The organism is Streptomyces echinatus (assembly GCF_014203595.1).
In the GTDB taxonomy this organism is placed as follows: Bacteria; Actinomycetota; Actinomycetes; order Streptomycetales; family Streptomycetaceae; genus Streptomyces; species Streptomyces echinatus.
The window spans coordinates 57,485-115,155 of the sequence record NZ_JACHJK010000006.1; the positions used below are offsets into that span (position 1 = coordinate 57,485).

Sequence of the window (57,671 nt, forward strand, 5' to 3'; positions counted from 1 at the left end):
GCGGCCCGGGCGACGCGACGAATGTGGCCGCGCTGGAGATGTACCGGCAGGCCTTCAGCCATGGCGACTGGGGCACCGCGAGCGCCGCCGCGTTCGTGCTGTTCGCGGTGGTCCTCGCGGTCACCCTGGCGCAGCTGTGGTTCTTCCGGCGCACGGGGGAGGACGCGTGAACCGCCGCCGTTTCCCGTGGCTGTCGTACCTGCTGGTGGTCACCGGCGCGGTGGTCACGGTGGTGCCGTTCCTCGACATGGTGATGACGTCCTTCAAGGGACCTGGCGAGGCCGGCACACTGCCGTACCGGTTCCTGCCCCGGGCCCTGGACCTGTCCAACTACCGGGCGGCGGTCGACCAGCTCGATCTGCCGCTGCTCTTCCGCAACAGCGTCGTCGCCACCGCGCTGATCACCGGATCGGTGCTGCTCACCTCGTCGCTCGCCGGGTACGCGCTCGCCAAACTCCGCTTCCCCGGCCGGGACTTCGTCTTCCGGCTCGTGCTCTCGACCATGATGTTCCCGCCGTTCCTCTTCTTCGTCCCGCACTTCCTGATCCTGGTGCACTGGCCGCTGGCGGGCGGCAACGACCTGCTCGGGCGCGGCGGCGCGGGCCTGACCGTCAGTATCGTGGCGCTCGCCATGCCGTTCCTCGTCAACGGCTTCGGGATCTTCCTGACGCGCCAGTTCATGATCGCGATCCCGGACGAGGTCCTGGAGGCCGCGCGCATCGACGGCGCGGGCGAGTTCGCCGTGTGGTGGCGGATCGTCGTCCCGCAGACCAAGCCGGTCGTGGTGACGCTCGCACTGCTGACCTTCGTGGACGCCTGGAACGAGTACATCTGGGCGCTGCTCGTCTCGACGGCCGACCCGGACGTGATGACCCTGCCCGTCGGCATCCAGCTCCTCCAGGACCACGTCGACCCGGCCCGCACGATGCCCGTCGTCATGGCCGGACTCGTCCTGAGCGTCCTGCCGGTCCTGACCCTCTTCCTGCTGCTCCAGAAGCACTACATCCGTGGCGTCATGCTCAGCGGCCTCAAGTAGGAACGGCGACCCGGGGAGCACGGCCGGGTCACGGCACGGCCACACCGCCGTCCGCGATCTCGACGGCGGTGACCGGCGGGACCCACCATGTGAGGGACGCCGAGGACGAGGGGAGCCGCCGGAGATGAGGGTGACCGACGTGCCCCTGCGCGTCCTGGCCGTGGACGACGAGAGACCCGCGCTCGACGAACTGCTGTACCTGCTGGGGGAGGACCCGCGGGTCGGCACGGCCGTGCCCGCCCAGGAGGCCACCGAGGCGCTGCGCCGGCTGAGCCGGGCGATGGCGGAAGGCCCGGACGGCACACAGGGCTTCGACGTCGTCTTCCTCGACATCGACATGCCCGGCCTCAGCGGCCTCGAACTGGCGCGACTGCTGGGCGGGTTGGCCGCACCGCCGCTGGTCGTCTTCGTCACCGCGCACGAGGACTTCGCCGTGCGCGCCTTCGACCTCAAGGCCGTGGACTACCTGCTCAAGCCGCTCCGCAAGGAGCGCTTCGCCGAGGCGGTACGACGGGTGGCCGAGCTGGTCCGGGCCGGGCAGGGGCCGCGCCCGGCCGTGCGCGCGCCCGCCACCCCCGCCGTCGGCGACCAGGTGCCCGTGGAACTGGGCGGGGTGACCCGGTTCGTGCCCCTCGCCGACATCACCTATGCCGAGGCGCAGGGCGACTACGCCCGGCTGCACACCGGCCGGGGCAGCCATCTGGTGCGGATACCGCTGTCCACCCTGGAGGAGCAGTGGCGCTCGCGCGGCTTCGTGCGGATCCACCGCAGCAGGCTCGTCGCCCTCGGCCGGATCGAGGAACTCCGGGTGGACGGCGGCAACCTGAGCGTCCGGATCGGTGACCGGGTCCTGGCCGTGAGCCGGCGCAACGCCCGGGAGGTGCGGGACCTGCTGGCCGGCCGCGCGGCGGGCCGGGCCCGCTGAGGCGGGCGTCGCACCGGGCCGGGCGGGCCCCGTGCGCTCTCAACTGCGTTTTCAGCCACGCCTGTTGGGGAGCCCGTGCGGTCCGGCCGGGCCGCGGCGGCCGTGTTAGGTTGAGCTCATGGACGCAGGTCATCCTCCGCAGACCGGACCCGCGGGCGCCACGACCGGCGGCCCGGTACCCTCCGCCCGGCACGGCTCGTTCTCGGTCGGTATGGACTTCACGGTGAAGCGGGCCGAGGTCTTCCGCGGCTTCGCCGACCCGTCCCTGCGCGGCCGCTGGTTCCGTCTGCCCGGCGGGTCCGCCACCGCCGAGCACGAACTGGACTTCCGCATCGGCGGCGGCGAGAACGCCCGCAACGTCTTCGTCTCCGGGGACACCGAGGAGCACCTCGCCTACCGCTCCCGGTTCCTGGACATCGTGCCGGACACCCGGATCGTCCTCGTCTACGAGGCCGAGGTCGACGGCAGCCGCCGCTGGATCTCCCTCGTCACCGTCGAACTGTCCGACGAGGCCGCCGGATCCCGCCTGACCTGGACCGAGCAGTACACCTGGCTCGTGCCCACCGGGGACGGCACCCAGGACGAGGCCCACCTGCGCGGCGGTACCCGACTGCTGCTCAACGGACTGTCCACGGTGGTGAACCCGGACCGCCACGCCGGCCTGACCGGGCGCCGGTAGCGGGCCGTCGCCGCGGCCACGGAGACCGGTCAGCTCAGGCCGAGGCCGCGGGCGATCAGGCCGCGCTGCACGTCGTTGGTCCCGCCGCCGAGGAAGGCGAGGACGGACAGGCGCAGGCCCAGCTCGAAGATGCCCGCGCCGGGGACGTCCGGAGTGCCCAGGGCCGCCGCGGGGCCGAGGATCTCCAGGATGTCGCGGCTGAGCTGCTCCGCCACCTCCGCGGCCAGCACGCCGGCCATCGCCGAGGCGAGGCGCGCGGTGTGCACGGCGCCGGACTCGGCTCGCTCGGCCGCCTCGGTGAGCAGCAGGTTCGCGGCGTGGACCTGGACGGCCATGCCGCTCAGCCTGGCCCGCTTGTCCGATCCGGACGGGCCGGCCGTGCCGTCCGGATCGGCACGGACGGCTGCCAGCAGCTCGTCGAACTGCCGCCGTGACGATCCGGCGATCTCCCCGGCCAGCAGCAGCCGTTCCCCGGTGAGCGTGTCCGTGATGACCTGCCAGCCCCGGTTGACCGGGCCGATGCGCGCGGAGTCGCTCACCCGGACGCCGTCGAAGGTCACTGTGGAGCAGATCTGCCCGGACAGGCCCTGGCGCGGCTCCGTCCTGATCCCCTCGGCGTCCATCGGGACCATGAACATGCTGATCCCGGCCATCGGCGGCTTCGCGTCCACGTCCGTGCGCACGGCCAGCCAGATGTACTCCGCCGTGTGGGCGTTGCTGATCCAGGACTTCGTGCCGTTGATCACCCAGTCATCGCCGTCCCGGACCGCCGTCGTGGTCAGCGACGCGAGATCGGAGCCCGCCTCGGGCTCGCTGTAGCCCAGACAGAAGGTCAGCCTGCCGTCCCGGATCCGGGGCAGGTACCTCTCCTTCTGCTCGGCCGTCCCGTACTTGACGACGGGCGCGCCGACCACCGACACGGCGGCCATCGCCAGGGCGGCCGGCACCTGGTGATAGGCGGTCTCGTCCTGCAGCGCGATCTGCTCGCCGAGGGTGGCGTCGCGGCCGCCGTCCGCGGCCGTCCAGGTCATGCCGAACCACTTACGCTCGGCCATGGCCGCCACCACGGCGGGATCGTCGCCCTTGGCGAACAGCCTCGCGGAGGTGCGGTGCCCGGCGCAGAAGGCGCGGGCCTCCTCCCGCATCGCCGCCGCCCGCACGGTGGCATCCACCGAGGGCAGGCCCGCGGTGGTCCCGATCATGATGTCGGCGACCGTGCCGTGGGGCGGCGGACAGGACGGCAGCAGCGCGATGTCGGCGTGCACCCGGCGGAAGAGCCAGGGGGCGTCATGCCCCTCGAAGTACCCGCCCGCGCCGAGCGTGTGATGGGCGCTGACCTGGATCCGCGGGGCGACGGCGGCCGCGTGGGACACCGCGAGCTCCGTGGCGAGGACCGGGTCCGGTGCGTCGGTGCCGTGTCTGCGGACGGCGTCCTCGATGAGGAGCTCGCCCGCGACGAGTTCGATCTCGCGGGTCGCCGTGCGCTGCTGGACCGCGCCGAACCCGCCGATCGGCCGGCCGAACTGGCGGCGGACCTTCGCATGGGCGACGGACTGGTCGTGGGTCCGCCGCGCGGCCGCCATCGCCCGTGCCGCCAGGCCCAGCCGGAGCAGGGAGAGCGCCCGGGCGGCCCGCTCCGGGCCGACGTCGACGACGGTCTCCGGTCCGCCCAGGTGGAGCCGGGCCCAGGCGGGCGACGCCAGCCCGGGCTGCGGCACGGCGAACTCCACGGCCCGTACCGTCGCGCGTCCGCCCGCGGGCGGCAGGACCAGGACGTGCGAGGCGGCCATCCCGCCTTCCGCGAACCGCACCGTCTCGGCCGCCGGGTCCGACGGCGCCACCAGGATCCGGACGTCCCCGGCCGCGATGCCGGCCACGGTCTTTGGGGCCTGCGTCAGCAGGTCCGCGGCGACGAAGGCGTCCATCACGGGCAGCGGGCAGGCGGCCGCTCCGGTGGCCCGGACCAGCGCCACGGTGTCCGCGAGACCGGCGCGGCCGAACCAGCCCCGGTCCGCGGCCAGTCGCCACAGCCGGGCCAGGGCGGCCTCGTCCGCCAGGTCGGGGAAGTGCCACTGCCGAGTCAGCAGTTCGGTGATTTCGTCCATGCTGAACATTCGCCCGTCCCGCCTGCGGTGTCCGCTGTCACGCCGTCGAAAGGACCGTAGGGACGGTGCCGGTTCCAAGCAATGCGGGACCCGGACGATAAGGGTTTGTTAGGGGTTTGCGGCACCGGGGCGGAAGATAAGGTCGAATGCGCTTCGGAGACCGGTTGTCCGTGCTGCGCTCAGGAAGGTGATGACAGTGGGAAATGCCGGCGGTGACAGTTGGTTCCGTGTCTACCGTGAGGTGCCCGAGGGAGTGCGCCTTTTCTGTTTCCCGCACGCGGGTGGTGCCGCCAGTTACTTCTACCCGTGGTCCAGGTCGCTGCCGGAGGACGTCGAGGTGCAGGCCGTGCAGTACCCCGGCCGCCAGGACCGCGCCGGCGAGCCCCGGATCCGTGCCGTTCCCGAACTGGCCGACCGGATCCACGCGGCGATCAGGCCGTGGCTGACGCGGCCGTTCGCGTTCTTCGGCCACAGCATGGGCGCGGTCCTCGCCTTCGAGGTGGCGAGCCGGATCGCACGGGAGGACGGGGCCGCACCGGCGCATCTGTTCGTCTCCGGCCGGCGGGCTCCCTCCCGCACCCGGCACGAGCGGCTGCACCTGGCGAGCAGGGCCACGCTCATCGAGGCGGTGCGCGCGCTGGGCGGCACGGACCCGCGCATCCTGGCGGACGAGGACCTGCTCGACCTCGTCCTGCCGACGATCCGCGCCGACTACACGGCCATCGAGATGTACCGGTTCGACTCCGCCCCACCGCTGCCGTGCGATGTCACCGCGATGGTCGGCGACAGCGACCCGGTGGCCTCCGTCGAAGACACGGCGGCCTGGGCGCAGCACACGCTCGGCCGGTTCGACCTGCGGATCTTCCCGGGCGGCCACTTCTATCTGGAGGACTGCCGGCCCGGAGTGCTGGACGTGATCTCGTCCCGGATCTCCGGGGTACGGCAGAAAGCGGGGCGTCCGTAACCCGCGGCTTCCACGGCCGTCCTCGCTCCCGGCGAGTCCGGAGCCGGCTGACCCGGCGCCCGCACCAGGGGGCGGCCGGGTCCTCGCCCTGCCCGGAAAACCCCGGCGAGCCCGAGCGGTACGCCCTGTGAACCGACGGGCCCGCCGCGGAAGACCGGGGCCGGCGCATTGGCGGCCTCTCGGCATTTCCGTGCGGGCTCTCGTGCGGACGGTACGTCGATTGCGCCCCGAGTTGACACCCCTACCGTACCCCTAGCCGCGCCCTCCCCGCATAAGGGTGCGCTAAGGGTTGGGGTCCGCCCGCCCGGAACCTACCGTTACCGAGTGTTCGGACCACAATAATCAAATGTCGCGGCACTGTTACTTCTCGGTGCGGCCATAGGGGTGGGATTGAATTGGCACCGGTCGAATACACACCGGAAAAAGTCTGATGGACTTCGAGCTGTCACCGCTTCAACGTGAGCGCTACGCCGGCGTGAGCGCGGCCGTCGCCGAGCGTTTCGCCGAGCATGAGACGTGCACCGACCCGGAGCTGGTGCGGCTGGCCTGGAAGGACGCGGCGAGCATCGGCCTGACGGGGATGTGCCTTCCCGAGAAGCACGGCGGGGCCGGCCTGGGGGCTCTGGACACGGCGCTGGGCCTGGAGGCGTTCGGCCGCTCCTGCTCCGACATGGGCCTGGTCTTCGGGGTCGCGGCACACCTGCTGTCGTGCGCCGTGCCCGTCTGGGAGTTCGGGACGGACGAGGCCCGGGACCTGCTGGCGGGCATGGCGGCCGGCGACCTGATCGCCGGCAACGCGATGACCGAGGACGAGGCGGGCTCCGACGTCGGGAGGATCCAGACCACCGCCACGCGCTCGGGCGAGGAGTATCTGCTCGAGGGCGAGAAGTCCTTCGTCAGCAACGCCCCGATCGCGGACGTGTTCGTGACCTACGCGGTCACGGATCCCTCCGCCGGGTTCCTGGGCATCTCGGCGTTCGCCGTGCCCCGGGATCTCGACGGCATCGTCGTCGGCCCGCCGCTGCCGAAGATGGGACTGAACGGCTGCCTCGCGGCACGGGTACGGTTCGAGGGCTGCGCCGTACCGGCCCGGTACCGGCTCGGGGCCGAGGGCGGCGGCGGGGCCATCTTCCAGCACTCCATGGCGTGGGAGCGCGGCTGTCTGTTCGCCGGGTACCTGGGGCTGATGGAGCGTCAGCTGGCCGAGTGCGTGGCCCGCACCACCGGCCGGCGCCAGTTCGGGCGGAAGATCGCCGGGTTCCAGGCCGTCTCGCACCGCATCGCCCGGATGCGGCAGCGGCTGGAGAGCGCGCGTCTGCTCCTGTACCGCGCCTGCTGGCTGCTCGACCAGGGCCGCACGGACGTCGGGGCGATCGCGATGGCGAAGACCGCCGTGTCCGAGGCCGCCGTCGCCAACAGCCTCGACGCCATGCAGCTGTTCGGCGCGTCCGGCTACCTGGCCGGCGCCGGGATCGAGGAGCAGCTGCGCGACTGCCTGCCCACGACCATCTTCTCCGGGACGACCGAGATCCAGTTGGAACTCATCGCGAGGGAGGCAGGGCTGTGACCCTCCACCAGCTCGTCATCGAGGCCGCGGTGCGCCGGCCCGAGGCGCCGGCCGTGAGCGGGCCGTCCGGATCCCTCACCTACGCCGAACTCGACGCCGCGGCCGACGCGATCGCGGCCAGGCTCGACCGTCAGGGCGTCCGGCGCGGCGACCGGGTCGTGCTCTGGGCGGGCAAGAGCCCGGCGACGGTGGCCGCGATGCAGGCGGTCCTCCGGCTCGGCGCCGCCTACGTGCCCGTCGACGGCAGCAGCCCGGTGGCCCGGGTCGCGGACATCGCCCGGGACTGCGAAGCGCGCGTCGTCGTCACGAACCAGGCCCGGATCCCGCGGATCTCCGCCGAACTGGGCACGGAGGCCGGCTACGAGAAGCTCGACGGCCCCTACGATCCGGCGCCCGCCGTCGACGTCGCCACGGCCGACGACGAACTGGCCTACATCCTGTACACGTCGGGGTCGACCGGCACGCCCAAGGGCGTGTGCCTGACCCACGGGAACGCGCGGGCGTTCGTCGACTGGGCGCACGGCGTGATCGAGCCGACGGAGGACGACCTGTTCGCCAACCACGCGCCGTTCGTCTTCGACCTGTCGGTGCTCGACCTCTACGTGGCGTTCCGGGCCGGCGCGTCGGTGCACCTCATCCCCCCGGAGCTGTCCTTCGCGCCGATGCAGCTCGTGGAGTTCCTCCACCTGCAGCGGATCAGCGTCTGGTACTCGGTGCCGTCCGCCCTCGCGGTGATGATGCGGCACGGCGGGCTCCTCGACCGTCCCGCGCCGGAGTCGCTGCACACGGTGCTGTTCGCGGGCGAGCCGTTCCCCATCGCGCAGCTGCGCGACCTGGCCGCCTGGACCGGCGCGCGGATGATGAACCTCTACGGCCCGACCGAGACCAACGTGTGCACGTTCCACGAGGTCACGAAGGCGGACCTGGACCGTGACCGGCCGGTGCCGATCGGGGCCGCGGCCGGCGGCGACCGGGTCTGGGCGGTGCGGGACGACGGCGGGGTCGCGGCCCCGGGCGAGCAGGGCGAACTCGTCGTGGACGGACCCACGGTGATGTCCGGCTACTGGGGGCATCCGCCGCAGAGCGGTCCGTACCGCACCGGCGACCTGGTCCGGGTCCTGCCCGGCGACGCCTACGACTACCTCGGGCGCCGCGACCAGATGGTGAAGATCCGCGGGCACCGGGTCGAACTCGCCGAGGTCGAGTCCGTGCTCGAGAACCACGAGGACGTGGCGGAGGCCGCCGCGGTGGCCGTGGGCGAAGGGGTCGACACCCGCCTGGTGGTGTTCGTGGCTCCGCGGACCGGCCGCGACCTCGGGGTCCTGGCCCTGCGGCAGTGGCTCACCCAGCGCCTGCCGCGCTACATGGTGGCGGACGAGGTACGGCTCCTCTCCCCGCTGCCCCGGAACGGCAACGGCAAGATCGACCGGCCGGTGCTGGAGGCGCGGGCCGCCGGAGCGGGACCGAGCAGTTCATGAACCGAGCCGTGACAACCACCTCCCAACGGAAAGGGGCGGCGCCATGACCCTCGATGAGGTCACACCGCGGATCACGACCTTCATAGCCGAGAGCTTTCTCGACGGTGACCCGAAAGGCGAACTCACCGAGTCCACCCCGCTGCTCGAGTGGGAGGTCCTCAACTCGATGAACAGCGCGCTCCTGCTGAACTTCCTGCGGGAGGACCTGCGGGTCGACGTGCCGCTGGCCTCGATCAACGCCACGAACTTCCGAGACATCGCCTCCATCAGCAAGCTCGTTTCCGGCCTCATGGCCGTTCCCGCGGAAGGTGCCTGAGAAGTATGACTGTCGACTATGACGTCGTGATCATCGGTGGTGGCCCGGCCGGTTCCAGCGCCGCCGCCTATCTCGCCAAGGCCGGTCTGAAGGTGGCCGTGTTCGAGGGCGAGAACTTCCCCCGGCCGCACGTGGGCGAGTCGCTGGTTCCGGCCACCACGAGGGTGCTGCTGGAGACCGGGGTGATGGACAAGATCGAGGAGGCCGGCTTCCCGCGCAAGTACGGCGCGGCCTGGACGTCGTCGCAGATGCTCAACGTCACCGCGGCCCAGGCCAGCAAGTTCACGCACGAACTCGGCACGGCCGACATCCTGTTCAGCGAGCGCGACCAGCCGGGAGTCGACCGGAACTACACGTTCCACGTCGACCGCAGCAAGTTCGACCTCATCCTGCTCAAGCACGCCGAGAGCCTGGGCGCCAAGGTCTTCCAGGGGATACGGGCGCTGCGCGCCGACTTCGAGGACCCGGAGAAGGTCACCCTGACCTGCCGCGTGGGCTCCAGCGAGGTGGACATCACCGCGAAGATGATCGTCGACGGCTCCGGCCGCCAGACGATGCTGGGCCGGCAGCTCGGGATCAAGGAGGCGGACCCGGTCTTCAACCAGTACGCCATCCACGCCTGGTTCGAGGGCCTCGACCGGTCGGCGGTCGCCAACAGCCCCGAGAAGGTCGACTACATCTACGTGCACTTCCTGCCGATCAGCGACACCTGGGTCTGGCAGATCCCCATCACCGACACCGTCACCAGCATCGGCGTCGTGACCCAGAAGCACCAGTTCGCCGAGGCGAACATGGACCGCGAGAAGTTCTTCTGGAAGTTCGTGGAGAGCCGGCCGGACCTCGCCGAGGCGCTCAAGAAGACGGAGCAGGTGACCGACTTCAAGGTCGAGGGCGACTACAGCTACGCCATGCGGCAGATCTGCGGCGACCGGTACGTGCTGATCGGCGACGCCGCGCGGTTCGTCGACCCGATCTTCTCCAGCGGAGTGAGCGTCGCGCTCAACAGCGCGCGCCTGGCCTGCCACGACATCGTCGCGGCCGCCGAGACCGGTGACTTCTCGCGGGCCGCCTTCGCCCGTTACGAGAAGACGATCCGCAACGGCACCCGCAACTGGTACGAGTTCATCTCGGTCTACTACCGGCTGAACATCCTGTTCACCACCTTCGTGGCGGACCCGCGGTACCGGCTGGACATCATCCGGCTGCTGCAGGGCGACCTCTACGACGACGAGGAGCCGGAGGTCCTGCGCATCATGCGGGAGACCGTCACCGCCGTCGAGGAGGACCCGTCCCACCTCTGGCACCCGTACCTGGGCACGCTGCGCGCCCCGGTCATGGCGCCGTCCTTCTAGAGCCGCGGACGTGCCAGGGAGCGCCAGGCCGTGACCACTGCCGCCCGGGCCGGTTCAGGCCTCGTCCGCGGGGAGCGCGAGCGTCCGGGTCAGCACCCGGACGCCCGGCGCCCGGACCGTGACGGAGGCGATCACATCGTCCCGGACGGCGAGGTCGGCCATCGACCACGCGGAGATGTCGCCGCACTCCTCCGGAAGCGACACCACAGCGCCGTGGGCCGTCGTGACGATGCCGCGCAGGTGCGTGGCGAGCCCCGTGCCGAGGGCCTTCGCCACGGCCTCCTTGCGGGTCCAGAAGCGGAGCAGCTGCGCGTCCCTGAGCGGTTCCGGCAGCTCTTCCACGGCCCTTCGCTCGGCCTCGGACAGCGCCGTCCGGGCCAGCGCGCCGGGGTCGGCCAGCGGCCGCAGCCGCTCGACGTCGACGCCGACCGGAGCGTCCCACGACAGGGCGGCCGCCACCACCGCCTCGGCATGACTGAGGCTCACATGGAGGCCGCCGGGGTCGACGAGGAGCGGGCGCCCCCGGTCGTCGCGCTCCCAGGCCTGCCGGTCCGGCGGACATGACGTGTACGCCGCGACCAGATGCCGGCCGATCCTGCGTGCGGTGGCCCGCGCCCGGCGATAACGCCGGGCGCGCTGGTCCAGATCGAGCGGCTCGCCCGCCGGCGGCGCGCCCACCGCCACCCAGACGGCGACATGACCGGGCCCCGCCCTGTGCGGCTCGCCCATCGGTCGCCCCCTCCGGTATCCCACGGGATCCCGATGCCGAAATTGCGGAAGATCATTGTAGAGCAAGGAATATCTTCAATGGCAGAACGACCGCTGATGAGCCCGTACGCCACGCCGATCGCCGTCGTCGGCATCGGCTGCCGGTTCCCCGGCGGCGCCCGCGATCTCGACTCCTTCGGCGCGGCGCTCAGATCGGCGACCACTGTCTTCCGGGACGTCCCCGCGACCCGCTGGGCCCGCGGGGACGCCGGCGCGGGTACGGCCAGTCATGTCGGGGGCTTCCTGGAGGACATCGACCGGTTCGACGCCTCCTGGTTCGGGGTCTCGCCACGCGAGGCGAGCGCGATGGATCCCCAGCAGCGGCTGCTGCTGGAGGTGGCCTGGGAGGCGATGAGCGACTCCGGCCGGCCCGCCGACGCCTGGCGCGGCACCCGCACCGGCGCGTTCTTCGGGATGTTCGCCCACGACTACGCGACGCTGCACACCAAGACGCTCGGCATCGAGGGCATCGGGCCGCACTACGCCAGCGGCAACGAGTTCAGCTTCGCGGCGGGCCGGCTGGCGTACACCTTCGACCTGCACGGGCCGATGGCCTCGCTGACCACCACCTGCTCCTCCTCCTTGCTCGCCGTGCACCTGGCCGGCCAGAGCCTGCGGTCCGGGGAGAGCGACATCGCCCTGGCCGGCGGCGTCAGCCTGATGATCACGCCCGAGCTCAGCGTCTTCATGAGCCGGATCGGCGCGATCTCGCCGACCGGACGGTGCCGTCCGTTCGCGGCCGACGCCGACGGCATCCTCCGCGGTGACGGATGCGGCGTCCTCGTCCTGAAGCGGCTGCCCGACGCCCTCGCCGACCGGGACCGGATCTACGCGGTGCTGCGCGCGTCGGTGGCCAACCACGACGGCCGCAGCCTCGGCATCACGGCGCCCAACGGGGCGGCGCAGGCCTCGCTGCTGCGCTCCGCCCTCGGCACCGCGGGGATCGAACCGTCGGACCTCGACTACGTGGAGGCCCACGGCACCGGGACCCCGCTCGGCGACCAGGTCGAGCTGATGGCGCTGGACGAGGTCTACGGCAGGGGCCGGGAGGCGGGCCGCGCGCCTCTCTACGTGGGCTCCAACAAGGCGGTGTTCGGGCACACCGACGGCGCGTCCGGAGTCGCAGGCCTGCTGAAGGGCCTGTGGGTCATCAACGCGCGCGAGGTGCCCGCCCAGCCCGATCCCGGCCGGCTCACCTCGGCGGTCCCCTGGGACCGCGGCACGCTGGCGGTGCCGCTCAGCCCGGTCAGCCTCGCGGAGACGGACCGTCCGGTCCGCGTCGGGGTCAGCTCGTCCGGGCTCAGCGGCACGAACGTCCATGTGATCGCGGAAGGCGTCGAGCCCGCCGCCGAGCCCGCGGGCGACCGGCCGGCCGGCCCCTACGTGCTGCTCGCCTCCGCCCACCACCGGGAGGGCCTGGCCGGCCAGGTCGCCGGGATGGCGCGGCGGATGACCGCGCAGGCCGACGCACTCGGCGACCTCGTCGCGTCCGCCGCGACCCGGCGGACCCACGAACGGCACCGGTTCGCCGCCGTCGCGGCCGGACCGGAGGAACTGGCGGCGGCGCTGCGCGACATCGAGGAGGCGCCGGAGGGGGCCTACACCGGCGCCGTGGACCCCGAGGGCGCCCCCGAGCCGGTGTTCGTGTACTCCGGTCAGGGCGCGCAGTGGGCCGGCATGGCGATGGACCTGTACGACGCCTCGCCCGTGGTCCGGGAGACCCTCGACGAGTGCGACGCCCTGATCCGGCGGGACGCCCGCTGGTCGCTGATCGACGAGCTGCGGCGGGGCGAGCAGGACAGCCGGCTCGACCGCACCGACATCGCCCAGCCCGCCCTGCTCGCCGTGCAGACGGCACTGACCGGCCGGCTGGCCGAATGCGGCATCCGGCCCGGGGCCGTGACCGGACACAGCGTCGGGGAGATCGCCGCCGCGCACGCGGCGGGCGCGCTCACCCGTGCCGACGCCCTGCGGCTGGCCGTCCGGCGCGGACAGATCCTGCAGGAGACGGTGGGCCGGGGCGCCATGCTGGCCGTCCGCGCGGACCGGGACACGGTCCTGGCCCTGCTGGCCGGCACCGGCCTGCCGGTGGTGGTCGCCGCGGTCAACGGACCGGAGGCGGTCGTGCTCAGCGGCCCCGGGGACGCCGTGGACTCGGCCGCGGAGGCCGTCGAGGCCCGCGGCCTGCGGTGCAAGCGGCTGCCCGGCGGCTACGCGTTCCACAGCCCGGTGGTGGCCGAGTGCGGCCCGCGGCTGCGGGAGGCACTGGCCGGTCTCACCGCCGCCGCGCCCACGGTGCGGATCGTCTCCAGCGTGCTGCCGGACGAACCCGACGTATGCTTCGACGCCGGCTACTGGGAACGCAACCTCACCGACCCCGTGCTCCTGTGGCCCGCGATCGACGGGCTGCTCGCCGAGCGCGACCGGGCCCTCGTCGAGATCGGCCCGCACCCCACACTGATCCGGCAGCTCGCGGACGCCGCCCGCCACCGCGGGCGCCGGGGGCCCGTGACGGCCACCCTGCGCCGTGGCGAGTCCGGGCCGCTCGCGCTGCACAGGACGCTGGCGCAGCTCCATGTCAGCGGCGTCGACGTCGACTGGACGAAGGTCACCGGAACGCCCGCCCGCTACCGCACCCTGCCGGTGCCCTCCTGGGGCGGCGACTCCTACTGGCTGCCCGGGGTCCAGCCCGGCGAGCAGGGACGCGGCCCGGCCGGTGCAGCACCGGCGCAGGTGCGCGTGAGCCTGCTCGACGACGACGGCAGGGTCATCAGCGAGATGGTCGCGCGCCCGGAGGACGGCACCGCCCCGGGCACCCCCGGCACGGAGACCGCGGCGAGCACCCGCGCCACGGGGGCGGCGCCGGCCGCCGGGACCGAGGCCGTGGCGGCCGCGCCCGCCCCAGCGGTCAGGCCGCAGACGGGCGGAGCCGCGCTGCGGCGCGTCGAGAAGCATGTCGCGGCGGTCCTCGGCCTCTCCGGAGACCAGCCGCCGGCACGCCGGCGCGGCCTGTTCGACCAGGGCCTGGACTCGCTGACCGCCGTCGAGCTGCGGGACCGCCTGGCCGCCGAGTTCGGCCTGGAACTGCCCACGACCCTCGTCTTCGAGAAGCCGACGGTCGAGGCCCTCGCCGCGTTCCTGGCGGAAGCGGCCCCGGAGACCGGCGACCCGGAACGGACGGCCTCGCCGGCCGTCCCGTCCGGCGGTCCGGCGGACGACGACGGATCGCTGGACGACGCCGTCGCGGTGATCGGCATGGCGTGCCGGCTGCCCGGCGCGAACTCGCCGGAGGAGTTCTGGACGCTGCTGGCCGAGGGCCGCCACGCGATCCGCGACCTGCCGGCCGGCCGCCGTGCCGACCCCATCTGGGCCGAGGCCGGGCCGGACGTCCCGCTGCGCGGCGGCTTCCTCGACGGGGTGGAGGGCTTCGACGCGGAGTTCTTCCGGGTCTCCCCGCGCGAGGCGAAGTCGCTCGACCCGCAGCACCGGCTCCTCCTCGAAGTCGCCTGGGAGGCACTGGAGGACGCCGGACAGCCCGCACCCGCGCTGGACGGCCGGGCCGCCGGTGTCTACTTCGGCCTCAACACCGCCGACTACCAGCAGCTGCTCACCCGTGACATGGCCGACGTCAACCACTTCTACGGGACCGGCACGACCTTCGCCGCGGCCGTCGGACGCCTGTCGTACTTCCTCGGCCTGAGCGGCCCCAGCATCGCCGTCGACACCGCCTGCTCGTCCTCGCTCACCGCGGTCCACCTGGCCTGCCAGGGCCTGCGGCAGGGGGACTGCGAGATCGCCGTGGTCGGTGGGGCCAACGTGATCGTCGCCCCCACCGTGTCGGTCTCCATGTCCGGCGCCGGCGCACTCGCCCCCGACGGCCGGTGCAAGACCTTCGACGAGGCGGCCGACGGCTACGGCCGGGGCGAGGGCGCGGCGGCGCTCATCCTCAAGCCGCTCGGCGCGGCGCGGCGGGACGGCGACCGTGTCTACGCGGTGATCCGCGGCACCGCGGTCAACCAGGACGGCGCCAGCGGCGGCATGACGGTGCCCAGCGCGTCCGCGCAGGTCGCCGTCATCAAGCGGGCGGTCGAGGCCGCGGGCTGGGCGCCGCGCGACGTCGACTACGTCGAGGCCCACGGCACCGGAACGCCCCTCGGTGACCCCATCGAGGTCCGCGCACTCGCCGAGGCACTGGGCTCCGGCCGCGCGGCGGACGAGTCCCTGCTGATCGGCGCGGCCAAGGCCAGCATCGGACATCTCGAGGCCGCGGCCGGCGTCACCGGCCTGCTCAAGGTGGTCCTCGCGCTGCACCGCGGGGAGCTGCCGCCGCATCCGCTGAACCGGCCGTCGTCACACATCGACTGGGAGAAGCTGCCGGTCTCCGTGGTGACCGAGCGGCGCGAGTGGCCGCGCCGCGACCACCCGCGCCGAGCGGGCGTGAGCTCGTTCGGGTTCAGCGGCAGCAACGCGCACGTGGTCGTCGAACAGCCGCCGGCCACCCCGGAGCCGGCGGCCGCGCCGCCCCGCCGGGCGCCCTACGTCCTGATGGTCACCGCGGCCGCGGAGCCGGCGCTGCGCCAGACGGCCGGCCGCCTCGCCGCCCGGCTCCGCGAGACGCCGGACGACCTGGACGACATCGTCTACACCGCCGCCTACCGCCGCTCCTGGCTGAGCCACCGGCTCGCCGTCACCGGCCAGGACGCCCCCGCGGTCGTGGCGGCCCTGGAGGCGGCGGCACGCGGGAACGACACGCCCGCCGCCCGGCAGGGGCAGGTGCCCGAAGGGGCGGACCGCACCGTCGGATTCTGGTTCGGAGCCGAACCCCCGTCCGCCGCCCTGCGCGACCGGCTGGCCCGACTGCCGGAGTACGCCGCCGGCCTGCGCTCCTGCGCCGAACGTCTCACCGGGCTGACCGGCGCGGTCGTCGACCCGTTCGGCGAGCCCCCGGCCGGCCTCGCCGCGGCCCACCTGCTGTGCCACCACGTCGCCGCGGCCAGGTTGTGGGCGACCGTCGGACTGGCGCCGCAGGCCGTGATCGGCGCCGGCCCGGGACAGCTGGGCGCCGCCTGGGCGGCGGGACGGCTGGACCTGGACGACGCGCTGCGCCTCGCGGCCGGACAGATGTCCGGCGTCGCACCGCGGCCGGGCCGCATCCCCGAGCTGTCCGCGGACGGCGAGGACCTCGCCGTGACGGCCGGCGAACTGGCCCGGCGCGCACGCCGCGACCGGCCCGCCGGCCTGCCGGAAAGCCTGGCCGACGACATCACGGACGCGGGCGTGGACGCGCTCCTCGACGTCCTGCCGCAGGACCTGCCCGCCACGCTGGCCGGCCGGTTCGGAGCCGGGACGGGCACCGAGGACCCGGTGGACCGGCTCGCCGCCACCGCGGCGGAACTCTTCGTGACCGGCGCCGCCCCCGCCCCGGCCACGGCGCAGCGCCCGCCCGTCAGCCTGCCCGCCTATCCGTGGCAGCACCGCCGCTACTGGTACCGCGAGGCCGCCGAACTCCCCGGCGACCGGCCGGCGATCCCCTGGGTGATGTCCGCCGCCAGCGCCACCGGCCTGCGCGCCCGTGCCGCCGCGGTACGGGACCTCACCGCCCGCAGCCCGGAACCCGACGCCCTCGGCGTGGGCGCCTCCCTGGCCGCGCTGCCGGGCCCGGCCGCCCACCGCGCCGTCGTCCTGGCCGCCGACACCAAGGGCTTCGGCGACGCGCTGACCGCGCTCGCCGAGGGCCGTACCGCCGCGAACCTGATCCGGGGCACGGTCGCGGACGCCCCGAAGACCGCCCTGGTGTTCCCGGGACAGGGCGCCCAGTGGCAGGGCATGGCCGCGGAACTCATGGCGGCCGAGCCGGCCTTCGCCGAGCGGATGAGCGCGTGCGGCGAGGCCCTGGCCGAGTTCACCGACTGGTCGCTCGGCGCGGTGATCGCCGGTGAACCCGGCGCCGCGTCGCTGGACCGGGTCGACGTCGTCCAGCCCACGCTCTTCGCGGTGATGGTCTCGCTGGCCGAGCTCTGGCGCTCCTACGGGATCACGCCCGCGGCCGTGGTCGGCCACTCGCAGGGCGAGATCGCCGCCGCGTACGTCTGCGGCGCCCTGTCGCTGCGGGACGCGGCCCGGGTCGTGGCACTGCGCAGCGCCGAACTGGCGCAGCTGTCCGGCCGGGGCGGCATGGCCTCGGTCGCCCTCGACGCGGAGGCCGTCACCACCCTGCTGAGCCGCTTCGCGGGCCGTCTGTCGATCGCCGCGGTCAACGGTCCGAGCAGCGTCGTGGTGGCCGGCGACGTCGGCGCCCTGGAGGAGATGGCGGCTCTCTGCGAGAGCGACGGCGTCCGGTTCCGGCGCGTCGACGTGGACTACGCCTCGCACTCGCCGCACGTGGAGCGGATCCGTGAACGCCTCGGGCACGTCCTCAAGGGCATCACGCCCCGTGCGGGCAAGGTGCCGTTCTACTCGTCGGCCACCGGCGGCCTGCTGGACACCACCGAACTCGGCGCGGAGTACTGGTATTACAACCTCCGCGAGCGCGTGCGCTTCGAGGAGGCGGTCCAGACGCTGCTCGCGGACGGCCACACCCTGTTCATCGAGGCCAGCCCGCATCCGGTGCTCACTCCGGCGATCGAGGAGACGGTCGACGCCGCGGGCACCGGCGCCCGGGCCCTGGGCACGCTGCGCAGGAACGACGGCGGCACCGGGCGCTTCCTGACGTCCCTCGCCGAGGCGTACGCACAGGGCGCCGACGTGGACTGGCAGCCGGCCCTCGCCGGCGGCGACACGGAGCCGGCCGCGCTGCCGGACGTCGCCGGCCACGAACTCGACGCCTGGCGCTACCGCGTCGACTGGCGGCCCGCCGCCGATCCCGCCCCGGCGCCGCTCAGCGGGGACTGGCTGGTCCTGGCTCCCGGCACCGGACCGGGACGGGACCTCGCCCCGGCCGTGTGCGCCGCCCTCACCGCAGGGGGCGCGGACGTACGGCAGCTCACGCCGGACCCGGCCCGCGACGGCCGGGAGCACATCGCCGGCCTGCTCCGGGAGGCGTCGGCCGCGGACGCGGCGGGTGTGCTGTCGCTGCTGGCGATGGACGAACGCCCGCACCAGGACTTCCCGGACGTCCCCGCGGGAACGTCCGCCACCCTGGCCCTCGTCCAGGCACTGGGCGACGTAGCGGCCGACCTCCCGATGTGGCTGGTGACCAGCGGCGCCGTCCACGCCGACGGCGACGATCTGCGATCGCCCGAGCAGGCCCAGGTCTGGGGCATGGGACGGGTGGCGGGACTGGAGTTCCCGCAACGCTGGGGCGGCCTGATCGACCTGCCCGCCGCACCCGGCGAGGACGCGCTCCGGCGGATGTGCGCGGTACTGGGCGGCGGCCTGGGCGCCGAGGACCAGGTGGCCGTTCGGGACAGCGGTGTGCACGTGCGGCGGCTGGTGCGCGACCCGGCGGCCGAGCGGCCCGCGCCCCGGACCTGGCGGCCGGACGGCAGCGTGCTGATCACCGGCGGTACCGGCCGGCTCGGCCGGCGCCTGGCCCGGTGGCTGGCGGCCTCCGGCGCGCAGCACGTCATCCTGACCGGCACACGGGGCCGCACCGCACCGGGCGCCGCCGAACTCGAGGCGGAACTCGCGCAGTCCGGCACCTCGGTGACGACGGTGGCCTGCGACGTGGCCGACCGCGCCGCGATGGCGGAACTGCTGCGCGAGGCCCGGTCCGCCGGGCGTCCGGTGCGGACCGTCCTGCACGCGGCGGTCGTCCCCGAGCCCGGCCCGCTGTCCGGGACGACTCCGGCGCGGCTCGCCGCCACACTGCGCGCCAAGGCGACGGGCGCGCGCGTCCTGGACGAGCTGCTGAGCGAGGACTCCCTGGACGCCTTCGTCCTGTTCTCCTCCGTCGCGGGCGTCTGGGGCGCCGCCGAGAACGGCGTCTTCGCGGCCGCCGACGCCTACCTGGACGCGCTGGCCGTCCGCCGCCGTGCCGGCGGCCGGGCGGGTACCGCCGTCGCGTGGAGCTTCTGGAACGCGTTCGGGGAGGACTCCGACGATCCGGCGGTGCGGGAGATGTTCACCAGCCAGTCGGAACGGCAGGGCCTCCCGCTCCTGGACCCGGCGCAGGCGCTGCGGACCCTGCGGCACGTGCTCGACCAGGACGAGACCTCCGTGGCCGTCGCCGATGTGGAGTGGGAACGGTTCGCCCCGCTCTACACGGCGGCCCGCCCCCGGCCGTTCCTCGACGAACTGCCGGACGTCCAGGGCGTCGCCGGCGGTGCGCCGGGCCAGGGCGAGCAGGAGGCGGGGGAGAGCGCCCTCGCCCGACTGCTGGCGCGGACCCCCGAGTCCGAGCACGAGTGGGCGGTGCTGGACCTGGTCCGGACCGAGGCCGCGGCCGTACTGGGCTACGGCCGTGCCGACGACGTGGACCCGGACCGGCCCTTCAGCGAGATGGGGTCCGACTCCGTCACCGCGGTCGAGTTCCGGACCCGGCTGAACACGGCCACCGGGCTCCGCCTGCCGGCGTCCCTCGCGTTCGACTACCCCACCGCCGCGGCCGTCGCCGGCTGCCTGCTCGAACTCGCCCCCGGAGAATCGGCCGCACCGGCCGTGACGTCCGAGAACACCACCGCCATGGACGAGCCGCTGGCGATCGTGGGCATGTCGTGCCGCCTGCCCGGCGGCGTGACCTCCCCGGAGGAGTTCTGGCAGCTGCTGGCCGAGGGCCGGGACGCGGTGTCCGGGTTCCCGGCGGACCGCGGCTGGGACCTGGCCGGGCTGTTCGACCCGGACCCGGACCACCTGGGCACGTCGTACGTCCGCGAGAGCGGATTCCTGGACCGGGTCGCGGAGTTCGACGCGGAGTTCTTCGGGATCTCGCCGCGCGAGGCGGTGACCATGGACCCCCGGCAGCGGCTGCTGCTGGAGACCTCCTGGGAGCTGTTCGAGAACGCCGGAGTGGACCCGCTGAGCCTGAAGGGCAGCCGCACCGGAGTGTTCGTCGGCGCCGGTCCGACGGACTACGCCACCGGGGCGCCGCTGGCACCGGCCAGCGCCGAGGGGTACGCGGTCACCGGAAGCACACCGGCGGTGATCTCCGGACGCGTGTCGTACTTCTTCGGGCTGGAGGGCCCGGCGATCACGGTCGACACGGCGTGTTCGTCGTCCCTGGTGGCCCTGCACATGGCCTGTCAGGCGCTGCGCGCGGGCGAGTGCTCGATGGCGGTGGCCGGCGGTGTCTCGGTGATCGCGAGCCCGAAGGTGTTCGTCGAGTTCAGCCGGCAGCGCGCGCTGTCGGAGGACGGCCGGTGCAAGGCGTTCGCCGAGGCGGCGGACGGTACCGGGTTCGCCGAGGGGCTCGGCCTGCTGCTGGTCGAACCGCTCTCGGAGGCCCGGCGCCAGGGCCATGAGGTGCTCGCGGTCATCCGGGGCTCGGCGGTGAACCAGGACGGCGCGTCCAACGGGCTGACGGCACCGAACGGGCCGTCCCAGCAACGGGTGATCCGCCAGGCCGCGGCCAACGCGGGCGTGGCGCTGCGCGACGTGGACGCGGTGGAGGCGCACGGCACGGGCACGACGCTGGGCGACCCGATCGAGGCCCAGGCGCTGCTGGCGACGTACGGACAGGACCGCCCCGACGGGAAGCCGGTGCTGCTGGGCTCGGTGAAGTCGAACATCGGTCACACGCAGGCCGCGGCGGGCGCGGTCGGCGTGATGAAGATGGTGCTGGCGATGCGTCATGGGGTCATGCCCGCGACCCTGCACGTCGACGAGCCGAGCCGCAAGGTGGACTGGTCGGCCGGTGAGGTCGAGCTGGCGGTGAAGGCGGTGCCGTGGCCCGACGGCGGCCATCCGCGGCGCGCGGGCGTGTCCGCGTTCGGGGTCAGCGGCACCAACGTCCACCTCATCGTCGAAGAGCCACCGGCTCAGGAGCACGAGCGGGAAGAGGAAGAGGCGCGGGGAGACGACACCGCGTCCGGTACGCCGGCCCCGCCGGTGCCCTGGCCCGTCTCGGCGGCGTCCCCGGCGTCGCTGCGGCAGCAGGCCGGCAAGCTGCGCCGGCTGCTCACGGACGAGTCCGGCGTGCTGCCGCGCGACATCGGCTGGAGCCTCGCCTCCACCCGGGCGGCGCTGCCGCACCGCGCGGTGGTGCTCGGCGCCGGACGGGACGACTACCTCGGCCGCCTCACCCGGCTGGCCGACGGCGAGCCCGGCCCCGGGCTGGTGCACGGCACCGCGCGGCGCAAGCCGCGAGCCGTCTTCGTCTTCCCCGGACAGGGCTCCCAGTGGACCGGGATGGCCGCCGAACTGCTCGACAGCTCACCGGAGTTCGCGTCCTACATCCGCGAATGCGAGCAGGCCCTGGCGCCGTACACCGACTGGTCGCTGACCGGAGTGCTCCGCCAGGCGGACGGTGCGCCCGGCCTGGAGCGGGTCGACGTGGTGCAGCCGGCCCTCTTCGCGGTGATGGTGTCGCTGGCCCGCCTGTGGCAGCACTACGGGGTGAACCCCGCGGCCGTCGTCGGCCACTCCCAGGGCGAGATCGCGGCCGCCCACGTGGCCGGCGCGCTGTCCCTGGAGGACGCCGCCAGGATCGTGGCCGTACGGTCCGCGGCGATCACACGGCTGACCGGCTCCGCCGGCATGGCGTCGCTCCAGACCGACGAGGAGCAGGCGGCGGCACTGCTCGCCCCCGCGGAGGGACGCCTCACGATCGCGACCGTCAACAGCCCCTCGCAGGTCGTCGTGGCCGGCGACTCCGACGCGCTGGACGACCTCGGCGCCGAGTGCAGGCGGCGGGGGATCCGGATCCGGCGGATCGAGGTCAGCTACGCGTCCCACTCGCCGCAGGTCGAGCCGATGCGCGACGACCTCCTGGCGAAGCTGAAGGGGATCTCCCCGCAGCGCGCCCGGATACCGTTCTACTCCGCGGTGACCGGCGAGCCGGTCGACACCGGCGAGCTGGACGCGGAGTACTGGTACCGCAACCTGCGGGAGCCGGTGCGGTTCGCGCGCGCCACCCGGGCCCTGCTCGACAACGGCTTCACCCTGTTCGTCGAGGCGAGTCCGCACCCCGTGCTGACCGCCGCGGTCATGGACACCGCCCTGTCGGCGGACGACTCCGCCGAGCCGGTGACACTGGGCTCGCTGCGCCGCGACGAGGGCGGCATGGACCGCTTCGCCGCCTCGCTGGCGGAGGCCTGGGTGAACGGCGCGGACCTGGACTGGGCCAAGCTGATCCCCGGCGCCCGGCGGGTCCCGCTGCCCACGTACGCCTTCGACCAGCAGCGGTTCTGGATGGAGGACGAGCGTGCCGCCGTGGACCCGGCAGCCCTCGGTGTGGTGGCGCCGGACCATCCGCTGCTCGGCGCCGCGGTGGAACTGGCGGACACCGGCGGCCTGGTGCTCACCGGGCGGCTGTCGTCCGGCACCCGGCCCTGGCTCGCCGACCACGCGGTCAACGGAGTGGCTCTGCTGCCCGGCACCGGCTTCGCCGAACTGGCTCTGCGAGCCGGAGCCGAGGCAGGCTGCCCGCGGGTCGAGGAACTGACCCTGGAAGCACCCCTGCTGCTGCACGGCACCGATCCGGTGCGCCTCCAGCTGGTGGTGGGCGCGCCCGACGACTCCGGGCACCGGCCCCTGGCCGTCTACTCGCGCCCGGAGGGGGAGGACGGCGACTGGACACGGCACGCGTCGGCACTGCTGACAGCGGCCGACGGCACCGCTCCGGCCTCGCTGGCCGCCTGGCCGCCGCCCGGCGCCGAGCCGGTACCGATGGAACCGGACGCCTTCTACGCGGCGGGAGCGGAGGCCGGCTACACCTACGGGCCGGCGTTCCAGGGGCTGGCCCGCGCGTGGCGGCGCGGCGACGAGGTCTACGCCGAGGTGGCGCCGCCCGCCCAGGTGCAGGACGAGTCCGACCGGTACGGCATGCACCCCGCCCTGCTCGACGCGGCGCTGCACGCGATGGTCCTCGCCCCGTCCGCCGAACAGGGCGACAGCGGGGGCAGGACGGTGCGGCTGCCGTTCAGCCTGGCCGGCGTGTCGCTGTTCGCGCCCGGTTCGCGGACCCTGCGCGTGCGCATCGCGCCGGCCGGTTCCGGCGCGGTGACGCTGACCGCGGCGGACGAGACCGGCGACCCGGTGCTGGCGATCGAACGGCTGGTGACCCGGCCGGTCCCGGTCGAGCAGCTCTCCGTGGCCGCGAGCCCGGCCCACCGGTCCCTGTTCCAGCTGGACTGGGTCCCGCTGGCGACGCCCACGGGCCGTGTCGGCGGCGACTGGGCCGTGATCGGCGAGGACACCTTCGGCCTGGCCGGCTCGCTGCCGGCGTCGGGGATCGCGGTCCACTCCCATCCCGATGTGGCCGCCCTGCTCGGCGCGCTGGCCGACGGCGCGCCGTCCCCCGGCGTCGCCGTGCTCCCTTGTGCCACGGAGGCCGGCACCCCCCTGCCCGGTGCGGCCTTCGCCCTGGCCGGCACGGTGCTGCACGACATCCAGGCCTGGCTGGCCGACGACCGGACGGCCGACACACGGCTGGCCGTGGTCACCCGCCGGGCGCTCCCGGCCGGGGACGCCGACGACGTGCACGACCTGGCCGCGGCCCCGGTGTGGGGCCTGGTGCGCTCGGCGCAGGCCGAGAACCCGGGCCGGATCGTCCTCGTCGACCTGGACGAGGACGACGGCACCGCCGCGCTCGCGCAGGCGCTGGCCGGCGACGAGCCGCAGATCGCGATCCGGCGGGGCGCGCTGCTGATCCCCCGGCTGGCGGCGACGGGTACGCCGCAGGGCAGGCTGACGCCGCCGCTCGGCGGCCGGTGGCGGCTCGAACCCGACCCGGCCGGCGTCCTGGACGCCATGACCGTGGCGGCGTGCCCGGAGACTGGGGAGCCCCTGGCGGCGGACCAGGTACGGGTACGGGTCCGTGCGGCCGGGATCAGCTTCCACGATCTCCTGGTCGCTCTGGGGCTGCCCCCGGACGACGGTCTGTTCATCGGCGGCGAAGGGGCCGGTGTGGTCCAGGCGGTCGGTTCCGGCGTCACCGGGCTGAAGCCCGGCGACAGGGTCCTGGGGCTGATGCCGCGCGCGTTCGCCACCGAGACGGTCACCGACCACCGCTGGCTGGTCCCGGTCCCCGAGGACTGGTCGTTCGAGCGGGCGGCCTCGGTCCCCTCCGCCTTCCTGACCGCCTACTTCGCCCTCGTCGACGTGGCGGGCCTGCGCCCCGGGCAGCGGGTCCTCGTCCACGCGGCGGCCGGCGGAGTCGGCACGGCGGCGGTGCAGATCGCCCGCCATCTGGGCGCCGAGGTGTTCGCCACGGCGAGCCCGGCCAAGCACGACACGCTGCGGGGGATGGGCCTGGACGACGCCCACATCTCCTCGTCGCGGGACTCCGCGTTCGCCGAGCGGGTGCTCGCCGCCACCGACGGCGCCGGGGTCGACGTGGTCGTCAACTCGCTGACCGGCGACCTCGTCGACGCCTCGCTGCGAGTGCTGCCGAACGGCGGTCACTTCGTCGAGCTGGGCAAGACCGACCGCCGGGACCCGGAGCAGGTCGCGGCCGCCTGTCCGGGGGTGCTGTACCGGCCGGTGGACCTGGTGCCGGACATGAGCCCGGAGGCGGTCCGGACCATGCTGACCGAGGTCGTCGGACTGCTGCGGGACGGTGCCGTGCGGCCGCTTCCCGTCCGCACCTGGGACGTGCGCGACGCGCCCGAGGCGTTCCGCCACATGGCTCAGGCCAAGCACGTCGGCAAGCTCGTACTGACCGTCCCGCCCGCTCCCGACCCCGAGGGAACGGTACTGATCACCGGCGGCACCGGAACGCTCGGCGCCCTGGTGGCCCGGCACCTGGTCGGTCCCTGGGGGATGCGTCACGTGGTGCTGGCGAGCCGGCAGGGCGCCGACGCGCCGGGCGCTGGCGAACTGCGCGCGGAGCTGGCCGGGATGGGCGCCGACGTGCGGCTGGCCGCCTGCGACATAGCCGACCGCGAGGCCCTGGCGGACCTGCTGGCCGGGGTTCCCGCGGAACACCCGCTCACCGCGGTGGTGCACACGGCGGGCGTGCTGGACGACACCGTGTTCACCTCCCTCACCGGCGAGCGCCTGGCGCCCGTGCTGCGTCCCAAGGTCGACGCGGCCGTGCACCTGGACGAACTCACCACGGGACTCGACCTCGGCATGTTCGTCATGTACTCGTCCGCGGCCGGTCTGCTCGGCAACCCCGGGCAGGCCAACTACGGTGCGGCCAACGTGTTCCTCGACACGCTCGCCGCGGTCAGGCACTCGCGCGGGCAGACCGCCACGTCGATCGCCTGGGGTCTGTGGGCCCCCGACAGCGCACTGACCGGCCAGATGAACGCCGTGGACCGCGACCGGCTCTCCCGGTCCGGGGCACAGGCCATGTCCGCCGCCGAGGCCCTCGCCCTGTTCGACCAGGGGGCCCAGGCCGGGCAGCCGTTGGTGGTGGCGGCGCACATCGACCGCGAGGCGCTGCGTGCCCAGGACGCCCAGGGGACGCTCCCGCCCGTGATGCGCCTGCTGGCGCCGCGCCGTGGCCGGCCGGTCCGCGGCACGGGCGGCGCCGGCGCCGGCGCCGCCGTCAGGGAAGCCGACCAGTTCGCCGGGATGTCCGCCGCCGAGCGGCGTCAGGCGCTCGTGCAGCTGGTCAGGAAGCAGGCCGCCGCGGTGCTCGGCCATGGCTCGGCGACCGCGCTCGACGTCGACCGCGGCTTCGTGGAGATGGGATTCGACTCGCTGACCGCCGTCGAACTGCGCAACCGGCTGGCCACGGCCACCGGTCTGCGGCTGCCCGCGACCGTCATCTTCGACTGCCCGACACCGGTGGAACTCGCCCGGCAGCTCAACGAGCGGCTCGCCCCGGCGAGTGACGCCCCGGGCGAGGCGGACGGCGACGACGACAGGCGGCGCGTCGAGGACGAGACCAGCACGGTCGACGACATGGACGTGGACGAACTGATCCGCGCCGTGCACGGTGCCGACGGCCACGAGCGCAACTCCGGAGAATGAGGTCCCGATGACTGCATCAATCGAAGAGATCACCAGGGCGCTGCGGGAATCGGTCAAGGAGACCCGGCGGCTGCGGGCGCGCAACGACGAACTGGAGGCGACGCTCGGCGAGCCGGTGGCGATCGTGGCCATGGCCTGCCGCCTGCCCGGCGGTGTGACCTCCCCGGAGGAGCTGTGGCAGCTGCTGGCCGAGGGCCGGGACGCGGTGTCCGGGTTCCCGGCGGACCGCGGCTGGGACCTGGCCGGGCTCTACGACCCGGACCCGGACCACCTGGGCACGTCGTACGTCCGCGAGGGCGGGTTCCTGGACGAGGTGGCGGGATTCGACGCCGAGTTCTTCGGGATCTCGCCGCGCGAGGCGCTGGCCATGGACCCCCGGCAGCGGCTGCTGCTGGAGACCTGCTGGGAGCTGTTCGAGAACGCCGGAGTGGATCCGGGGACCCTGAAGGGCAGCCGCACCGGGGTGTTCGTCGGCGCCGGACCCACCGACTACCCCAAGGGCGTGGAGGGTTACGCGGTCGCCGGGACCACCCCGAGCATCCTGTCGGGCCGGGTGTCGTACGTGTTCGGGCTGGAGGGCCCGGCGGTGACCGTCGACACGGCGTGCTCGTCGTCCCTGGTGTCGCTGCACATGGCGTGCCAGGCGGTGCGGTCGGGCGAGTGCTCGATGGCGGTGGCCGGCGGGGTGACCGTGATGTCGAGCCCGCGGGTCATCGTCGAGTTCAGCCGGCAGCGCGCGCTGTCGGTGGACGGCCGGTGCAAGGCGTTCGCCGAGGCCGCGGACGGATTCGGGTTCGCCGAGGGGCTCGCCCTGCTGCTGGTCGAACCGCTGTCGAAGGCCCGGCGCCGGGGACACGAGGTGCTCGCGGTCATCCGGGGCTCGGCGGTGAACCAGGACGGCGCATCGAGCGGACTGACGGCACCGAACGGCCCGTCGCAGGAACGGGTGATCCGCCGGGCGGCGAAGAACGCGGGCCTGTCGCTGCGCGACGTGGACGTGGTGGAGGCGCACGGCACGGGCACGACGCTGGGCGACCCGATCGAGGCCCAGGCGCTGCTGGCGACCTACGGACAGGACCGCCCCGAGGGAAGGCCGGTGCTGCTGGGCTCGGTGAAGTCCAACATCGGCCACACGCAGGCCGCGGCGGGCGCGGCCGGTGTGATGAAGATGGTGCTGGCGATGCGGCACGGCGTGGTGCCCGCCACGCTCCACGTCGACGAGCCGAGCCGTCATGTGGACTGGACCGCGGGCGAGGCCGAGCTGGCGGTGAAGGCGGTGCCGTGGCCCGACGGCGGGCATCCGCGGCGCGCGGGCGTGTCCTCCTTCGGGGTCAGCGGCACCAACGCCCACCTGATCCTCGAACAGCCGCCCGCCGACGAGGGCACGGCCCCGGCCGCACGGCCGTCCGGCCCCGAGGACGCCCGGCCGGTCGCGGAGGGCCTGCCGGTGGTGCCGTGGGTGCTGTCGGGACGGGGCGAACGGGGCCTGCGCGGGCAGGCCGCCCGGCTGGCGGAGTTCGCCGAGGCCCACCCGGACCTGGACCCGCGCGACACCGCCGGCGCGCTGGCCCGGCGCGCCGCGCTGTCCCACCGGGCCGTGGTCCTGGGCACCACACGGACCGAACTGCTCGCCGGGCTGCACGCCCTGACCGAGGGACGGCCCGTGCCGGGGCTGATCCAGGGAGCGGCGCGCGGCCGCTCCGGCGAGGCCGTGCTGGTCTTCCCCGGCCAGGGGTCGCAGTGGCCCGGGATGGCGCTCGGGCTGCTGGAGTCGGCTCCGGTGTTCCGCGACCGGCTCACCGCGTGCGACCGGGCGCTGGCCCCGTTCACCGGCTGGTCGGTGCTCGACGTGCTGCGCGGCGCGCCCGGCGCCCCGGACCTGGAACGGGTGGACGTCGTCCAGCCGGTGCTGTTCGCGGTCATGGTCTCGCTGGCCGCCCTGTGGGAGCGGGCGGGAATCGTGCCCGCGGCGGTCGTCGGACACTCCCAGGGCGAGATCGCGGCCGCCTGCGTGGCCGGCGCGCTGTCCCTGGAGGACGCGGCCCGGGTCGTGGCGCTGCGCAGCCGCGCCCTGGTGTCGCTGTCCGGACAGGGGGCGATGGCGTCGCTGGGCCTGAGCCGCGACGAGGCCGAGGCGCGGCTGTCGCGGTGGGCCGGCCGGCTGGCGGTCGGTGTCGTCAACGGGCCCGGCTCGGTGGTGGTGTCGGGCGACAGCGCCGCGATAGCCGAGCTGGTGGCCGAGTACCAGGACTCCGAGGTCCGGGTACGGCGGCTTCCGGTGGACTACGCCTCGCACTCGCCGCATGTCGAGCGGATCAGGGACGAACTGCTCACCCGGCTGGACGGCATCACCCCGGGCCCCTCGCGGATCCCCTTCTACTCGGCGGTCACCGGCGGGCAGCTGGACACCACCGGCCTCGACGCGGACTACTGGTACCGCAACCTCCGGCAGCCGGTGCGCTTCGACGAGGTCACCCGGACCCTGATCGAGCGTGGATACGAACTGTTCGTGGAGGCGAGCCCGCACCCGGTGCTGACCATGGGGCTGGAGGAGACGATCGCCGCCGCGGACGCCGCCGCGCTCGTCCTCGGCACCCTGCACCGCGACCGCGGCGGCCTGGACGACTTCCTCGGCTCGGTCGCGCAAGGCTACGTCGGCGGCGTGCCGGTCGCCTGGGAGAACGTGCTCGGCCACCGCGGGAACGGCACCGCCGGCCTTCCGCCGTACGCGTTCCAGCGGCAGCGCTACTGGCAGGACCCGTCGGCGCCGTCCGGGGACGCCCTCGGCAGGGCGGGGCTGCGGGCCGGCGAGCATCCCCTGCTCGGCGCCGCGATCGACGTCGCCGGCAGCGGCGCGGTGGTGCTGTCCGGCCGCCTGTCGCCGCAGAGCCACGGCTGGCTGGCCGATCACGCGGTCGACGACCAGGTGCTGCTGCCCGGCACGGCGTTCGTGGAGCTGGCGCTGCGCGCCGCGACCGAGACCGGCTGCTCCGGCATCGAGGAACTGACGCTGGAAGCCCCCATGGCGGTCCCGTCGGCGGGTGCGGTCCAGGTCCAGGTGGTCGCCGCGGCCCCGGACGACTCGGGCAAGCGCCAGGTGACCGTGTTCTCCCGGCCGGAGGACACCTCCGTCGACGGCGAATGGACCTCGAACGCCGTCGGCGAGCTGACCGGCTCGCCGGCCGTGGAGGACTTCGGCGACCTCGTGGTCTGGCCGCCGGCCGGCGCGGAGCCGCTGCCCATGGACCGGCTCTACGAGGGGTACGCGGAGCGCGGATACGCGTACGGGACGGCCTTCCGCGGGATCCGCCGGGCGTGGCGGCTCGGGGACGAGGTGTTCGCCGAGGTCGGCCTGGCCTCCGCGCAGCGCAGCGAGGCCGCGCGGTTCGGCGTGCACCCCGCCCTGCTGGACGCGGCGGCGCAGGCGGCCGGCGTCCTCATGTCGCAGGAGGGCTCGCCGGCGGGTGCGGGGCTCTGGCTGCCGTTCGTGTTCAGCGAGGTGGCTCTGGTCGCGCCCGGCGCGGCCGACCTGCGGGTCAAGGTGCGGCGCATCGGCCCGGACCGGGTCGCGCTGACCGCCGCGGACCTCGACGGGCGCCCCGTCGTCTCGGTGGGAGCCCTCGTCGTACGGCCGGTGACGGCGAGCCGGCTGCGCGCGACGAACGCGGGCGCGGTGCGGGACGCGCTGTTCCGGCTCGACTGGGTGCCCGCCCCCCGGCCCGAGGCCGGGCCGGGGGCGGACCGGTCGCGCTGGGCGGTCCTGGGCGCCGACGGGGCGGCGGTCGCCGAGCGTCTCGACCGCTCCGGCGCGGTCGTCGACACCTACGGCGACCTGGACGGGCTCCGCGCGGCGGTCGCCGGCAAAACCCCCGCGCCCGACCTCGTGGTGTGGTGCGGCCCCGGGCTCGCCGAGCCCCGTCCCGGCGACGACACCGACCTGGCCACCCGCGTCCGTACGGTCACCGCCAGGACGCTGGAGGTACTGCAGGCGTGGCTGGCGGACGACGACCTCGGCGCCGGCCGGCTGGTGGTCAGGACACAGGGCGCGGTCGCGGCACACGGCGGGGACGGGATCGCGAACCTCGCCTCGGCCGCCGTGTGGGGGCTGGTGCGCAGCGCGCAGACGGAACACCCGGGCCGCTTCGTCCTGGTCGACGACGGCACCGGCCCGGACGACGCCGGGCCGGGGGACGTCTGGGCGGCGGCAGCAGCCTGCGGGGAACCCCAGCTCGCCGTCCGCTCCGGCGGACTGCTGGTGCCGCGACTGGCCCGGGCCGAGGACGGCGAGAGCCTGACGCCGCCCGCCGGCGCGGCCGCCTGGCGGCTGGAGTGCGGTGACACCCGGACCCTGGAGGAACTGACGCTGGCGGAGTGCCCGGCGCCGGACGGGCCGCTCGGGCCGCGCGAGGTACGGGTGGCCGTGCGCGCGGCCGGGCTCAACTTCCATGACGTGGTCGTCGCGCTGGGGCTGATCCCGGACGAGGCGGACCTCGGCGGCGAGGGCGCCGGAACGGTGACCGCCGTCGGCAGCGAGGTGACCGGGCTGGCGCCGGGGGACCGCGTCCTGGGTCTGCTGACCCACGCGTTCGGCCCGGTCGCGGTGACCGATCACCGGCTGCTCGCCAGGATCCCCGAGGGATGGTCGTACGAGCAGGCCGCCTCCGTGCCGGTGGCCTTCCTCACCGCGCACTACGCGCTGTCGGACCTCGCCGGGCTGCGGGCCGGGGAGTCCGTGCTCGTGCACGCGGGCGCCGGAGGCGTCGGATCGGCGGCGATCCAGCTGGCCAGGCATCGCGGCGCCCGGGTGTTCGCGACCGCGAGCCAGGGCAAGTGGCCGGTCCTGAAGGCCGCCGGGCTGGACGACGCGCACATCGCGTCGAGCCGCACGCTCGACTTCGAGCGGGAGTTCGCCGAGGCGACCGGCGGACAGGGCGTCGACGTCGTACTGAACTCGCTGGCCGGGGAGTTCGTCGACGCCTCGCTGCGGCTGCTGGGGGCCGGCGGACGCTTCGTGGAGATGGGGAAGACCGACGTCCGCGACGCCGACGAGGTCATGGGCAGTCACCCGGGGACCGGCTACCGGGCGTTCGAGCTGAACGACGCGGGACGGGACCGCATCGGGGAGATGCTGTCCGAGATCATGAGCCTGTTCCGCGCCGGTGCGCTGGAGCTGCCGCGGGTGACCACCTGGGACGTCCGCCAGGCGATCCCGGCCTTCCGGTTCATGAGCCAGGCCCGGCACGTCGGCAAGATCGTGCTGACCGTGCCGCCGGCGCCGGACCCCGAGGGGACGGTGCTCGTCACCGGTGGCACCGGGACCCTGGCCGGTCTCGTCGTACGCCATCTCGCCGAGCAGGGAGCCAGGCACTTCCTGCTGCTGAGCCGAAGCGGGCCCGCGGCGCCCGGCGCGGACGCCGTCCGTGCCGAGCTGACCGGGCTGGGCGCGAGCGTGGAGATGGTCGCCTGCGACGTCGCCGACCGTGCCGATCTCGCCCGGGCGCTGGCCGCGGTTCCGGCCGAGCACCCGCTGACGGCGGTGGTGCACGCCGCCGGAGTCCTCGACGACGGGGTCCTGCCCTCGCTCACCCCGGAGAAGATCGACGCGGTGATGCGGCCCAAGGTCGACGCGGCCCTGCATCTGCACGAGCTGACCGCCGACGCCGACCTGGCCGAGTTCGTCCTGTTCTCCTCCGGTGCCGGGCTGACCGGCGCACCCGCGCAGGGCAACTACGCGGCCGCGAACGTGTTCCTCGACGCGCTCTCCTGCCACCGGCGGTCCCTGGGCCTCCCTTCGACGTCGATCGCGTGGGGCCTGTGGGCGCAGACCAGCGGACTGACCGCGACCATCACCGACTCCAGCCGGGCGCGCATCACCGGCTACTTCGCACCCCTGCCCACCCGGCAGGCGCTGGCCCTGCTCGACGCCGCGCGCGGCTCCACCGAGGCGGTCCTGCTCGCGACCGGCATCCGCACCGGCCGGCTGCGGGCGCTCGCCCGGGACGGGTCGCTTCCGCCGCTGTGGCGCGGTCTGGTCAACGCGCCGGTCCAGCCGCGGACGGCGACCGCCGATCCCGCCACCGGTGTGGCGCGGCAACTGGCCTCGCTGGGCGAGGCCGAACAGCAGCGGTTCCTGCTCCAGCTCGTCCGGTCGCACGCGGTCAGCGCGCTGGGCGGCGGCGACGCGGAGAGCATGGAGCCCGACAGTCCGTTCCGCGACCTGGGGTTCGACTCCCTGACCGCCGTCGACCTCCGCAACCGGCTGGCCGGGGCGACCGGCTGCCGCTTCCCGGCGACGCTGGTCTTCGACCACCCGACTCCGGCGGAACTCGCCGGCTACCTGCGGTCGAGGCTCGCCACCGAGGCGGCGCCGCGGTCCGAGCCGGTGCTCGACGAGATCGAGCGCCTGGAGCGGTCCCTCCTGCGGGGCGAGCCCGAGCAGGAGCTGCGGGACAGGATCACCCGGCGCCTGCGTACCCTGCTGAGCCGGTGGGACGACGCCCACCCGGACGGCGCGGCGCCGTCCGCCGGGGTGCCGCAGGCCGCTCTCGACACCGCCTCCGACGAGGAGCTGTTCGCACTCATCGACGGAGACGTCCCCGACGCCGTCTGACCGGCGCCCGGCCCGGCCCGATCCGAACAGCACACCTGGGTCCGCCCCGTCCGCCGTTGCGGCGACGGGGCGGACCTCGTCCGTCGTGGCGTCAGCGGTGCGCCTCGCCGCCGCAGAGGCGCAGGGTGCTCTCCCAGCACAGCGCCTCCGCCTCCCGCGTGGTCACGCGCCCGGCCGCGACCTGTGCCGCCGCGATCTGCTGGAGTCCGATGACGGCGTCGGCGAGCCAGGCGGCGGGGAGGGACGCGCCGAAGTCGCCGGCGTCCTGGCCCCGTCGGATGAGCCGTTCGAGCCGCGGGGGCACGACGTCGGAGAGGGCGTTGCGGCCCGGCCGCGGGGCCCCGGGGGCACTGGGGTTGAGCAGCAGGGGATGGCGGCGCAGGAACTGCCAGCCGGCGTCCAGGAACCGGGCCAGCGCGTCGGCGGGCGGGGCGGTGTCAAGGCCGGCGGTGTCGAGCGCGGCGAGGTACTCGGAAGCCGCGGCCTCGACGAGGGCGACGACCAGGGCGTCGCGCGAGGGGAAGTGCGCGTAGACGGTCTGGCGCGTGACGCCGGCCGCGGCGGCGACGTCCTCCATGCTCGCGTCGGGGCGTTCACCGAGCACGACCCGGGCCGCGTTGAGGATCGCGTCGATGCTGCGCCGGGCATCGGACCGGCGGCGACGGGGCGGCGGGGCGGCTTCGGACGAGTCGATCATGCCGAGAATCCTAGGCCGCGTCCGTAACCTTGACAAGCTGTAAGGGATAGCCAATTCTTACAGCATGTCAAAAATGAATTCGGGCGAAGACCCTCCGGCGATCGAGGCGCGCGGCCTGGTCAAGGCCTACGGGGAGAAACGGGCGCTGGACGGCATCGATCTGACGATCCGTCGAGGTCAGGTGTTCGGGTTCCTCGGTCCCAACGGAGCGGGCAAGACCACCACCATCCGCATCCTGGCCACGCTGACCCGGCCCTCCGGCGGCACGGTCCGGGTGCTCGGGCACGACGTGCTGACCGAGGCGGACGCGATCCGCGCCCGGGTCGCCGTGACCGGGCAGTTCGCCTCCCTCGACGAGGACCTGACGGGATACGAGAACCTGCTGATCCTCGGCCGGCTCCAGGGCCTGTCCCGGGCGGAGTGCAGGCAGCGCGCCGACGCCCTGCTCGCCGCGTTCGACCTGACCGGCGCGGCCGGCCGCCCGGTGGGCGGCTACTCGGGCGGTATGCGCCGCCGGCTCGACATCGGCGCCAGCCTGATCGTCACTCCCGACCTGCTGTTCCTCGACGAGCCGACCACCGGTCTGGACCCGCGCAGCCGCAACCAGGTGTGGGAGCTGGTCCGCCGGGTCGCCGCGGCCGGTACCACGGTGCTGCTCACCACCCAGTATCTGGAGGAGGCCGACCAGCTCGCCGAGCAGATCGCGGTCATCGACAACGGCCGGATCGTGGCCGAAGGCACCAGCGCCCAGCTCAAGTCGCGGGTCGGATCGGGCACCCTGCACATCCGGCTCCTCGACGGCGAGCAGCGTCCGCAGGCGCTGCAGATACTGGCCGGCGCCCTGGAGGGGACGGTTCAGCTCGCCGCCGACCCGCTCTCCCTGTCCCTGATGCTCGCCACCCGGCCCGACGCGACGGACACCGGCCGCCTGGTCGGGCGCGCCATGACCCAGCTCGCCGAGGCAGGGGTGGGCATCGCCGATCTCTCCATGGGCCAGCCGAGCCTGGACGAGGCCTTCCTCGCCCTGACCGGCCATCGCTCCGGCCCGGCCACCGACGAACACGAGGAACTGAAGGCATGAGTAGCCCCGCTGTCTCCACCCGCCCCGCCGCGGCCGAGGACCCGATCGACGCACTGCTCGCCGCGGGACGCTTACGCCGGCGTGCCGGAGCACTCACCGCCTCGGCCGCCTTCGGCAGGCGCGCCATGCTCAAGCTCAAGCACGACCCCAAGCAGCTCGTCGACTCGTCGGCCATCCCGATCCTGTTCACGGTGCTGTTCACCTACCTGTTCGGCGGCGCCATCAGCGGATCGACCGCCGAGTACCTCAAGGTCCTGCTGCCCGGCGTGCTCAGCATGAGCATCGCCATCGTCACCATGTACGGCGGCGGCCGTCTCGCCCAGGACGTGCGCAGCGGAGCCTTCGACCGCTTCCGCGGCATGCCGGTCTGGCGCGGCGCCTTTGTGCTCGGCGGCCTGCTCAGCGATGTCGCCCGCTATCTGTTCGCCTCCGCCATCGTGGTGGTCCTCGGCCTGGTCATGGGCTACCGGCCGGACGGCGGCGTGCTGGGTGTGCTCGCCGCGGTCGCCCTGGTCATCGCCTTCGGTCTCGCGCTGTCCCTGGTGTGGGCCGCGGTCGCCCTGGCCGTCCGGGACCCGGCCGTCGTCATCAGCATCGCCAACGCCGTACTGATGCCGCTGTCGTTCGCCAGCAACATCTTCGTCCAGCCCAGCACCATGCCCGGCTGGCTCCAGGCCTTCGTCGACGTCAACCCGCTCAGCCATGTGGCGAGCGCGGCCCGGGACCTGATGAACGACACCGGGGGCGCCGGTGGCGCGGTCGCCTGGTCGCTCATCGCGACCGCCGTCATCGCCCTCGTGTGCGGCCCGATCACGCTCCGCCTCTACAGCAAGCAGGGCTGACCGGCCCGTCGGCTCCGGTGCCGGGCCGGCCGGAACGGAGTCCCGCCGAAGAACGCCGGGTGCCCGGCGGACGGCGGCGGGACGGCCGACGCCCAAGGTGCCGAATGACGCGCCGGCTTCCCCGCCCCGGCCGTTCACCCGCCTGTCCGCCTCCGCCGTCGCGCCGGACCCCGGCCCGGTCACGGGCCACCGTCCCGACGGCGGCGCGCGGCGGCGGCGGAACGCCGGCCTTCCCCGCCTCGTCCGCACCCGCCCCGTCCGAACCTTCCAGCGGAGATCCCATGCGTGTATCAGCGATACCGTCCGGCCGGAGAACCAAGTGGGCCGTCCTCGTGTTCTGGATCGGCCTGCTGGCGGTCGCCGGCATCTTCAGCGGCAAGTTCGACGACGTCGTGAAGAACGAGGTCGGCACGTTCCTGCCGAAGAACGCCGAGTCGACCCAGGCCCTCGAACTGGCGAAGAGGTTCACGCCGGACGTCAGCTCGGCGGTCGTCCTCTACGAGCGCGACGGCGGCGCCGTCACCGCGGCCGACCAGGCCGTCGCCAGGGAGGACGCCCGGCGCTTCGCGGGTCTGGCGCACGTCACCGCGCCGGTCGTCGGCCCGGTGGTCGCGAAGGACGGCCGGGCGATCGAGATCGTCGTCCCCATCGAGTCCGGGGGCACCGGGGAGACGGGCGCCGGCGAGATCGAGGCCGCCGTCAAGCAGATGCGGTCCGTCCTGCACTCCCACCCCGGCCTCACCACCCATGTCACCGGACCCGCGGGCTACGCCGCGGACCAGGCCGACGCGTTCTCGGGCGCCGACAAGTCGCTGCTCCTGCTCACGATCGCGATCGTCGTCGTCATCCTGCTGTTCACCTATCGCAGCCCGGTGCTGTGGATCGCCCCGCTGATCTGCGTGGGCGTGGCGCTGGTCGTCGCCCAGGCGACGATCTACCTCTTCGCCCGGTACGGGGACCTGACGGTCAAGGGGGACACCGGCTTCATCCTCACCGTGCTGGTCTTCGGCGCCGGCACCGACTACGCCCTGCTGCTCATCGCCCGCTACCGCGAAGAACTGCGCCGGTACGAGGACCGTCACGAGGCGATGGCCGTCGCCCTGCGACGCGCCGGGCCGGCCATCCTCGGCAGCGGCGTGACGCTGGGACTGAGCCTGCTGTGCTTCCTCGTGGCCGAGCTCAACTCCACCAAGAGCGTGGGGCCCGCGCTGGCCATCGGCGTCGCGAGCGCCCTGGCCGCGATGACCACCCTGTTCCCGGCTCTCCTCGTCGTCCTCGGACGCTGGGTGTTCTGGCCGGTCCGGCCGGCCTTCGGCTCCCCGGAGCCGCCGCGGCGCGGCCCGTGGGCGTGGATCGGACGCGTGGTGTCCCGCCGGCCCCGCGTCACCTGGATCGGCACCTCGGTCGTGCTCGGTGTGCTGGCGCTCGGCCTGATCGGGTTCACGGCGGACAACATGCGGCTGAAGGACTCCTTCACCAGCAAGCCCGAAGCCGTCACCGGAGAGCAGGCGATGGCCCTGCACTTCCCGGCGGGCGGCGGAGATCCCGTCCAGATCATCGGCGCCGCCGGCGCGGCCGGACCACTGCGGTCCGCCGCGGCCGCCACCCCCGGGATCGCCGACGTCACCGCGCCGGTGGTGAAGGACGGCCACGTCCACCTGGAGGGCACGCTGACGGCCGCCTCCAACAGCGAAGCGGCGTTCGCGACCGTCGACCGGCTGCGTGACGCGGTGCACGCCGTCCCCGGCGGGCAGGCCAAGGTCGGCGGCGGCAACGCGGTCAACCTCGACTACAAGAGGGCCGCCGAACACGACCGGACCCTGCTGGTCCCGCTCGTCCTGGTCGTCGTGGGCCTCATCATCGGCGTGCTGCTGCGTGCCCTCGTCGCGCCGCTGGTCCTGCTCGGCACCGTCGTGCTGTCGTTCGGGGCCGCGCTCGGGGTGAGCGCCCTGACCTTCAGACACGTCTTCGGGTTCGCCGGCACCGACCCGGCGATCCCCCTGTGGATCTTCGTCTTCCTCATCGCGCTGGGAGTCGACTACAACATCTTCCTGATGACACGGGTGCACGAGGAATCCAAGGCGCACGGCACCCGGCAGGGAGCGCTGCGCGGCCTGAAGGCCACCGGCGGCGTCATCACGTCCGCGGGCGTCGTGCTCGCCGGAACGTTCACCGCGCTCGCGACGCTGCCGCTGGTCTTCGCGGCGGAGATCGGCTTCGCGGTCGCGTTCGGCGTGCTCCTCGACACCTTCGTGGTGCGCTCCGTCCTGGTCACCGCCCTGACGTACGACATCGGCCGCCGGATGTGGTGGCCGAGCGCCCTGAGCCGCGAGGAGAGGGGAAGCGAGCTCGAGGAGAACCCGCCGCACACACTCGCCCCGCGCTGACGCCCGGCCGCGCCGCGCCCCCGACCGGAACCGGGGGCGCGGCCCGCTGCCCGCCACGGGCCTGTGACGGTCAGGACACCCGGCCCTCGGCCCGCAGCACGGCGGCCAGCCCGGCCACCGTGGGGTTCTCGAAGAGCCTGCGCAGACCGTCGTCCTGGTTCTCGGACGTGCCGAACTCCTTGCCGATCCGTTCCAGGACACCGATCGCGTGCAGGGAGTCCCCGCCGAGCTCGAAGAAGTTCTCCTCCGTCCCGAAGTCGTCGCGCTCCAGGACCTCCTGCCAGAACCGCAGCAGCGTCCGCTCCAGATCGTCCCGCGGAGCCGACGTGGTGCCGGAGGACTGCTGCTCCCTCGGGGCGGGCAGCGCCGACACGTCGACCTTCCCGTTCCCGCTCAGCGGCACGCGCGGGACGACGAGGTAGTGACGGGGCACCATGTATTCCGGAAGGACACCTTCGAGCGCGGCGCGCAGCGCGTCGGCGTCGGGATGCGTCCGCCCCGCGACGGCCTCCCCGTCCGCGGGCACCAGATAGGCGACCAGCTGGCGGCGGCCGGTCCGGGGGTTGGTGTCCACGGTGACCAGCGCGTCACGGACGCCCGGCCGGTCGCGCAGCGGGGCCGCGATCTCCTCCAGCTCGATGCGGTAGCCGTTGAGCTTGATCTGCGAGTCCTCGCGGCCCAGGAACTCGATGTCCCCGCCGGGGAGATAGCGGCCGAGGTCTCCGGTCCGGTACAGGCGGGCCTTGGTCCGGGGGTGCACGACGAACCGCTCCGCCGTCCGCTCGGGATCGGCCCAGTAGCCACGGGCCACGCCGCTCCCGCCGATGTAGATCTCACCCGTCGTCCACACCGGGCTCGGTTCCAGCCACTGGTCGTAGACGTGCATGGTCTGGTTGGCGAGCGGCTTGCCGTAGGGGATCCGCGACCATTGCGCGGGAACCTCGCCGATCGGGAAGTGGATCGACCAGATGGACGCCTCGGTGGCGCCGCCCAGGCTCATCACCTCCGCCTCCGGGTAGAACGCGCGGATCTGGTCCGGCAGCGCCACGGGGATCCAGTCACCGCTCATCATGACCAGCCGCAGCCCGCCGCCGGGCGGGGGAGCCGCCGTGTCGTGCGCGTCGATCCACGCCTGCATCAGCGCCGGCACGGTGTTCCAGACCGTCACCCCGTGCCGGTCCATCAGTTCGCTCCAGTGCCGCGGCTCCTGGGCCCGGCCCGGCTCCGGTACGACGACACAGCCGCCCGCCGACAGGAGACCGAAGACGTCGTACACGGAGAGGTCGAAGCTGAGGGCGGACAGGGCGAGCACCCGGTCGTCGGGGGTGACGCGGTAGCGCGCGTTGAGGTCCTGGATCGTGTTGGCCGCGGCCCGGTGGTCGATCATGACGCCCTTGGGCGTGCCGGTCGACCCGGAAGTGAAGATCACGTACGCCAGGTCGTCCGGGGCGGGACCGGCCGACGGCGGGGTGGGCGGCGCGGACCGTACCTCGGCGTCGGCGAGGGTCACCAGCCGGATGCCGTCGGGCCAGGCCAGCTCGTCGCGCAGCCGCGGTGTCGTGACCACCACCCCGACCCGGCCCTGCCGCAGGAGCTGCTCCCGCCGGGCGGCCGGCCAGCGCGGCTGGACCGGCAGATACGCGGCCCCGGACCGGGTGACGCCGAGGGCCGCCGCCACCTGCTCGTACCCCTTGTCGGCGACGATGCCGATCAGGGTGTCCCGGGCCGCGCCGGCCGACTGCAGCACATGGGCCAGCCGGTGGGCGTCCTCGACCAGTTCGCGGTAGGTGTGTTCGCCGTCGGCCGAGATCACGGCGACCGCGTCCGGGGTCCGTCCGGCCTGCTCCTCGACCAGCTCGCAGAGCGTCCGCTCCGGGATGGGGGCCTCGGTCGCATTGGTCCGGCGGCGCTCGTCGGCCTGTGCGTCCGGCAGCGTGACGAGCTCCCGCTCGTCCCACGCGGCTTCGCTCTCGCCGAGGCGTTCCAGGCACGCGCGGTGGGCGAGGAACATCTCCTCCATCATGCCGGCGGGGAAGAGCTCCTCGACGAAGTCCCAGTTGACCAGCAGCTCGCCCCGGTCCTCCAGCACCTGGTAGTCCAGCCAGACCTGCGGCGTCTGGCTGACGCCGTACACGACGTCGCCGAACACCTGGGCCGTCCGGGTGGGGTTGGACGCGGAGTCGAAGCCGATCATGCTGGTGAACACCACCGGCATGGCGGCCCCCAGCCGGCCGCCCAGACGCCTGGCGCGCTCCCGCAGGACGCGGACCCCCGAGTAGCTGGAATGACCGAGATCCTCCATGAGCTGATGGTGCAGGCGCTTCGCCCGGGCGGCGAAGGAGTCCTCCGCCTCGGGCCGCGTCTCCAGCAGGACCAGCGAGGTGAAGTCGCCGATCACCTCGCCGAGCTGCGGGTGCAGGGGCGGCCGGTTGAACAGGGTCAGGTTGAGCGTGAGGTCGGGCCGTTTCGACCAGCGCCGGAGCACGTCCGCGTAGGCGGCGATGAGCACGGCGGACGGAGTGAGGCCCCGGCGGCGGGCGGTCTCCTTGACGGCGGACCACCGCTCGCGGGACAGCCGGGCGTGGTGCCGGGCGAACTTCGGGCGGGAGAGCTGCCCGGGCTGCACGGCCAGGGGCAGTTCGGGAGCGGGCGGCAGCTGGTCGAGCCGGTCGTGCCAGTACCGCTTGTCGGCTTCGAACCGCCGCTCGTTCTGCTGCTGTTGCTCGGCGAGGACATAGTCGCGGAAGGTGACCTCGAGGGGCTCGGGCGGGGAGTCCGGCCGGCTGTAGAAGCGGAACCAGTCGCGCTGGAAGATGCCGAAGCTGAACCCGTCCAGGACCAGCATGTCCAGGCTGAGGTGCAGGCGCCACCGCCGGTCGTCCAGCCGGGACGCGCGGACCTCGAACAGCGGCCAGCGGTCGGCGGGCAGCACCTGGTGCGCCAGCTCTTCCCGGATCCGCGCGATCCCGGCCTCCCGCGCCGCGTCGTCGAGGCCGGACAGGTCCGTGACCTGGATGTCGTACGGCGGAACCTCGGGCAGGACACGCTGCCGGCCGTCGGGCTGGATGACCGCCCGGAGCATGTGGTGGCGCCGGACGACCTGGTCGAGGCTTCGGCTCAGCCTCGGGATGTCGAGATCCGTGGCATCGAACTCCAGGTAACAGTGGGTCGAGTTCCCGCCGAGTTCCACCGCCGGGGTCCGGCCCACCCAGTACGCCTGCTGGATGTCCGTCAGCGGGAACGGGTCATGCCACTCCTCGGGCCGTGGAGCCAGGCTCGCCGGCTCCTGAGCGCTCTCCGAGCGCGAGATGATCTCGATGAGTTCGTCCCGGTGGAGCCGCATCTCCTCGCGCAGTTCGGAGGTCAGGGCGCCGGGCGGGGCCGTCACGTGAAGCCGGCCGTCGACCAGCCGCATTCTGACCTCGCGGCGGTACAACTCGGCGAAGAGATCCGTGGTCATCGTGCCTGCCTTCCTGGCGGTTACAGGATGAGTTCTTCGATCGGACCGGCGGCCTCCGGCTCCTCGTCGACGGTCATGACGAGGCTCCGGGCGGCGAGGGACCGGCAGACCAGGTCGGCGATGTCCGCCACGGTGGTGTCACCGAGAAGACGCTGGGGCGGGACGTCCACGAGGAGCCCCGTGCGGAACTGCTCCCTGAGCCGCATCGCCCGCAGCGAGTCCAGGCCGAGATCGCCCAGCCTGGTGTCGGCGAACCGTGCGCGCAGGTTCTCCCGGTCGTCCGCGAGTCCCTCGACCAGAGCGGTCACCCGGGCGAACAGGATCTCCGTGAGCGCCTGCCGTGCGGCGCTCGGCTGCTCCACGGCGAGCCGGGACAGCTCGTCGGCGTCCCACGGCTCGGCGAGGTCCGGTTCCGCGTCGGCCGCGGCCCGCTCGACCAGGCCGGACGGGGCGTGCGTGAGTCCCGCGACGGTGACGAGCGGTTCGCCGGTGTCGGAGTACAGCTCCAGGTCCACCGGGCCGGCCGGGGTGCGGCGGACATGGCACCACAGCCGGCGGGGCAGCTCGCGGTGGCAGGTGAGACGGGTGAGGCCCGACGGCAGCCACAGGACGTCGCCGTCGCCGTCGCCGTCGCCGGCGACGAGCGGCAGGGCGGTCAGGAAGCAGGCCTCGAGCACCACAGGGTGCAGCACGTGACGATCGCCGTCGGCGGCCACCGCATCGGTCTCGAGGACGGCCAGCGCCTCGTCGCCGGACAGCCACCAGCCGCGGGTGATCCGACGGAAGTCCGGGCCGCAGGCGATTCCGGCGGCGCCGAGCCGTGCGAACAGCGCCTCGGGATCCTGCTCGGTCATCCGCGAGCGCAGCCGGCCGAGGTCCGCGGGGGAGGGGGCCGAGGGGGTCTCCCCGGTGGCCGAGGCGGTGAACCGGAGGGTCCAGCCGCGGCCGGAGTCCTCGGGGTCCGCGCTGAATCCCCGGATCCGGCGGACGGCGCCATGGGTCTCGGCCGCCGCCTGAAGGGTGAGCGGGGGCGTGCCGGGCACGGTGGCCGGCTCACCGAAGGCGAGGTTCTCGATCGTCCCGGCACCGCCGTCGGGGGCCGCGTGGCGGGCGGCCGCCAGGGCCCATTCGGCGACGGCGGCGGGCGGCAGGGCGGGCGTGCCGCGCAACCGGTACTGGGCGACGTACCAGGGCTCACGCGCCGTCAGGGTCCGGGTGAACCGCCGTTCGGTGGCGTCGGCGAGGTCGATCGGGCCCCCGAGCAGCGGGTGCACGGGCTGCCGTACGACCTCGTTCCCGCCCCGGCCCGGGCCGGCCGGCGCATCGAGCCAGTACCGCTTGCGCTGGAACGGATAGCCGGGCAGGCGGACCCGGCCGGCGTCCGTGCCGGTGAACAGGGCCTCCCACGACACCGTCGTTCCGGCCGTGTACGCCGTCGCGAGGCGGGTCAGTACCCCGTCCTCGGCGAGGACGGCTCCGGGATCCAGCTCCAGGCAGGCCGTCGCCCCCCGCGACCGCACCCCGGACAGGACGTCCTCGGTGCCGGACCGCAGGAAGCCGCCCGCGGCCCAGTACTCGGGCCGCCCGGGTTCGCCGGGGGAGACGAGTGTGATGCGGGGCTCCGCACAGCCGATCCGCTCGGCCGTGGCCCGCAGCCGGTCCCCGGCCTCGCGATGCCCGGCCTCGCGGTCCCCGGCGTCGGCCGCGCGCGCCGCGTCGGCCGCGAGCGCCACGGCATCGTCCAGCGTCAGCACGCCGGCGGCATGGGCCGCGGTGATCTCGCCGATCCCCGACCCGGCGACGAGTTCCGGCACCACTCCGCACGAACGGATCAAGCGGTAGAGCGCCACCTGGAGGGCGAACACGGCGGCGTACCGGTACGCCGACAGCGGCCGGCCGAGACGGGCCTCCAGACGCGCGCGCACCTCGTCGTAGGCCTCGGCGAAGGCGGGGAAGCGCGCCGCCGCTGTCCGGGCCGGGTCACCGGCTCCCGGCTCGCGGCCGGTGAACACCACGGCCGTCTTCGCCGCGGTGCCCGCGCCGGTGGTCAGTCCGGGGGCGTCCTCGCCCCGGGCCAGCGCCGCGAGCGCGGCGAGGTGCTCGTCGACGGAGGCGGCCACGCTGACCGCGCGGTGTCCGAACCCCGCCCTCGTACGGGCGAGCGACCTCCCGACAGCCGCGGCGGAAGCCGGCTCGGCGGCGAGGAGGCCGGCGAGTTCCGCGGCCATGGCCCGCAGCGCCGGCTCGGTCCTCGCCGACAGCACCCAGGGCGTGCGGACGGCGTCGGTGCCGCCCGGCGCCGGGGCGGACGCGCCGTCCGCCGCGGCCGGCTCCTCCAGGATCAGGTGCGCGTTGGTGCCGCTGATACCGAAGGAGGACACGCCCGCCCGCCGTGGCCGGCCGTCGGCCGGCCACGGAACCGACTCGGTGGTCAGTTCGACCGTCCCGTCGGACCAGTCGACATAGCCGGACGGCCGGTCGATGTGCAGCGTCCGCGGATGGGTTCCCGCGCGCATGGACATGACCGTCTTGATCACGCTCGCCACCCCGGACGCCGTCTGGGTGTGGCCGATGTTCGACTTGACCGAGCCCAGCCGCAGGGGCCGGCCGGCCGGCCTGTTCTCGCCGTAGGTGGCGATGAGGGCCTCGGCCTCGATCGAGTCGCCCAGCGGCGTGCCGGTCCCGTGCCCCTCCACCGCGTCCACCTGGTCGGGGGTGAGCCCGGCGCTCGCCAGCGCCTGCCGGATCACCGCCTCCTGCGCCGCGCGGCTCGGGGAGGTCATCCCGTTCGTCGCGCCGTCCTGGTTGACCGCCGAGCCGCGGATCACCGCGAGCACGGAACGGCCGTTGCGCCGGGCCTCGGACAGGCGTTCCAGCACCAGCAGCCCGGCGCCCTCGCCGAACCCCATACCGTCCGCGGCGGACGCGAAGGGCTTGCACCTGCCGTCCGCGGCGAGAGCGCCGCGACGGCCGAACTCGACGATGACGTCCGGCGTGGCCATGATCGTGACGCCGCCGGCCAGGGCGAGCTCGCAGTCGCCGCGCCGCAGTCCCTGGCACGCCAGGTGCATGGCCACCAGCGAGGACGAGCAGGCCGTGTCGATGCTGATGGCCGGTCCGCGCAGGCCCAGGACATAGGAGACCCGGCCCGACGCCGTGCTCGGCGCGCCGCCGACGATCAGCTGGTCCTCGACGCCCGCCGGGAGCGCCGCCTGCGGTCCGCCGGCGTAATGGCAGTAGGACAGACCGGCGTAGACGCCCGTCAGGGTCCCGCGCAGCCCGGCCGGATCGAGGCCGGCGTGTTCGACGGCCTCCCAGGCGGTCTCCAGAAGCAGCCGCTGCTGCGGATCCATCGCCAGCGCCTCGTTCTCGCCGATCCCGAAGAACTCGGCGTCGAACCGGTCGGCCCCGGCCACGAATCCGCCCTGGCGCGCCGACGGTTCCGGTGTCGCGCCGGCGCCGCCGGGCACGCTCACGGTGCCCCATCCCCGGTCCTCGGGAAACGCCGAGATGCCGTCGCCCTCGCCGCTCACGAACCGCCACAGATCCTCGGCGGAACGCAGGTCGGGCGGGAATCGGCAACTCATGCCGACGATCGCGATGGGCTCGGAATCCCTGAGTTCGGCCTCTTGCAGTTTCCGGGCGGTGCGCTGCAGCTCGCCGGTGGCCTTCTTCAGGTATTGCCGCAGCTTTTCTTCGTCAGCCATGAACCGTACGGCTCCCCGTGATATTCAAGCAGTGTGTGTGCCCGGGAACGGGTATTTTTTGCTCAATAGAATTCTTTGCCGACCCTACTGTGCGAGCAGGAACCCCTGACACCCCACCTCTACCCCTACGTGCACCCCTAGCTGCAGCGATAAGGGTGCGATAGGGGTTGATGAGCCACCGGGCCTCGGGTAATACAGTGTTCGGGTCGGATGAGCTGGGGTGCCCGTGCTTGTGGAAGTGTATTTCTCATATTCCGCCGGGCTTTTCCCGTGGGTAGTCTGGCCGCTCGGGCCGGAGTCGTGTATTCACCCGGTCTCTCATCCGCGAGGGGGCGTGAAGTCGTATGGATGAACAAGGCGAAGGACTGAACATCGGCGGCGGCCCGCCTCTCGCCGGCCGGCCTTACGCGCGATCGTTCGGAGGTCGGTGACCTGAAACCAGCCGACCCTCCCTTATTCACCCCGCGCGGTGTCCCGCCCCGGTGGGGTCATCAGGCATGTCCCCGTCTTTAGTGAGGAATGCACGGCCAAATGTGTGGCATTAATCTGCCGTGCCGAGCCGCCCCGCTGGTAGCGTCGAAACAGTTCGTTTGACGATCATCGTGCGAAGCCTGCCTGGGGAGATGGACTGTGTCGGGCCAACCTGTAGCGGTGGATACGCCCTGGGAAAGGGTTGCGCATTCCATCGAATTCATTCCCGCCCAATATTCCAGCAAGAGCCAGCCGGAAACGGTGGCGCAGGAGATGCTGCGTTGCGGGACGGCGGAGATCGACCGGCTCGTCGCCGCCGGGCTGCCGTACGAGGAGCGGTCCGGAGTCCGTCACTTCGACGCGAACGATCTCTACAACCTCGGCATGTACTCGACCACCTCGAAGACGCAGCCGGAACTCGCGTTCCGCATGCTCTTCCGGTTCGCGGGCCGGCCGGTGGACGACCTGCTGCGCACGAAGAACTGGGACTTCCAGGTCCACCTGGAGTGCCCGGACTGCGCCGGGGAGGCTCCCTGGCGCCTGGAGGAGCCGGACATCGTCCGGTTCGGCGGGAACGTCGCCGACGTCACGGCGCCCGCCCCGGGCTCGGGCTCGGCCACCTACACGGCCACGGTCACCACGACCGGTGCGCGCACTCCGGTGCTCTCCCCGGTGCTGCGACAGCTGACCGGTGAGTACCTCGCCGCCGGCTACCGCTGGCAGATGATCCCCGTGCCCATGCAGGCCGACTACGCGCTGGTGCACGAGCTCGGCGCGACCAGCTGCATCGCGGCCAGCCTTCTGCTGGCCGAGCGCTTCCGGGGCGCGGGGTACCGCGCCGAGGCGAAGCGGGGCTGGTTCTGCGGCGTGCTCGGCGGCGCCCTCGACCTGCCGCACGCCTGCGTCGAGGTCGAGGACGACGACGGCAAGGTCAAGACCATCGACATCGCCAAGGCACAGCTGGCCGCGCGGCTCTCCGCAAGCACCGGCGAGTTCCAGGAACTGTGCCTTGGTTCGATCTACAACAAAGTCATTCCGTCCACCGCTTCCGGCAACGCCGCCCTGGCTCATCACGAGTGCGGCTCACGGACGCCGGTCCACGTGCGCGCGGACATCCGATCGGTGCGTTGAGGAGACGACTGCTACATGGCTGTACGCGAAATCGAGCCGGTCGTGCTGGACCTGGACCGGCTGGAGCAGATGGCCGAGTCCGGGTACTACAACCCGTACACGATCTTCGAATGGCCCGACTCCATGGAGCCGGACAAGCCGTGGATGAGCGAGAGCCTCACCACGCTGGCCGGCACGGAGATGTGGGACGAGCTGACCCGCGAACAGCAGCTCGCGCTGACCAGGTACGAGGCGATCAACTTCTTCAGCCTCAACATCCACGGTATCCGTGAGCTGCTGAGCGATGTGGTGATGCGCATCCACGAGAAGACCTACGCGGGCGTCTCGGAGTTCCTGCACCACTTCATCGGTGAGGAAAACGAGCACATGTGGTTCTTCGCGCAGTTCTGTCTGCGCTACGGCGGCAAGCTGTACCCGGCGCAGCCGACGCTGAAGGCCGACTCGGTGGCGCATCTGTCGCCGGTGGCCCGCGAACTGGTGGTGTTCGCGCGCATCCTGATCTTCGAGGAGATCGTCGACTACTACAACGCCCACATGGCGACCGACCAGTCGCTGCCGCACATCGCCCGCGAGATCAACCGGGTGCACCACCAGGACGAGAGCCGGCACGTCGCGTTCGGCCGGATGGTCTTCACCAACCTCCTGGAGCAGGTGGCCGAGCGCGACCCGGACGAGGTGCCCGTGCTCGCCGAGTACCTCGAGAACTACCTGCAGTACAGCATCGCCACCCTCTACAACCCGGCCGCCTACCGCGACGCGGGCATCCCGGACGCGCTGAAGCTGCGACGGCGCGCGCTGTCGCACCCCGTCCGGGTGGAGGCGCACGACCAGGTACTGAAGCGGACGAGGAAGTTCCTGTCCAAGGCCGGCGTCGGCAGGGAGATAGTCAAATGACCGAGCCGATGCACGAGGTCCGTGAGTTCATCCTGGGGCGCAACCCCCGCCTCGGCCAGCTGCCCGACGAGCTGGACCTGATCGACAGCCGGGCCATCAACTCCCTGGCCTTCGTCGAGTTCATCTTCCTGCTCGAGGAGCTGACCGGCGAGCCGATCGACCCCGAGGAAGTGGACCTCGACGACTTCCGCACCCTCAACGCGATCCAGGCGCGATTCTTCCAGCAGAAGGCAGCGTGATGACCACAGCAAACGACAACGGCCTGAGCGTTCTCGACGGTGGCCAGCTGCGTCTGTTCCGGGCCCTCGACTCGGTGTTCCAGCGCTTCGCCGAGGGCTGGCAGGCCCCGGAGTTCCGGTTCCCGTTCCTGATCCGTACCCAGGACCTGGACAGGTTCGACTACTTCGACAACTTCCCGCACCTGGGCCTGGCCGCGACCAGGCTCGACCCGCAGCGCCTCGGCAAGCTGCTGACCGAGGCGGAGCGGCCGCTGGACCGCGTTCCGCCCGAGATCATGGAACCGACCGCCTTCGCGCTGCCGTCGGCGGCCTGCTACGCCATCTACGTCGACCTGGCCGGCACCACGCTGCCCGCCGACGGCGTCATGCGGACCACCGTCGCCACCTGCTTCCGCAACGAGGACCACTACTCCGGCCTGCAGCGGCTGCTGGGCTTCTCCATGCGGGAGATCGTCTTCATCGGACCCGAGGAGGGTGCCAAGCAGCACCTCCTCAACGCCAAGGACACCGCGCTGAGGCTCTGCGCCGAGCTGGGGCTGGACGTCCAGGTCGAGGTCGCGACCGATCCCTTCTTCGACAAGAACAGCAGCAAGGCCAAGATGCAGCGGCTGTTCCCGGTGAAGGAGGAGTTCGTCGTGGACGGCCTGGCGATCGGGTCGGTCAACTACCACCGGAACTTCTTCGGTGAGCGGTGCTCCATCCAGGCCGGCGACGACACGGCGCACACCAGCTGTCTCGCCTTCGGCCTGGAGCGGTGGGTGCACACCCTGACGCAGCGCTTCGGCGACACCGCCGCCGCGCTGTCCGCGGTGGAGAACCTGGGCTGATGCGCACCACGTTGGCACAGACCCTCGGAATCCGGGTGGGCCTGCTCCAGTCCGGAATGGGCGGCGTCGCGGGCCCGGACCTGGCGTGCGCGGTGTCCGAGGCCGGCGCGGCGGGTTGTGCGGGCGGCTACAAGCTGGCGGGAGAGGCGCTGTCGGCCATGCTCAAGCGGCTGGTCGCGGGAACCGACCGCCCCGTCGGCGTGAACCTGATCCCGGAGGTCGTCGGGCCGGACGAACTCGACCGGCAGCTCGGGCAGGTGCTCGACGAGACGCCGCAGCACGTGTACCTCTCCCTGTTCGGCATGGCCGACGACGCCGTGCTCGACCGGATCACCGGCGCGGGACGGCGGCTCGTCGTCCAGATCGGGACCGTCCAGGACGGGGTGCGGGCGGCCGAGCGGGGCGCGATCGTGGTGGCGCAGGGCACCGAGGCGGGCGGCCATCTCCTCGGTACGTCCCACCGGGACGACCTGGTCGCCGAGCTGCGCGCGCTGCTGCCCACCGTCCCTCTCGTCGCGGCGGGCGGCATCGGCTCGCCGGACGAGGCGGCCCGGGCGATCGCGGCCGGCGCCGACGGCGTGCTGCTCGGCACCGCCTTCGTGGTGGCCCGGGAGTCGATGGCCCACCCGCAGTTCAAGACCGCGGTCTGCACGTCCGGCGAGGCCGACACGGTGATCAGCGACGTCTACGAGATCGGGTGGCCGGGCAGGCGGCACCGCGTCCTCGCGACGGACGTCACCCGCAACCCGGACCAGCCCAAGAACTTCATCGGCCGCACGGTGGTCGAGGGGAAGCCGTACGTGGTTCCGCGGTTCAGCGCCGCGGTACCGACCGTGACCACCAGCGGCCGCATCGGGGAGATGGCCATGTACTGCGGACTCTCCTGCGGCGCCATTTCCGACGAACTCCCGGCGGCTGAGATCGTCGCCGGATTCGCCCGTGTTCTGCCGGGTGCCCACGCGGTTGGAACAGAGATAGCGGAGGATTCGCATGGCAAGCTATGAAGAGCTGTCCCGGCTGGACATGACCTACCACGACGACGTCCCGCGCATTCCCACCAGGGAGGGCGTCGAGCTCTACTACGAGTCCCGTGGTGAAGGCACCGCCGTCACGCTGCTCAACACCTTCTTCCTTCCCGTCCCGGCCTGGCGGGTGTACACCGAGGAACTCGACCAGCACTACCGCGTCGTGAGTTTCGACCTGTGCAACCACGGCCACTCCTCGAAGGTCGAGGAGGAGCCGACCTGGGAGGAGCACGCGGCCGACCTGATCGCCCTGCTCGACGCCCTGGAGATCGAGTCGACCTATCTGATCGGCCTGTCGACCTCCACCGTGTTCGCCAGGGACGTGGCGCTGCGCTACCCCGACCGCGTCAAGGGGCTGGTGCTGACCGGCCCGGCCTTCGGCCCGCGCGGCATGCGGCGGCAGCGGCAGATCCAGCGGGCGTGGCTGCGGACGCTGGAGAGCCACGGCCTCGAGGGTCTGTACGAGCACCTGTACCCCGAGGTGTTCAGCGCGGAGATGAACGAGGCGATCGGTGCGCCCGGCTTCCTGGGCTTCCGGGAGAGCTTCAGCGCGCTCGCCACCGTCGAGGAGATGACCAACGGTCTGAAGCGGGCCATGCAGGACAAGAGCAGCCCCGAGATGCTGGCCGGGATCCAGGCGCCGACGCTGGTCGTCGTCGGCGACGACGACTTCCTGCTCAGCCCGACCGGCGCCAAGGAACTGGCCGCCCTCTTCCCGGACGGCGCCTGCGAGATCATCCCGAAGGCCGGCCACATCCCCTTCATCGACGATCCCGAGGGCTTCCAGGCGATCGTCCGCAAGTTCGTCGAAGAAGTGGAATCACGTGCCTGACGAAGTGTCCGCGGTGCGGCAGAGCATTCGTGAACTGCTGCGGGAGCAGCATGGTGGTGACCGGTTCGTGAGCACGGTGTCGGACTCCGAGTCGCTGCGGCAGGCGGGGATGTCCTCCAACGCGCTGGTCGCCCTGCTGGTGGCGATGGAGGACGCGTTCGGCTTCGAATGGGACGACGACGTCCACCCGGAGGCGCTGCGCTCCATCGAGTCGCTGGCCGACCACGTCGTGGCCCTGCGCGGCTGACGGCCCGACGTGGTCGTCGAGCCGGCGGTCCCCGCCCACACCGCCGCAGGGATGCGGACCGCATGGCGTCCGGTACGGCCGCCGTACGGTCCGCACCAGCAGTCCACGGCCGGCCGACGGGCGGCCGCGGCGGCGCTGGCCGCGGCCGGCGCCGCCGACCGGACCGTGCCCGGTGACCCCGACGGCCGGCCGCGCTTCCCGCCCGGATTCGCCGGATCGATCTCCCACACCGACCGCCTGGCCGTCGCGGTGGTGGTTCCCGGTGCCGCGGCGGTCGGCGTCGACATCGAATGCGCGGCCATCAGTCCGCGGGTGGCCAGATTCGTCCTGAGCGAACGGGAGCGGCACACGCTGCTTCCGCCCGCCGGGACATGCACTCCAAGGGAACTCTTCTCAGCCAAGGAGGCAGCCTTCAAGGCGCTGAACGGCATCGGTACAGGGGGCCATTTCCTCTTCTGGAAGATTGAACTCAGTCAGTCCGGCGATGCGTTGACCGCGTTCTACGGCGGCGCGACGGTTCCGGTGTGGATCCGCTCCGCGGAAGACATTTCGTTCGCCGTTGCGATCCAACGGTGAATCAGTTCACAGCAGTACGTGAAAGTGCCCCTTTTTGTTTATTCGCTTGACGGCCGGCTCTTGTGTGCGCGGTGCGGCGACATGCGAAATCGTGCGGATCGATGCTCACTCAGGGTGAGCGTGTATCAGGGTTCTGGGAGGAGAGACTCGTGGGCGATCTTGGGAACTGCGCGGCGATCGTGGGAGTGGGCTGTCGGCTACCGGGAGGCATCAACAGCCTGGACCAGCTGGGGGAGGCCCTGTTCGCCGGCCGTGACCTGGTGACCGAAGTGCCGCCGGACCGGTTCGATCCGGCGCTCTGGTGTGCCCCGGGCGAGCCCCGCCCGGGCCTGAGTTACACCAGCGCCGGCGGCTTCCTCGGGGACATCACCGGTTTCGACCCGGAATACTTCGGGATCTCGCGGCGCGAGGCGGCCCAGATGGACCCGCAGCAGCGCCTGCTGCTGGAGATGACGGTCGAGGCGTTCGACCACGCCGGCATCGACCCGGCAGCGGTGAAGGGGCAGGACGGCGGCGTGTACGTCGGCACCTCCACGCGCGGGTACTGGGAGCTGATATCCGCGCGGCCCGAGGCGGTCGACGCCCATTCGCTGCAGGGCACCCTCACGTGCAACGCGTCCAACCGGCTGTCCTTCCTCCTGGACTGGCGGGGCCCGTCGTACTCGATCGACACGGCGTGCTCGTCGGCGCTGGTCGCCCTGCACCAGGCCGCCCAGGCGGTGACGAGCGGACAGGTACGGACCGCGATAGCCGCCGGTGTCGGCCTGCTGCTGAACCCCGTCGACTATCTCGGCTTCGCCGAGGCGTCCGTGCTGTCACCGACCGGACGCTGCCACGCGTTCTCGGAACTCGCCGACGGGTTCGTACGGGGCGAGGGCGGCGGCGTCGTCCTGCTCAAGCGGCTCGACGACGCGCTCGCGGACGGGGACCGGGTGCTGGCGGTCATCGCGGGCTCGGGCACCAACACGGACGGCCGCTCGGTGAACGTGATGAGCCAGCCGTCCCCGATCACCCAGCAGGCGCTCCTGGAGCAGGTGTACGCGGAATCCGGCGTCAGCCCCGAGGAACTCGTCTACCTGGAGTGCCACGGGACCGGCACCCCGGTCGGAGACCCGGTGGAGTGCACCGCGCTCGGCGCCGCGCTCGGCGCACACCGGTCCGCGGACCGCCCGCTCCCGATCGGGTCGGTGAAGACCAACGTCGGGCACCTCGAGTGCGCCTCCGGAATGGCCGGCCTCCTCAAGACCCTGGTCGTCCTCCGCAGCGGACGGATCCCCCGGTCCCTGCACGGCCTGCCCCACAACCCCGCCATCGACTTCGACGGGCTGGGACTCGTCCCCACGGACGAGGAGATCCCGATCGAGCGGGGCCCGGGCCGTGCGGCGGCGGGGATCAACTCGTTCGGCATCGGCGGCGCGAACGCGCACGTCGTCCTCACCGAGCCGACAGCGGACCACACCGGCACCCGGCCGCCGACGGCCGGCCGGCGGCTGCCGGTGCTGGTCTCCGCACGGACCCCGGAAGCGCTCGGCGAGGCCGCGTGGGCGATGGCCGAGTACCTGGAGGACACCCCGGACCGCTTCTACGACGCCGCGTTCACCTCGGTGCGCCGGCGACAGCGCCACGAGCACACCGCGGTGGTGTTCGCCGAGGACGCGGCCGGCGCCGCTCAGGACCTGTACAGCATCTCCTCCGGGACGCTGCCCGAGGCCGCGGCCCGCTGCGAGGCGGCCGCGGCGGCGGGGACACCCGTCGGGTTCGTGTTCGCGGGCAACGGCTCCCAGTGGGCCGGCATGGGCTCGGCACTGATGGGCGAGGGCGCCGGGGCCGACGCCGCCTTCACCGCCGCCGTGCGGGAGGCGGACACGCACCTCTCCCCGCTGCTCGGCTGGTCGGTGGCCGCCGCGCTCACCGACGGGCAGTACGACCTGGCACGCACCGAGGTCGCCCAGCCGCTGCTGTTCGCCGTCCAGGTGGGACTGCTGGCCAGCCTGCGGGAGCGGGGCGTCACCCCGTCGATGGTCACCGGGCACAGCGTCGGAGAGATCGCCGCCGCCTACGCCGCTGGCATCCTCGGTATGGAGGCGGCCTGCCGGGTGGTGGCGATCCGCAGCGCCGCACAGGGCCGTACCGCCGGCACCGGGATGATGGCCGCCGCCGCCGTCAGCCTGGCGGAGGCGGACGAGCTGATCGCGTCGAGCGGGGCCGAGGTGGAGGTCAGCGCCGTCAACTCGCCCACCGACGTCACGCTCTCCGGCGACCGCGAGGCGCTGGAGGAGATCGGCAAGATACTCGCCGACCGCGGCGTCTTCTTCCGCATGCTGCCGCTCGACTACGCCTTCCACAGCGCCAAGATGGACCCGATCCGGGCCCAGATCCTCGACGAGCTCGACGATCTCGCGACCGGTGACCCGGCCCTGCCCATGTTCTCCACGGTGACCGGCGCGGCCGTGCCGGACGGCCGGACGATGAACGCGGACTACTGGTGGCGCAACATCCGGGAGCCGGTCCTGATGGCCGAGGCCGTCGAGGCGATGACCACCGCCGGTGCCGGCGTGCTCGTCGAGATCGGCCCGCACCCCGTACTCGCCACCTACCTGCGCCGCATCTCCCAGGCCCCGGACAGCCCCTCCTTCACCGCGACCGAGACGATCCGGCGCGACCAGAAGCCGGACCTCGACGCCTACGCCGCGGCGGTGCTCGCGGCCGGCGGCGCCGTCGCCATGGAGACGTGGTTCACCGCGGCCGGCAGCGTCATGGACCTGCCCGCCTACCCGTGGCAGCGGGAACGCCTGTGGGTCGGCGAACCGTCCTGGTGGGGCCACGGCCCCGGGGACGGCAAGCTCGTGCACCCGCTGCTCGGCGAGCGCGTGGCCGTCGCCGAACCGCAGTGGGAGGGCACGGTCGAGGTGTCGCGGGTGCCCTGGCTGAGCGAGCACCAGGTGGCGGGCTCGATCGTGATGCCCGGCGCGGCCTTCGCCGAAATGGCCCTGACTGCGGGACCCGCGACGATCCGTGACCACGCGACCCAGGTGACCGACCTGGCGGTGACGTCCGGCCTCACCATGCCCGCACCCGGCGACCCCGCGCAGGTGCACCTCAGCACGACCGTGTCCGGCGACATGATCACGATCTCCTCGCGCCGGGACCGGCTCGGAGGCCCGGCCCAGCCGTGGCAGCAGCACGCCCGCGGCCGGCTGCGCGCCGTCACGGGTGCCGCCCCCCAGGCGCTCGACGTCGCGGCCGTCCGCGCCCGCCTGGACGGCGAGATGACCCTGGACCACGACGAGTTCTACGGGATCAGCGACCGCGCGGGCACCGTCTACGGCCCCGGCTTCCGCGCCGTGACCGGCGCGTGGTTCCGCTGCGACGAGGCCGGGACCGGCGAGCTCCTCGCCGACTACACCATGCCCGCCGCACCCGCCGCCGAGATGACCGGGCCCACCAGCCGTTACATCGCCCACCCCGTGCTCCTCGACGTCGCGCTCCACGCGGGCGGCCCGCTGAACTCCTCCCTGCGTGACGGCTCGATGCTGTTCATGCCCGTCGAGTTCGGCGCGCTCACCGCCTGGACACGGCCGCCGACGAAGGGCGTCGTGCACGTCGTCGCCCACTCCGAGACCGGCCGCGAGGCCGTGTGGGACGTGACGCTGGCCGCACCGGACGGCACCGTCGCCGTCACCATCAAGGACATGCGGCTCCGCCTGATCGAGGGCCGTCCGCAGCCCGCGCTGGGCACCTGGGCGGCCACCTCGGAGCCGGCCGTCTTCACGGAGGAGCCCGCCACACCGCTCCCCGCCGACACCCCGACGGCCTGGACGGTCCTGGCGGACCGGGGCGGCCTGCCGTTCGCGGAGGCGCTCGCCGGCACCCTCGGCGCCGCGGCCCCCGCCGCCGTCGCCCCCGGTGACACCGCACGCTGGACGGACGCGGTCCAGCCGGACGCCGCCGACTCCGCCACCGCGGTGGCACTGGTGCTCTCCGACGGCGACGGCGACGACGACCCGGTCGCGGCCGCCGCGGCCGCCGGACAGATCCTCCGCGACCTGTCGGTCGCCTGGCAGCAGCGCCTCACCGGCACCCCCGACGCACGGCTGACGGTCTGGCTGATCACCGGCCCCTGCGGCGTCATGGGACACCCCGGCACGGACGGGGCCGGCAGCATGGCGGCGGCTTCGGCCTGGGGCACGGCCCGGACCATCACCAACGAGATACCCGGCATCGCCATCCGCCGGATCGCCGTCGAACCCTCCTTCGGCCCGGCGCTGACCGAACGCGTCGCCGGGGTCCTCACGGCCGACACCGGCCAGGAGGACGAGTTCGCCGTCTTCGCGGACGAGGTACGCGTGCCGCGCGTCGCCCCCGTGCCGCCGTCCACCGGTGAAGCCGGCCCGCCGCGCGGCAGGTCCGCGGACCAGGCGACGGCCCTCCAGGTGCGCACGATCGCGCTGACGCCGCAGTTCGGGCCCGCCGCGATCCCGATGCCCGAACCGGGCCCGGGCCAGGTCGTCATCGAGGTCAAGGCCGCCGCGCTCAACTACAAGGACGTCATGCTGGCCACCGGCCTGATGCCCATCGAGCCCATGCAGGCCGACTGGCGCGCGGGCGTCAACGCCGGCCCGCTGATCGGCCAGGAATGCACCGGCGTGATCGTCAAGACCGGCTCCGGCGTCACCGGCCTGCACGTCGGCCAGGCGGTCATGGCCGTCGGCTGCGGCTCTCTCGCCAGTCACGTCCTGACCGAGGCCGCGGTCACCGTCCCCATCCCCGACGGCATGGACTTCGAGCACGCGGCGACCCTGCCGTTGGTCTACGCGACCGCCCACTACAGCCTCAACGTCCTCGCCGGCATGTCGGCCGGCGAGACCCTGCTCCTGCCCGGCGGCGCAGGCGGTGTCGGCCTGGCCGCCCTGAACCTGGCACGCCTGGCCGGAGTGCGCGTCATCGGCCTCGCCAGCACACCCGAGAAGCGGCAGCTCCTGCTGGACCGGGGCGCCTGGCACGCGCTCGACTCGCGCTCCGCCGACTTCCCCGACCAGGTCCGGGAACTGACCGGCGGACGGGGCGTGGACATCGTCCTCAACTCCCTGACCGGAACGGCCGCCGTGGCCTGCCTGGAACTGCTCGCCCCCGACGGACGCTTCGTCGAGCTCGGCAAGCGTGACCTGTACGGCGACGCCGGACTGCGGCTGCGCCCCTTCCTGAACACCCTGTCCTACTTCGCCGTCGACCTGGCCCAGCTCATCGACCGGCGTCCCGAGCGCGCCGGGGCCGTGATGCGCGACATCGCCCGGCTGGCCGCGGACGGCAGCATCGAACCGCTGCCGCACACCGTCTACCCGGCAGCCGCCCTCGACGACGCCTTCAACCGGCTCAAGCGGTCCGAGCACATCGGCAAGCTCGTCATCGACACCACCGGCATCGCCGCCCAGCGCGTGACGTTCGACCCCGAAGGCGTGTACCTCGTCACCGGCGGAACCGCCGGCTTCGGCGCCGCCACCGCACGCTGGCTCGCCGACCACGGCGCCGGGCAGGTCATCGTCACCGGACGCCGTACGCCCGCCGAACAGCCGGACCGCGCCTGCATCACCTTCATGGCCGCCGACATCACCGACCGGGCCGCCATGACCCGGGTCGTCGACCACGCCCGGACCTGCGCGCCGGGCGGACTGCGCGGAGTGTTCCACTGCGCGGCCAGCTATGACGACGGCCCCGTCGAAGAGCAGACCCGCGAGCGGTACGAGGGCGTCCTCGCCCCGAAGGTCGCCGGCGCCCGGCTCCTCGACGAGCTGACCCAGGACTGCGACCTCGACCACTTCGTCCTGTACTCCTCCATCTCCGCGATGCTCGGGAACCGGCTCCAGGCCTCCTACGCCGCCGCCAACCTGTGCCTGGAAACGCTGGCCCGCCAGCGCCGCGACCGCGGCCAGGCGGCACTGGCCATCGGCTGGGGAGCCATCGCCGGCACCGGCGTCGTCGTCCGCGACAACCTCGCCGAATCCATGACCAGGCTCGGACTTGAGCCGATTCCCCCCGCCGAAGCCCTCGACTCCCTGGGCCGGCTCCTCACCGGCGACGCGCCGCACAGCGCGGTGATCGCACGCGTCGACTGGGAACGGGCCGGCCTCATGTTCCCGTCCAGCGCCGCCGCCCGGTTCTCCCACCTCATCACCTCGGCATCCGGGCAGCAGGACCGGGCCGGCGCGAGCCTGCGCGAGCAGTTGCAGGCGAGCGAGGCGGCCGACGCGGAGGAACTGGCCACCCGGGCGCTCACCGATGTCATCGCGGCCATCCTGCGGACCGAACCGGAACGCCTTTCCCCCTCGGTACCGCTGAACCGCCTCGGACTCGACTCGATTCTGGCGACCGAGCTGGGCGTCACCCTGCGACGCAAGCTCGACCTCGACATCCCCACCCTGGAAATCCTTGCCAGCCAA

28 protein-coding genes (2 of these 28 running past the window's edge) are annotated in these 57,671 nt (G+C 73.3%); 23 read left to right on the forward strand and 5 right to left on the reverse strand.

Annotated features, from left to right (window positions below):
- The 4 genes from FHS34_RS18015 to FHS34_RS18030 all read left to right on the forward strand — a co-directional run.
- Positions 1-170: the end of a carbohydrate ABC transporter permease gene (locus FHS34_RS18015; protein WP_184966482.1), read on the forward strand. It extends 793 nt beyond the left edge of the window; only the last 170 of its 963 coding nucleotides appear in the window; the start codon falls outside the window, past its left edge; it ends in the stop codon at positions 168-170.
- Positions 167-1,036 (forward strand): carbohydrate ABC transporter permease, encoded by an 870-nt coding sequence (locus tag FHS34_RS18020; protein WP_184966484.1) that lies wholly within the window; start codon positions 167-169, stop codon positions 1,034-1,036. The genes FHS34_RS18015 and FHS34_RS18020 overlap by 4 nt, the downstream gene beginning before the upstream one ends.
- A gap of 124 nt (positions 1,037-1,160) precedes the next feature.
- Positions 1,161-1,961 carry a LytR/AlgR family response regulator transcription factor gene (locus FHS34_RS18025; RefSeq protein WP_184966486.1) on the forward strand — a complete coding sequence of 267 codons (801 nt, stop codon included), beginning with the start codon at positions 1,161-1,163 and terminating at the stop codon, positions 1,959-1,961.
- Positions 1,962-2,079: 118 nt separating this feature from the next.
- Positions 2,080-2,640 (forward strand): SRPBCC domain-containing protein, encoded by a 561-nt coding sequence (locus tag FHS34_RS18030; RefSeq protein ID WP_184966488.1) that lies wholly within the window; start codon positions 2,080-2,082, stop codon positions 2,638-2,640.
- Between the two features lie 29 nt (positions 2,641-2,669).
- Here the strand turns inward: FHS34_RS18030 and FHS34_RS18035 are convergent, their stop codons facing one another.
- A complete protein-coding gene (locus FHS34_RS18035; RefSeq protein ID WP_184966490.1) occupies positions 2,670-4,745 on the reverse strand; it encodes an acyl-CoA dehydrogenase family protein in 2,076 nt (691 codons plus the stop codon).
- 190 nt (positions 4,746-4,935) lie between these two features.
- On the opposite strand from FHS34_RS18035, the gene FHS34_RS18040 reads away from it, so the two are divergent.
- From FHS34_RS18040 to FHS34_RS18060, 5 genes are all read left to right on the forward strand, one after another.
- Positions 4,936-5,709, forward strand: a complete 774-nt coding sequence (locus FHS34_RS18040; protein ID WP_184966492.1) for a thioesterase II family protein — start codon at positions 4,936-4,938, stop codon at positions 5,707-5,709.
- Positions 5,710-6,139: 430 nt separating this feature from the next.
- On the forward strand, positions 6,140-7,276 hold the full coding sequence (locus tag FHS34_RS18045) for an acyl-CoA dehydrogenase family protein (protein ID WP_184966494.1): 1,137 nt from the start codon (positions 6,140-6,142) through the stop codon (positions 7,274-7,276).
- Positions 7,273-8,754 (forward strand): amino acid adenylation domain-containing protein, encoded by a 1,482-nt coding sequence (locus FHS34_RS18050; protein WP_184966496.1) that lies wholly within the window; start codon positions 7,273-7,275, stop codon positions 8,752-8,754. The genes FHS34_RS18045 and FHS34_RS18050 overlap by 4 nt, the downstream gene beginning before the upstream one ends.
- Positions 8,755-8,797: 43 nt before the next feature.
- The gene (locus tag FHS34_RS18055) at positions 8,798-9,070 is read left to right on the forward strand and encodes an acyl carrier protein (RefSeq protein WP_184966498.1); all 273 of its coding nucleotides are present in this window, start codon (positions 8,798-8,800) and stop codon (positions 9,068-9,070) included.
- 5 nt (positions 9,071-9,075) lie between these two features.
- Complete coding sequence (locus FHS34_RS18060) at positions 9,076-10,422, forward strand: NAD(P)/FAD-dependent oxidoreductase (RefSeq protein ID WP_184966500.1); 1,347 nt, start codon at positions 9,076-9,078, stop codon at positions 10,420-10,422.
- 54 nt (positions 10,423-10,476) lie between these two features.
- Here FHS34_RS18060 and FHS34_RS18065 read toward each other — a convergent pair whose 3' ends face one another.
- Entirely contained in the window at positions 10,477-11,151 is a 675-nt protein-coding gene (locus FHS34_RS18065; RefSeq protein WP_184966502.1) for a 4'-phosphopantetheinyl transferase family protein, read from the reverse strand.
- 78 nt (positions 11,152-11,229) lie between these two features.
- Here FHS34_RS18065 and FHS34_RS18070 point away from each other — a divergent pair, with 78 nt between their 5' ends.
- The gene (locus tag FHS34_RS18070) at positions 11,230-26,208 is read left to right on the forward strand and encodes a type I polyketide synthase (protein ID WP_184966511.1); all 14,979 of its coding nucleotides are present in this window, start codon (positions 11,230-11,232) and stop codon (positions 26,206-26,208) included.
- Entirely contained in the window at positions 26,174-32,818 is a 6,645-nt protein-coding gene (locus tag FHS34_RS18075) for an SDR family NAD(P)-dependent oxidoreductase (protein WP_425579039.1), read from the forward strand. Before FHS34_RS18070 ends, FHS34_RS18075 begins: the two co-directional genes overlap by 35 nt.
- Positions 32,819-32,909: 91 nt before the next feature.
- Here the strand turns inward: FHS34_RS18075 and FHS34_RS18080 are convergent, their stop codons facing one another.
- Positions 32,910-33,515, reverse strand: coding sequence for a TetR/AcrR family transcriptional regulator (locus tag FHS34_RS18080; RefSeq protein WP_184966515.1), 606 nt, complete (start codon positions 33,513-33,515; stop codon positions 32,910-32,912).
- A 73-nt stretch (positions 33,516-33,588) separates the two neighbouring features.
- On the opposite strand from FHS34_RS18080, the gene FHS34_RS18085 reads away from it, so the two are divergent.
- From FHS34_RS18085 to FHS34_RS18095, 3 genes are all read left to right on the forward strand, one after another.
- A complete protein-coding gene (locus FHS34_RS18085; RefSeq protein ID WP_225817520.1) occupies positions 33,589-34,596 on the forward strand; it encodes an ATP-binding cassette domain-containing protein in 1,008 nt (335 codons plus the stop codon).
- Complete coding sequence (locus FHS34_RS18090; RefSeq protein WP_184966520.1) at positions 34,593-35,438, forward strand: ABC transporter permease; 846 nt, start codon at positions 34,593-34,595, stop codon at positions 35,436-35,438. Before FHS34_RS18085 ends, FHS34_RS18090 begins: the two co-directional genes overlap by 4 nt.
- A 281-nt stretch (positions 35,439-35,719) precedes the next feature.
- Positions 35,720-37,825 (forward strand): MMPL family transporter, encoded by a 2,106-nt coding sequence (locus FHS34_RS18095; RefSeq protein WP_184966521.1) that lies wholly within the window; start codon positions 35,720-35,722, stop codon positions 37,823-37,825.
- 70 nt (positions 37,826-37,895) lie between these two features.
- Here the strand turns inward: FHS34_RS18095 and FHS34_RS18100 are convergent, their stop codons facing one another.
- On the reverse strand, positions 37,896-41,285 hold the full coding sequence (locus tag FHS34_RS18100) for a non-ribosomal peptide synthetase (protein ID WP_184966522.1): 3,390 nt from the start codon (positions 41,283-41,285) through the stop codon (positions 37,896-37,898).
- Positions 41,286-41,305: 20 nt separating this feature from the next.
- Positions 41,306-44,992 carry a type I polyketide synthase gene (locus FHS34_RS18105; RefSeq protein ID WP_184966523.1) on the reverse strand — a complete coding sequence of 1,229 codons (3,687 nt, stop codon included), beginning with the start codon at positions 44,990-44,992 and terminating at the stop codon, positions 41,306-41,308.
- A gap of 732 nt (positions 44,993-45,724) precedes the next feature.
- Here FHS34_RS18105 and FHS34_RS18110 point away from each other — a divergent pair.
- From FHS34_RS18110 to FHS34_RS18150, 9 genes are all read left to right on the forward strand, one after another.
- Positions 45,725-46,594, forward strand: a complete 870-nt coding sequence (locus tag FHS34_RS18110; RefSeq protein ID WP_184966524.1) for a hypothetical protein — start codon at positions 45,725-45,727, stop codon at positions 46,592-46,594.
- Positions 46,595-46,609: 15 nt separating this feature from the next.
- Positions 46,610-47,488: a diiron oxygenase gene (locus FHS34_RS18115; RefSeq protein ID WP_184966525.1), complete on the forward strand. Its 879-nt coding sequence runs from the start codon at positions 46,610-46,612 to the stop codon at positions 47,486-47,488.
- Entirely contained in the window at positions 47,485-47,727 is a 243-nt protein-coding gene (locus FHS34_RS18120; protein WP_184966526.1) for an acyl carrier protein, read from the forward strand. Before FHS34_RS18115 ends, FHS34_RS18120 begins: the two co-directional genes overlap by 4 nt.
- A complete protein-coding gene (locus FHS34_RS18125; protein ID WP_184966528.1) occupies positions 47,727-48,554 on the forward strand; it encodes a class-II aminoacyl-tRNA synthetase family protein in 828 nt (275 codons plus the stop codon). Before FHS34_RS18120 ends, FHS34_RS18125 begins: the two co-directional genes overlap by 1 nt.
- Entirely contained in the window at positions 48,554-49,558 is a 1,005-nt protein-coding gene (locus tag FHS34_RS18130; RefSeq protein WP_184966530.1) for an NAD(P)H-dependent flavin oxidoreductase, read from the forward strand. The genes FHS34_RS18125 and FHS34_RS18130 overlap by 1 nt, the downstream gene beginning before the upstream one ends.
- On the forward strand, positions 49,545-50,411 hold the full coding sequence (locus FHS34_RS18135; RefSeq protein WP_184966532.1) for an alpha/beta fold hydrolase: 867 nt from the start codon (positions 49,545-49,547) through the stop codon (positions 50,409-50,411). Before FHS34_RS18130 ends, FHS34_RS18135 begins: the two co-directional genes overlap by 14 nt.
- The gene (locus FHS34_RS18140) at positions 50,404-50,658 is read left to right on the forward strand and encodes a phosphopantetheine-binding protein (protein WP_184966534.1); all 255 of its coding nucleotides are present in this window, start codon (positions 50,404-50,406) and stop codon (positions 50,656-50,658) included. The genes FHS34_RS18135 and FHS34_RS18140 overlap by 8 nt, the downstream gene beginning before the upstream one ends.
- Positions 50,659-50,667: 9 nt before the next feature.
- Positions 50,668-51,234 (forward strand): 4'-phosphopantetheinyl transferase superfamily protein, encoded by a 567-nt coding sequence (locus FHS34_RS18145; protein WP_184966536.1) that lies wholly within the window; start codon positions 50,668-50,670, stop codon positions 51,232-51,234.
- A 149-nt stretch (positions 51,235-51,383) separates the two neighbouring features.
- Positions 51,384-57,671 carry the 5' portion of a type I polyketide synthase gene (locus FHS34_RS18150; protein ID WP_184966538.1) on the forward strand. 72 nt of this gene lie beyond the right edge of the window, so the window shows 6,288 of its 6,360 coding nt (coding positions 1-6,288); its start codon is at positions 51,384-51,386; the stop codon falls past the right edge of the window.

Excerpts from the sequence above, each read along its gene's own strand:
- FHS34_RS18045 (WP_184966494.1), top strand. The coding sequence starts at position 6,140 with ATGGACTTCGAGCTGTCACCGCTTCAACGTGAGCGCTACGCCGGCGTG.
- FHS34_RS18065 (WP_184966502.1), bottom strand. The coding sequence starts at position 11,151 with ATGGGCGAGCCGCACAGGGCGGGGCCCGGTCATGTCGCCGTCTGGGTG.
- FHS34_RS18060 (WP_184966500.1), top strand. The coding sequence starts at position 9,076 with ATGACTGTCGACTATGACGTCGTGATCATCGGTGGTGGCCCGGCCGGT.
- FHS34_RS18120 (WP_184966526.1), top strand. The coding sequence starts at position 47,485 with ATGACCGAGCCGATGCACGAGGTCCGTGAGTTCATCCTGGGGCGCAAC.
- FHS34_RS18090 (WP_184966520.1), top strand. The coding sequence starts at position 34,593 with ATGAGTAGCCCCGCTGTCTCCACCCGCCCCGCCGCGGCCGAGGACCCG.
- FHS34_RS18080 (WP_184966515.1), bottom strand. The coding sequence starts at position 33,515 with ATGATCGACTCGTCCGAAGCCGCCCCGCCGCCCCGTCGCCGCCGGTCC.
- FHS34_RS18130 (WP_184966530.1), top strand. The coding sequence starts at position 48,554 with ATGCGCACCACGTTGGCACAGACCCTCGGAATCCGGGTGGGCCTGCTC.
- FHS34_RS18040 (WP_184966492.1), top strand. The coding sequence starts at position 4,936 with ATGACAGTGGGAAATGCCGGCGGTGACAGTTGGTTCCGTGTCTACCGT.
- FHS34_RS18085 (WP_225817520.1), top strand. The coding sequence starts at position 33,589 with ATGAATTCGGGCGAAGACCCTCCGGCGATCGAGGCGCGCGGCCTGGTC.
- FHS34_RS18100 (WP_184966522.1), bottom strand. The coding sequence starts at position 41,285 with ATGACCACGGATCTCTTCGCCGAGTTGTACCGCCGCGAGGTCAGAATG.
- FHS34_RS18070 (WP_184966511.1), top strand. The coding sequence starts at position 11,230 with ATGGCAGAACGACCGCTGATGAGCCCGTACGCCACGCCGATCGCCGTC.
- FHS34_RS18125 (WP_184966528.1), top strand. The coding sequence starts at position 47,727 with ATGACCACAGCAAACGACAACGGCCTGAGCGTTCTCGACGGTGGCCAG.
- FHS34_RS18030 (WP_184966488.1), top strand. The coding sequence starts at position 2,080 with ATGGACGCAGGTCATCCTCCGCAGACCGGACCCGCGGGCGCCACGACC.
- FHS34_RS18025 (WP_184966486.1), top strand. The coding sequence starts at position 1,161 with ATGAGGGTGACCGACGTGCCCCTGCGCGTCCTGGCCGTGGACGACGAG.
- FHS34_RS18115 (WP_184966525.1), top strand. The coding sequence starts at position 46,610 with ATGGCTGTACGCGAAATCGAGCCGGTCGTGCTGGACCTGGACCGGCTG.
- FHS34_RS18035 (WP_184966490.1), bottom strand. The coding sequence starts at position 4,745 with ATGGACGAAATCACCGAACTGCTGACTCGGCAGTGGCACTTCCCCGAC.
- FHS34_RS18105 (WP_184966523.1), bottom strand. The coding sequence starts at position 44,992 with ATGGCTGACGAAGAAAAGCTGCGGCAATACCTGAAGAAGGCCACCGGC.
- FHS34_RS18095 (WP_184966521.1), top strand. The coding sequence starts at position 35,720 with ATGCGTGTATCAGCGATACCGTCCGGCCGGAGAACCAAGTGGGCCGTC.
- FHS34_RS18135 (WP_184966532.1), top strand. The coding sequence starts at position 49,545 with ATGGCAAGCTATGAAGAGCTGTCCCGGCTGGACATGACCTACCACGAC.
- FHS34_RS18055 (WP_184966498.1), top strand. The coding sequence starts at position 8,798 with ATGACCCTCGATGAGGTCACACCGCGGATCACGACCTTCATAGCCGAG.